Raw genomic sequence first — 54061 nt, 5'->3', positions numbered from 1 at the left:
GCCCACGTGGTCGGCATCTCGCTCGGCGGGATGATCGGGCTCGCCCTGGCGGTGCGCCATCCCGGCCGGGTTGCCAGCCTGGTCGCCGCCGACGCCCGGGTCGACGCGCCGGAGGACTATCGCCGCATGTGGGACGGGCTGATCGCGACCGCCGAGGACGAGGGCATGGGCCCGATCGCGGCGTTCATGGGAGCGCGCTGGTTCGGGACCGATCCGGCTGCCCACCCGCCCGGCGCCGGCCGGGTCATCGCCAGCCTGACCGCCACCCGCCCCGCCGGCTTCGTCGCCGCCGCCCGCGCCATCCAGGGGCTGGACTTCGAGGCCGCGCTCGCCACGATCTCCTGCCCGACGCTGCTTGCGGTCGGCGCGAACGACGGGGCGCTGCCGGCAAAGATGAAGCAGCTCAGCACCCTTGTGCCCGGGTGCGGCTTCGTCGAGATTGCCGGCGCAGGCCACCTGCCCGCCATCGACAATCCCGCGGCGTTCGGGCATGCGGTGGCCTCGTTCATCGCGCGCCCGCGATGAGCCCCCCGCACGCCATCCCCGGACGTGAGCGCACATGAGCACCGACGCGACCTCGGGCGACATCCTCGGCTGGCTTCCGCGCTCGTTTCCGGCGGGCGTGCCGCAGTATCTCGCGATCGTCGATTCCATCGAGGAGGGCCTGCGCACCGGCCGCCTGCGCCCCGGCGTCCGGCTGCCGCCGCGCCGGGCGCTTGCCAAGGAGATCGGCGTCAGCCTCGGCACCATCACCCGGGCCTACGAGGAGGCCCAGAACCGGGGCCTCGTCGACGCCCAGGTCGGCCGGGGCACCTATCTGAATGCCGTGCAGTCGCCGGCCAGCAACACGATCCGCGGCCAGTCGGTCGACCTCAGCCTGAACGTCTCCCCGCCGGTCGGCGAGGACCGGGTCATCCGCCGCTATCTGCGCCAGCTTGCCGATGCGTCGAACATCGCGGAGATGGCGAGCTACCTGCCGCACTTCGGCATGGAGCGGCACCGCGCCGACCTGTCCGCCTGGCTTGCCGCCAACGGCGTCGCGCTGCCGCCGGCGATGCTGGCGCTGTGCTGCGGCGCCCAGCACGGCATCTGGATCGCCGCCAAGGCCGCCGCGGTCCGCGACACCCCGATCATCACCGAGGCCGCCACCTATTCCGGATTCCGCTCGCTCGCCGCGCTGGAAGGCTACACGCTCGCCGGCGCCGGCCTGGACGAGCACGGCGTGCGCCCCGACGAGGTGGAGCGCCTGGTCCGGGACACCGGCGCGCGGCTGCTCTATCTGACCCCGACGCTGCAGAGCCCGACGACCAGCGTGATGTCGGTGGAGCGGCGCGAGGAGATCGTCGCCATCGCCCGCGCCCATGACCTGACCATCATCGAGGACGACGCCTACGGGATGCTGCTGCCGGACGCGCCGCCGCCGCTCGCCACCCTGGCGCCGGAGCGGGTGTTCTACGTGACGGGCCTGTCGAAATATCTGTCGCCGATGATGCGGCTGGGGCTGCTGCATGTGCCGGCCCGCTTCCGCGACGTGGCGGCGACGGCGCTCAGGACCACCACCTGGATGGCCCCGCCGCTGCACGCGGAACTGGTGTCGCGGATGATCCGCGACGGCGCGCTGGACGAGATCGTCGCCGCGAAGCGCGCCGAGGCGGCCGCCCGGCTCACCGAGGCGCGGCACATCCTGCAGCTCGACGCCGCCGGCGGGCCCGCCGTGAGCTATCACCTGTGGATGCCGGCCAGCGACCGCCAGTCGGCCGCGTCGCTGGCCGCCGATGCGTCGGCGCGCGGCATCGTGCTGGCCCACCCGGATGCGCTCGAAGTGAGCGCGAACGCGCCGCCGGGCCTGCGGCTCTGCCTGGGCGGGCCGGCGACCCGCGAGATCCTCTACAATGCCGTCTCGATCGTTGGGCATCTGCGCGACGCCGGCAGCACGCGCTTCGTCGTCTGAGCGGCACCGGCGGCGCCCGCCTGGTCGACGGGGCTCCTCCCGGGTCGGTCGGAGGCGGCGCCTTCCCGCCCCGCACCTCAGACGAAATCGGCGATCACCGCCAGGAAGGCGGCGCCGTGGCGCTCGAGCTTGGCTTCGCCGATGCCGGGCACGTTGGCCATCTCGGCGCGCGACGCGGGCCGGGCCGCGGCCAGCTCGATCAGCGTCTTGTCGTGGAAGATGACGTAGGGCGGAATGTTGTGCTCGCGGGCGATCTCCAGCCGCTTCTGCCTGAGCGCCTGGAACAGCGCGCGGTCGGCCTCGGGCATGGAGGATTGCGCCGCGCTGCGCGCCGCCTTGCCCTGGCGGGCGCGGGGCGCCGTGGGCTCGCGCAGCATGAGCGTCGGCTTGTCGCGCAGGAAGTCGCGGCCGGCGGGGGCGATCGACAGGCCGCCGTGGCCGGCGAGGTCGACCTCGACGAAGCGGAGCGCGATCAGCTGGCGCAGGATCGCCCGCCAGGCGCGGCTGTCGTGCTCGGTGCCGATGCCGAAGGTGGAGATCTTGTCGTGGCCGAACTGGGTCATGCGGTCGTTCGCGACGCCCAGCAGCACATCGACGACGTGGGCCTGCCCGAAGCGCTCGCCGGTGCGGTAGATGCAGGACAGCGCCTTCTGGGCGGCGATCGTGCCATCGAACAGCGTCGGCGGCACGGCGCAGGTGTCGCAGTTGCCGCAGGGCTCGCAGCGGTCGCCGAAATACGAGAGCAGCACCTGGCGGCGGCAGCTCGCGGTCTCGGCCAGCCCGAGCAGCGCGTCGAGCTTCTGGCGTTCGGTCCGCTTGCGCTGGTCGGGGGCGTCGGTCTCCTCGATGAAGCGGCTGCGCAGCGCGAAGTCCTGGTAGCCGTAGAGCATCAGCGTGTCGGACGGCAGGCCGTCGCGGCCGGCGCGGCCGGTCTCCTGATAGTAGGCCTCGATGCTGCCCGGCAGGTCGAGATGGACGACGAAGCGCACGTCCGGCTTGTCGATGCCCATGCCGAAGGCGATGGTGGCGACCATGATGACCGCCTCGCCGTGCTGGAAGCGCATCTGGTTGGCGGCGCGCGCCGCCTTCTCCATGCCGGCGTGATAGGCGAGCGCGTCGTGGCCCTGCTCGCGCAGCCACGCGGCGGTTTCCTCCGTCTTGCGCTTCGACAGGCAGTAGACGATGCCGCTCTCGCCCGGGTGGCGCGTCAGGAAATCCTTCAGCTGGGCGCGCGGATTGTCCCTTTCCTCGATGGCGTAGCGGATGTTGGGCCGGTCGAAGCCGGCGACGAAGGCGTCGGCGTCGGCGATGGCGAGATGGGCGAGGATTTCCGCCCGGGTCGGCTCGTCGGCGGTGGCCGTCAGCGCGACGCGCGGCGTGTCCGGGAAGCGGGCGACGAGGGTGTCGAGCTGGCGGTAGGAGGGGCGGAAGTCGTGCCCCCACTGGGACAGGCAGTGGGCCTCGTCGATGGCGATCAGCGACAGCGTCGCCTGGCCCAGCCGGTCCAGCACGTCGGCGCGCAGCAAGGTTTCGGGCGCGACGTAGAGCAGATCCAGGCGGCCGCCGCGGATGTCGTCCCACAGCGCCTGGCGCGCGTCGGGCGGCAGGTCGGAGTTGAGGGCGGCGGCGCGCACGCCGGCCTGCCGGAGCGCCGTCACCTGGTCGGCCATCAGCGCCAGCAGCGGCGACACGACGAGGCCCATGCCGGGCCTGACGATGGCGGGGATCTGGTAGCAGAGCGACTTGCCGCCGCCGGTCGGCATCAGCACCAGGGCGTTGCGGCCGGCGATCAGGTGGTCGACGATCTCCGCCTGCGGCCCCCGGAAGGCATCGTATCCGTAGACGCTCTTGAGGATGTCGAGGGCGGCGGTCATCGGTCTCGGCTTGGGTGAATCACGGGAGGCCCCCTTATAGCGGTCCCGCCGCCAAATCACGACAGGGAGCGCAAGCGGTGCCTCGCCCACCCCGCGCGGCGGGTTTGCGTCCGTCGGCACAAGCGTGTTGTACGCCCTCCGTTACACCATCGCCGAAAGGCGGTGAGCCGCCCCGCCCTACAGATACGGCTTCTGAAGTCGACCCTCGCGAACCACCGTCTCCCCGTCGACCTCGATGGTGCAGTGGCGCATCGGAAAGTCGAAATGGCAGGGCGTGAAGCGGTTCGCGAACTCGTTCGCGCCCGTCGAGATCAGGAAGTTTCCCTCCACCGCCCTGAGCTCGGTGCCGTTGATCTCGTTCTTGTCGTACATCATCAGCGCATCCCAGCTGGCGCCCGGATTGAGCCCCCACCCCACGTGGGCGATCGTGTAGGCGACGGGGTCGTTCCAGGCCGCCAGATAGGAGCGCAGCGTGACAGCATCGAGCCCGTCTCCGCCGATCTCAACCACGCGGTCGCCCTCGATCTCCAGCGTGACCGGGCTCTCGATGTAGCGCTTGAAGGTCAGATTGACGTCGCCGACGTCGAGGACGACGCGTCCGTTCACCGTCTCCGGCAGGGGAAAGCACAGGGCGAGCCCGGCAGGCCAGTACGCGATGGGGGCGTCGGGTGTCAGAAAGCCGGCGCCGCCGCGGCCCGGAGCCCCAGCGATGTCGACGGTGAGGTCCGTGCCGGCGGCGGACGTCACCCGCATCGTCCTGGCGCGCGACAGGAGCCTGAGCGAGCGAGCGACCCGATCGGCAAGTCCGGGATTTGGCCGGCAGCGCTCCAACACCTCGGGATGCTCGTTGGAGATCATGAAGATCTGGCCGCCGGCATTCAGGATTTCCATCCTGACGGGACTGTGCAGCAGCCCCTCGACGGTCACATCGATGATCAGTGAACACCCTGCGATCGCCCGCAAAAACGGGGCATAGTCGTCATAGGCGGCCGTCGTGCCGGTGGAACGGATCGGTTGCACGGTGTCGACGGGCGCACTCGGGACCTTCACCGTCACCGGACGAGCCCCGCACAGACCGGCACCTAGCTCCGCCAATTCGACCAGAAGCGGATTCGACCGGCTCTCCGCCACGATGGCGACGGTCCGACCTTCGCCCACTCCGGAGAGGCGCAGAGCCTCCTCGAACATGCGGACCCATTTCAGGTCCAGTCGGGCTTGCAGCGGCATGTCACGGGTCCTTGTCGATCTTTCGGGATCAGGCGGGCAAGCTCTTGCCACCGTCCACCAGAATGCATTGGCCGGTCACGAAGCTGGCGCGCGGAGACACCAGGAAGGCGACCGCCCACGCGACGTCCTCGGGCTGTCCGGCCCGGCCGAGCGGCTGCTTGGCCGCGAACGCGGCAAACTGCTCGTCGTCAAGCGCCGAGCGCGACAAAGGCGTGTCGATGAAGCCCGGCAGCACGGCATTGACGGTGATCCCCCGGGAGAGCAGCTCGACTGCGAGGCTGCGGGTGAGCGCGTTGACCCCCGCCTTGGTGGCACCGTAGTGGGCGATCCCCGTGCCGCCCAGCGCGGCCCTGGACGAGATCGTGACGATCCGCCCCCCCGCTTCCATCCGCTGAACGGCCGACTGGCAGCAGGTCAGGACGCCGAGCAGGTTGACGTTCAGGAGACGCTGAAACTCGGCCTGCGTGATCTGTTCGAACGGCATCTGGGACATGGTGCCCGCGCTGTTCACCAGAACCGCGCATCGCCCGATCCGATCGAACGCCGCATGCACCGACGCTTCGTCGCTGACGTCGCAGGCGATCCACTCCGCCTGCCCGCCGGCTGCGGCGATCTCGTTGCGCACCTCCGCTGCCGCCCCTTCATTTCGGTTCATGAGCACCACCGAATAGCCCTGCCCGGCCAACTCGAGCGCGACGGCGCGGCCGATACCGGTGGCACCGCCGGTGACCACCGCCGTAGCCGGTCCGCCGCGCACGCTGGAAGAGCTGCCGTTCATGATCGCCCCTCGCTCTCAGCGGCGGCGCTCTCGCCTTCGACAAGCATTTGCCGCAGGTGGGCGAGAAAGGCATCAGCCGCGGGCGACGGCGTCGAACCAGCGCGGCGCAATACCACGACGTCCCAGGGGATCCGGATGCCGGGAACGGACAGGATCATCAGTTCGTTCATCTCCACCTCACGCTGCACGAGATAGGGCGGGACGAGGCTGACATAGGTGCCGCTGCGCAACAGCGCCTTGATACAGCCGCCCGAATTGGTCTCGACCCTGGCCTGCGGCAATTCCAGGCCGAGCCCGTCGAAGGCCGTCTTGACGATCGACCACAAGGTGCCGTCCCGGGGCGGCAGGACCCAGGGGTACGAGATCAGGTCGGCCGGTTGCACCGTCCGCGCCCGGGCAAGCGGATGGTCGCGGCGGACCACGAACCGGAACTGGTCGCCAAAGAGCAGCTCCGACGTGAGCTCGTCGGAGAGCGAGAACGACGGGTTGGTTGTGACGGCAAAATCGAGCCGTCCGCTTTCAACGCCTTCCGTCAGCTTGTCGAACAGCCCCTCCAGGACCGACGCCACCAGCTGGGGCCGTTCATTGAGGAAGCTCGCGAGCGCCTCTGAGACGAGCGAGCTGGCAAGAGCCGGCCCGACCCCGAACCTCACCTCGCCGGTGGCGAGCGTGCGCAGCCCCAAGATCTCGCTGCGCGCGCGCTCCAGCTCGTTGGAGATGACTTCGGCCCGCCTGGCGAGCGCGTCGGCGTAGGCCGTCGGCTCAACGCCGGTGGCGGTTCTGCAGAACAGCGGAACCTTCAGCTCGTCCTCGAGCCGGCGGATCGAGTTGCTGATTGCCGGTTGCGAAACGCCCATCTGCCGACTGGCCCGGCCGATGCCGCGCCGCCGATAGACGGCCAGAAACTGAAGGAGCGTTTCAGAATTCACCGGTCATAACTCAATGTTATGTAGTTTGGCTCTAGTACCCACTTGTTATGATGAGCGCTTCTCCCGCATTGTCAATTGATGGCAAGGCAAACCATTCGAATTCCTGGGTGTCCCGAGCTTGCGTGCGATGTTGCCGGCGACGGCCCCGACGTCGTGTTCGTGCACGGGATCGGCGGCAACCGCTCCAACTGGTCCGCCCAGCTCGACAGCCTGTCGGAGACGAGGCGGACGATCGCCATCGACCTGCGCGGCTACGGCGACAGCGACGACGCGTCCGGTCCGCTGGACTTCTTCGACTTCGTCAGCGACATCGCGCGGACAATGGACTTTCTCGGAGCGAAGACCGCTCACATGGTCGGCCTGTCCATGGGCGCCCTCGTGGTCCAGGCCTTCTATGCGCGCTTCCCGCAGCGCGTCTCGAGCCTGACGCTCGCGGCCTGCCGCCCGGGGGACCGCCCGGTCTTCGACGATCCCCGACGGTTCGCGGCGGAGCGGATCGCTCCGTCCAGCGGCGACAATGCTGCGATCAAGGTCGACGAGATGCTGCCGCGGCTGCTCGGCCCCGCCCCCTCCGACACGGCAAGGGCGGCCATCCGCGCGAGCCTCGAGGCCTTGCACCCGGCGGCCTATCGAAAGACCATGGCCGCCCGGCTTTCTATCGAGCCCTTTCTCGACATGGCGACGATCGACGTCCCGACCCTGGTTGTCGCGGCGAGCCATGACACCGTCGCGCCCTGCGCCCAGATGCAGGCCATCGCAGCCCAGATCCCTCATGCCCGATACGAGGTGATCGACGATGCCGGCCATCTTCTGAACATCGAAAAGCCGAGCGAGTTCAACGCCATCCTGGCGTCATTCCTCCAGACGGAGGCCACCCTGTCGCGCTCGGCCTGACGCTTGCGGTTCACCGCCCGGAAAAGGGCGGATCAACAGAGGGGACTCGACGATGAAACGGATACTTGCTGGCGTTGCCGGTCTTGCCATCGGCCTCTCCGCGGCCCACGCGGAAGAAAAGACGATTGCGATCGCGAACTTCGGCGACCACCCGGCGCTGCAGCTCGTCATCGATGGCCTGAAGGAATCGATGGCCGAACGCGGCTTCGACGAAGTCACGTTCACCTACGACCAGGTCAACTGGGAACGCAACCTCATCCCGCAGATGCTCGCGAAGATCGCCGCCGACAACCCCGATGTCGTCGTCACGATCACGACGCCGGTAACCCAGACCGCCGTGCGCGCGCTTCAGGACCCGAAGATCCCCGTGGTCTTCGCCGCGGTCCAGGATCCGGTCACCGCCGGCGTGGTTCCCTCATGGGATTCCGCCGGCGAGAACATGACCGGCGCGGCGAACCTCGTCGACATGGACGGCACCCTCGCCTTCATCAAGGAGCTCATGCCCGAGCTCACCCGGCTCGGCGTCCCCTACAATCCCGGCGACGACGCCGACAACGCGCTGCGCGAGCGCCTTGTGAAGTACGCCCCGAACCACGGTGTGGAACTGGAGCTCGTGGGCGTGGACAACGTCAACGACCTGCCGCAGCGCATCCAGTCCCTGAACGGCAAGGTCGACGCGGTCTACGTGTTCCCGTCCAACCTGTTCCAGCCGGCAACGGCGCAGATCGCCGCCATCACCGACCGGATGGGCGTGCCTGCCTTCAACGGCCTCCCGGCTCCGGTGGAGAAGGGCGAGATGCTCGCCTCCTACTCCGTCGACTGGCCCAAGATCGGGGCGAGTGCGGCCGGGATCATCGAGCAGATCTTCAACGGCGCCAGCGTCTCCGACATCCCGCCGACCGTGCCGACGCCGGAAGATCACAGCGTGGTCATCAGCAAGCAGCAGGCCGACCGCTGGGGCATTACCGTGCCGGAAGCCTACGCTGACGATGTCCGGTGACCCCATCGTGAGTGACCGCGACGGCTTCACCCTGAAACTGTCGGACATCTGGAAGACGTTTCACGTTGGAACGGCCAACGAGCGCCCGGCGCTCTGCGGGGTCAACCTCGCCCTGAGCGAGGGCGACTTCGCGGTCGTCATCGGAAGCAACGGCGCCGGCAAGAGCACGCTTCTCAACGTGGTGTCCGGTGAAATCACGCCGGACCGCGGCAGCGTGACGATCGCGGGGGAGAACGTCTCCCTCGCGCCCGTCCACCGCCGGGCCGGGTGGGTCGCCCGCGTGTTCCAGGACCCGACGCAAGGCACGGCGGCGGGCCTGACGGTCGAGGAGAACCTGGCGGTCGCCTACAAGCGCGGCCAGGCTCGCGGCCTCTCCTACGCTATGACGGCACAGCGCCGCCGGCTGTTCGCCGAAGCCCTCGAACCGCTCGGCCTCGGACTCGAAGAGCGCCTTCAAACCCAGGTCGACCTGCTCTCGGGCGGCCAGCGGCAGGCGCTGTCGCTGGTGATGGCCTGCCTCCGGCACCCGAAGGTGCTGGTCCTGGATGAACATTGCGCCGCGCTCGACCCACGCACCGCCGAGGCGGTCATGACCGCGACGATCCGGGCCGTCGAAAGCTCGCGGATCACCACGCTCATGATCACCCACAACATGCAGCACGCGATCGACTGCGGGAACCGGCTGGTGATGATGCGCGACGGCCGGATCGTCTACGAGGCAGACGGCGCAGAAAAGGCAAACCTGACGGTCGATGCCCTCGTCGAGCGCTTCCATCTGACGGACGACAAGGCGCTCCTGGTATAGCGATGATGGACGTTCTGAACGGTTTCTGGGGGCTTGTCCCCGTTACGCTGGCACAGAGCCTGGTCTACGGCTTCGTCGCCCTGGCGATCATGATCCCCTTCCGGCTGCTGAACTTTCCCGACCTCACGTGCGAAGGAGCGTTTCCGCTCGGCGGCTGCCTGTGCGCCGCCCTGGTCGTCGCCGGCCTGCCACCCGCCCTCGCCTTTGCGCTCGCGGTTGCCGCCGGCTTCCTCGCCGGCTGCGCCACCGCCTTCATCCACCTCAATCTGCGCATCAACACGCTCCTGGCCGGCATCCTGATGATCACCATGCTGTGGAGCCTGAACCTGCGCATCATGGGCAAGTCAAACACGCCTCTGTTCACCCACACCACGTTCTTCGATGGCCTCTTTTCGGACTTCAATCGAAACGTGCTCCTGCAGAACGGCATCTGGATCCCGGTCGTCGCGGCCGTCGTGCTGATACTCGTCTGGTACCTCTATACGGACAGCGGCCTGGCGCTGCGCGCCACGGGAGCGAGCAGAACGATGGCCAGAGCCAACGGTGTGAACACCTGGCTGGTCACCCTCCTGGGCGTCGGAGCAGCCAGCGGCTTCAGCGCATTCGCCGGCGCCGCCGTCGCACAGGTCCAGGGCTATGCGGACGTGGCGATGGGCTTCGGCGTGCTGATCAACGGTCTGGCTGCGCTGATCATTGGTGAGGCCGTCCTCGGCCGCAGAGGCGTGGCAAGACAGGTGGCCGCGCCCTTTGTCGGCTCGATCATCTACTACCAGGTGATCTCGGCCGGGCTGGCTGCCGGGGTCCACCCTTCGGATCTGAAGCTCGTGACCGGCCTGTTCGTGCTCGGCATGCTCGCCCTTTCATTCCGGCGCGGGGGCTCGGGGCCCGAGCCGAAGCTGAATGCCTGAGATCGCTCCCACCGTCATCGGTCTCGATCACCTGATGGTGCTCGTGGACGACCTTGCCGCGGCCACGAGAGAAGCCGGAGAAGCCGGCTTCACGACAACGCCGGTCAGCCTGATGCCGGGTCTCGCCAATCGGCTGGTCTGCTTCGGGGACGTGCAGCCCGGCGCGACGAGCTTCATCGAGTTCCTGCACATCACGGATGCGGGCAGTGCGCCGCCAGCGGTTCTGGAACTGCTGGGGCCGACGGCCGGCCCCGCGGCGATCGTCGTGGCGGTGCGCGACGCGGCATCCTATTGCGCCCATCTTAGACGGATCGGCGTCGGACATTCCGAACCACTGACCGTGCGCCGGCAGTGGGCCGTCGGAGGGTCGGCTTGCCTCGACGTCCATCTCGAAGTCGTTCTGATTGATCCGCTGGATCTTCCCGTTCCCTGCATCGCTGTGCGCCATCACACAGCGGAGCATTATCTCCGGCGCGAGTTCGTGACCCATGAGAATTGCTCTCACGCCATCTCGGCGGTTGTCGTTGCGGCAGAGGATCCGGCAAAGGCCGCCGCCCGATTTGGCCGGCTGGTCGGTGAGAAGGTTCTCAAGACACCGAACGGGCCGGCCGTGAACCTGCCAGGAACGCAGTTCCGATTCCGGAGGGGCGAGCCAGGCATTGCCGGTGCCCTTCTATCCGGCCGGCCAGACGCCGCCTGCTCACAGCCGGCGTCGAGCCCCACCGGCAGACCGCTGGCGGTTCTTTCAGGCCTACCGATCGCGTGGCTGTGATCGAGGGCTAGCCGTTGCCAACATTGCCTGTGACGGACGTCACAGCCTCGAACGCAGGACCTGAGCCCCGGTCCGTCCGATCTCGCGGACACTGTCGTTCACGTCGCGATCAACCGCGTGCGCGAGTGTGCGGGAGCCCGAACCGAGCGCGAGCCAGCTTCTCAGGATCCGGCGCCTCCTTCTGGCGCTTGCTTCCACGCGACCGCGGCAGCGCGACGGTCGAAGGGGCGTTTTTCCCGCAGGACGGTTGCCCCGTTTTTTCGAAGGGCAATCTGCGCTAGATACGCCTTCGATCCATTCTTGCGGGTACGCTCTCCAATCGTGCCCATGGCGCTACAACATCAACGTTCTCGCGGGTGACAATGTCGTGGTTCCCGACCGAAACGGGCGACAAGGGAGAGAACGTGACGCAAACGAGCATCGAAGCCAACACCCAGAATGCCGGTTTTCTGGCAAAAACGGCTAAGGTCGGCGATCACCGCTTCGCCGTCGCGCCGATGATGGATAGGGGCGATTTTTGTTTTCTATCAATTACTTAAAAGGTACGCGTGTGCAGTTTTTGTGCACGCAGGCTCTACTTCTCTTCTCTTTTCTTTCGCGCTCTGCACCATCCGAAGCCAGCCCAGAAGAGTATGGAGCGCGCTGGGACGGCCGCTTCAATTCTCGGACCGTCATCGATGCGCGAGAGCCATCCCAGCCACTCCGATGGAGTGGCTGGCCGAGGCTAGCTAGGCCTATCCCCGAGCCAAGCCCGCCTCTGGCGGGAAGGTGTAGAGACTGGACAGGCGGCGCCTAAGGCCTTCAGGCCATAGCGAAGGGACAGTCCAGACCACGAATGCCAAAAGGCGGCGGCGAAAATCGAAGTGGTATGAAAATCTGCTTCTCTGTGAGAGTACGGGTTCGAGTCTCGTCGTCCGCACCACTTTCCATTCGACTTGTATTTGAGACGATTGCGGGGGCACGCAGCCATCTCAAATTGCTTTTCCAGGCGGCAGCCTAAGGTATTTCAATTGATGCGCTTTCTCACTGACGTGATGGGGTTGTCTAATCGCTGATACGCGGTCAAGGCTTTTGCGATCTCGGATACGTGTTTGCCGGGTGATTCACCTCACCGGAAGAAGACGTATTTCACGAGTGCGGCGATCACCAGCACCAGGACGACCAGACCGACCAGGCCGGTGAGGCCCATGCCCCACCCCATGGCTCCCATCATGTCGTGCATCATCTGAACCTCCTCATTCGGCAGCGGCCTTGAGGTCTGCCGGTTCGGGCTCGTGCTCGGTCTCGGCGCCCGCCGCGCTCCGCGGCAATCGCCAACCCTTGATCAGGCCGTAGACTGCCGGGATCACGGCCAGCGTCAGTATGGTCGAGGACAGCATGCCGCCGATCATCGGCACGGCGATGCGCTGCATCACCTCCGAGCCGGTGCCGGTGCTCCACAGGATCGGGACGAGCCCGGCCGTGATGGCGATGACGGTCATCATTTTCGGCCGCACCCGCTCGACGGCGCCGAGCATGATCGCTTGGTAGAGATCCTCTCGGGTGAAAGACCGTCCTTCCGCCTCCCGTCCGGCCTTCAGTTCCGCCATCGCCTGCTCGAGGTAGATCAGCATGATGACGCCGGTCTCGGCGGCAACGCCGTCGAGCGCGATGAAGCCGACCGCCACGGCGACCGACATGTTGAAGCCGAGCCACCACATCAGCCAGATGCCGCCAACCAGTGCGAAGGGCAGCGACAGCATGACGATGAGCGTCTCGGTGAGCGCCCTGAAGTTGAGATAGAGCAGCAGGAAGATGACCAGCAGCGTCACCGGGATGACGATCTTCAGCCGGGCTTCGGCACGCTGCAGATATTCGAACTGGCCGCTCCACGAAACGTAGGCACCCGGCGGCAGCTTCACCTCGTTCGCCACCGCCGCTTGGGCCTCCGCGACATAGCCGCCGAGATCGCGGTCGGCAATGTCGACGAAGACATAGACCGCCAACTGGCCGTTCTCGGTGCGGATCGAGGTCGCGCCGCGGGTCAGCTCGACCTTGGCGACTTCGCCGAGCGGCACCGTGCCGCCGCCCGGCAGCGGCACCTGGACGTCGCGGGCGATCGATTGCGGGTTGCTGCGGAAGTCGCGAGGGTAGCGGATCGTGACTGCGTAGCGCTCACGACCCTCGACTGTGGTCGTCACCGTCTCGGCCCCGAGCGCGCTTGCGATCCCGCCCTGGACATCGCCAATGGCTAGGCCATAGCGACCTAGCGCGTCACGATCCGGCACGATGTCAAGGTAGTAGCCACCGATCACCCGCTCGGCATAGGCGCTCGATGTTCCCGGCACGGACCGCAGCACCCGCTCGATCTCGCGCGCGATCTGTTCCATCTGGCCGAGATCCGTCCCGAACACCTTGACTCCGACCGGGGTGCGGATGCCGGTCGCCAGCATGTCGATGCGGGCTCGGATCGGCATGGTCCAGGCGTTGGAGACGCCGGGGAATTGCAGCGCCTGATCCATCTCGGCCTTCAGGCTGTCAATGGAGACGCCCGGCCGCCATTCGCTTTTGGGCTTAAGGTTGATGATGGTCTCGAACATCTCGGTCGGCGCCGGGTCGGTCGCGGTGAGTGCGCGCCCGGCCTTGCCGTAGACCGAAGCCACTTCCGGGAAGCTCTTGATGATCCGGTCTTGCACCTGCAGCAACTCAGCGGCCTTGGTGACGGAGATCCCCGGCAAGGTGGTCGGCATGTACATGAGCGTGCCTTCGTCGAGGTTCGGCATGAACTCAGAACCGAGCTGGCGTGCCGGCCAAATCGTGACGCCGAGTACGACGAGCGCGATGATGATGGTGAGCGTCTTCGCCTTCAGCACGCCGCGGATGACCGGGCGATAGAGGAAGATCAGCAGGCGGTTGATCGGGTTCCTGTGCTCCGGAATGATCCGGCCGCGCACGAAGACCACCATGAGCGCCGGCACCAGCGTCACCGACAGCAGCGCTGCGGCGGCCATCGAGAAGGTCTTGGTGAAGGCGAGCGGACCGAACATCCGGCCTTCTTGCGATTCCAGCGTGAAGATCGGCAGGAAAGAGACGGTGATGACGAGCAGGCTGAAGAACAGCGCCGGTCCGACCTGGCTCGCCGCCTCAATCAGGATCTCAACGCGCGGCTTGTCCGGCGGGGCGCGCTCCAGATGCTTGTGGGCGTTCTCGATCATCACGATGGCGGCGTCGATCATGGCCCCGACGGCGATGGCGATTCCTCCCAGGCTCATGATGTTGGAGCCGAGCCCGATCGCCTTCATTGCCGCGAACGCCATCAGGATGCCGACCGGCAGCATCAATATAGCGACGAGGGCGCTGCGCAGATGCAGCAGGAACACCACGCACACCAGCGCGACGATGATGCTCTCCTCGATCAGTGTGCCCTTCAGCGTCTCGATCGCCCGGCCGATCAGTTCCGAACGATCATAGACCGGCACGATCTCGGCGAGCCGCGCCTTGACGTTCTCGATCACGGTCAGTGCGTTGGCACCGAAGCGCTGCAGCACGATGCCACTCGCCACCTCGCCTTCGCCATTGAGCTCGGTGATACCGCGCCGCTCGTCCGGTCCAATCTCGACGCGGGCCACGTCCTTCACCCGCAGCGACACGCCGCGATCGGTCTTCAGCACCACGTTCTCGATGTCGGCGACGTTCCTGATATAGCCGCGCCCGCGCACCATGAACTCAAACTCGGAGAGTTCGACAGTACGACCGCCGACATCGGCATTGCTCGCCTTGACGGCCTCACGCACCCGACCGAGCGGGATGCCGAGCGCCCGCAGCCGGTTCGGATCGACCACGATCGCATATTGCTTCACGAAGCCGCCGACACTGGCGACCTCGGCGACGCCCTCCGCCTTGGACGCGCCGAAGCGGATCACCCAGTCCTGCAGCGAGCGCAGTTCGGCGAGCGTCATTTCCTTGGCGACGACGGCGTACTGGTAGACCCAGCCGACACCGGTGGCGTCAGGCCCGAGGATTGGTGTCACGCCCGCCGGCAATCGCTGCACAGCGGCGTTGAGATATTCGAGCACGCGCGAGCGCGCCCAATAGGGATCGGTGCCGTCCTCGAAGATCACATAGACGAAGGAGACGCCGAAGAAGGAGAAGCCGCGCACCACCTTCGACTTCGGCACCGTCAGCATCGCGGTGGTGAGCGGATAGGTGACCTGGTCCTCGACCACCTGCGGCGCCTGACCGGGATAATCGGTGTAGACGATCACCTGCACGTCCGAGAGGTCGGGGATGGCGTCAAGCGGCAGCGTCTTCAGCGCATAAAGCCCGACGGCGACGGCAAACACCGTACCGACGAAGACCAGCACGAGGTTACGGGCCGACCAGCCGATGAGGCGTGCGATCATGGCCGTGCCTCCGGCGAAGTGAGACCGCGCAATGCCGCCTTCAAATTGCTCTCGGCATCGATCAGGAAATTGGCCGCGACGACGACGCGGTCGCCCTCGACAATCCCCTCGCGGATCTCTGTGAAGCCGTCGCCACGCTGGCCGACCTTCACCTCGCGCGGCTCGAACCGACCTTCGCCGCGGTCGAGGATCACCACTTGCCGTGTGCCGGTGTCGATGACGGCATCGTCCGGCACGGCAACCACAGGCGCGGCATCGCCGGTGCCGATCTCCACCTCGGCATACATGTTGGGCAGCAAGGCGCCGTCCGGGTTCGCGATCTCGATCCGTACCCTTGTGGCCCGCGTGGCTTCGCCGACCTGCGGATAGATCAGCGACACCCGGCCGTTCAAGCTGTGTCCCGGCAGGCTCCGCACCCGGATTGTCACTGGCGCCCCGAGCCGAACGGCGCCGAGGTCGAACTCCGGCACATCCGCCAACACCCAGATGGTCGAGATATCGGCTAGGCGGAAAAGTACGTCGCCTGGCGCCGCCTTCATGCCGTCGACGACGTTGCGTTCGAGCACGACACCATCGCGCGGCGCGCGCCAGATCATCGACAGCGGCACCTTGCGCGTCCGCTCGATCTCGGCGATCGCCTCGGGTGGCAGCCCGAGATTTTCCAGGCGCTGGCGGGCGCCACCGACAGCGCTGTCGCGGCCGCCGCTCTTGAGATCGGAGAGGAACTGGGCTCCGGCGGCGGCAATGTCCGGCGAATAGAGCCTGAGAAGCACTTGGCCTTTGGTCACACGGTCTCCCGTCGTGACACTCGCCACCTCGTTGACGAAGGCGTCGCTCCGGGTTGCAACCACGGAGATGCGCCGCTCGTCGAGCTGGACCATTGCCGGTACACGCACTTGCCTGCCGACGGTACGCCGCGCTGCCAACTCGGATCGCACACCGGACCGTTGCAATTTGCCAAGCGACACCCGCAGGACCGAGCCGCCATCATCCTCGCCTTCGTAGACGGGGATGTAGTCCATCCCCATCGAGTCCTTCTTCGGCGTCGGCGAGGTGTCCGGCAGACCCATCGGGTTGCGGTAGTAGAGAATGCGTCGCGGGCCTGCCTGCCCGGTCGCCTCTGCTGGCGCCGACAGCTTGTTCTCGAAGCTCACATCCTCGCTGGCGCGAACGGCGCGGAAAGCTCTGCCGTCCCCGGCCCGGCGCGGCGTTATCGAATAGACTGGCTTGCCGTCGGGGTCTTGATAATAGATCACCGCTCCCGTGCCGGCCAACTCAGCCGCGGCAAAGGTTGTCTCGACACCGAACCATTTGCGAAGGCCGGCTACCGGGAAATCCCGGACGCCCGCCCAATAGCCTCCGACCCCCGCCACCAGAACGGCGGCGAGGGCGAGGCCCATAAGGGCGATCCGTTTCACGGTATAGCCTTCAGGGCCAGCTTGTTCTCGATCGTGCCGGTCTCCCCCTGGATCTTGGCGCCGAGCGAAAGCCGCCAGCCGCCGGCCATCATCATCTTGGTCTTGAAGCGATAGACGCCCGGCTCGGTCGACGGCAACGCCTCGATCGGTGCGGCCATCGTCTCCATGCCGTCAGGAGCCATGTCGATCCGGGTCGCGAAGATGACGGCGTCCGGAACCGCCTTGCCGGATCGCTTGTCGACGAGCCGGACGGTGACGATGGCGCCGTTGCCCTGCTTGACGTCCGTCTGGACGAGCCGGAACTCGTAGTCCGTGATGTCGGCGCGCGCCGTCGAGAGGGCCGCCACAGAAAGCGCGGCCGCGAGCGCCGCCGCAGCGGCGCGCTTCATAGAAGAGGTCGTCATAGTTTGAAAATCCCAGATTCGTCGGAGCACCGTGCGCATGGCTCGGCGTTGCGCGGCCTATGGCCACGTGCCCTCGGCCGCCCAAGCCTCGCTGGGGCGGCACGAACCGGCGTGGAAACGCCGGCGATGTTCTAGGTTCGAGGAGGTCGAGCTGGCGGCTCTATCGCGAGCGCGGCGCCCGCGACGTCGCTGCCCGGGCGGAGGGCATCGCTCCGATCCCAAAAAATGAAGGCCAGACTCGAAAGCGTCGGTGCCACCGAGAAGCACTTGGCCACGCACAATGCCATTAATGGGCAGGTCTTCTGGCAGTCGGGAACCGCTGGCTTCTCATCCAGACAACACGGCATGTCGCCCGCCATTTCGGGCATGGACATAGTAGAGGCGACCGCCATCGTGGCGCCGTTCACCGGTGCGGTGAACGGTCCGGCAACAAGCCCCACGATCGCAAGGATCGGGAGCAGCCTGCGGAGCCAAGCGGCGACCTTCATGCAGCGCAACATGTCATAGGCGGGGCATTCTGGGAATGCGAGCAGCGGTACGAAGCTGTCACAGGTTCGTGGCAGGTGGGATGCCACTGCTATTCTGCCAGATGAGAGCGTGTGTCGCGGACACGCACGGCCAGCGAAGCGGAGGCATCGCAACGGCCGTCGCCGGATCACATACCGGGTAGGTCACTCACGGAGCTAAGCAGGATCCGCCAGCATCAGTCGCAAACGCAGAGAGGCCGCGCCATACGAGGAGAGTTGGGGACGCGGCCGCTGATGGTATCCGCGGCAGGTTTCCCTGCAGGGCGCTCGCAACGGCAATGCTTCCGGGCACAATCACGGAACTAGCCGGAGAGACGAACCGCCAACAGACGGTGGATTCACATCCCCGGTGAGCCCAAACAGCAGATTGTCGAGTTCTGCCTCAGGGATATTCAGGCGGGCTGCCACGTGTTGTGTCACACCCTCCCGCCAAAGCTGCGTGAGGACACGCTGCCATATTGCCGATCGCTCCGGTGGAAGACCGTCAGGCTCGTTGGTGCCGAACCGCTTGTTTATCTGGATGCACAAGGTCCGGTAATTCCAATCGGAGTGATCGGATTGCCCGCGACAGGTGACGCAGGACCGCGCATTTCGCAGTTGGGGGACCCAACCCTTCACAGGTTCGTGACGCTGTAACGTTTCCCCGCCGGAGATCGAAGTATTACCGAGCGCTTCACTGGCAGCTCTCTGAACGCGCGCTATCGCGCTCGCGCGGCGGATTATCTGTGCCCACAGCCTGGAGAGATCATGACCATCTTCCGCACCTTTCTCGCAGTCTCGACAATTTTGGTGTTGCAGTTGAGCGCCGCGGCTTCCGAACCCCTCAAGGTCGAGGCCATCATGGCGCCGAAGGAAAAGATCCAGCTCGATTTTAACGACGGATCCAAGCACTTCCTTCTGATGGTACGCCGCGAAGGTGAGGCGAAGGGCACCGGCCTCTTGAATGGAACAAAAGTCGTCGAATATGGAATGCACGACATTGTTCCCGGCGTCGGCGGCGACCCGCGCGGCTACCTCGTCATGACGGCGCCCAACGGCGATATCGCATATGTCAAATGGCAGGTGCGCGCTGTGTTCGTCCCGGGGCCTGACGGAAAACCTCAGTTGCTCGACAATGGCTTCTGGGAATTGACCAGCGGCACTGGTGCTTTTTCTGGCGCCACTGGTGCTGGTATCCTGCACATCAAGGCTGTCTCGCCGACCGACCGCAAATTCATCCTGGATGGGGATATCTTTACCAAGAAATGAGCGATCGAACGCGCGTTTGGCGCGTGAAGAAATATCCATGACGATTTCCCGCCGCGCATTGCCCGGGGTCGCACTCGCCCGCTCCTGAGGGCATCCAGCTTACGCGGCCGGCAGGAAGGTGACCTTTTCGCGGGCCGCGTTTGAGGCGGTCGACGACGTTCATCTGAAGCAAATTGCTCAGATGTTTCGCAGCTGAAAATCCTCCAGGAAAAGGACATTTCTCTATGATGGCAAACCGCCTGCTGCTCACCTGCATAGCCATTACGCTCCTTGCGCTGCCCGCGCGCGCTGGCGGCCTGGAACCACGGCCTGGATGGAAGGTCTTCGATACGAAGATGACGTTTCAGGCGCTCTCGGAAATGCTGGAGGCTGCCGTCAAATCGAACAAGATGGGCATCGTCACCACCGCGAGCGCGTCAGATGGCGCTAAGGCCCAGGGCATCACAATTCCGGGCAATCGGGTCGTGGGGGTGTATCGAAACGACTTCGCGCGCCGCATGCTCGCGGCGAGCCTGCCAGCAGGCATCGAGGCACCGATCCGCTTCTATATCGTCGAAAATCCCGACACCACCGCGAGCCTCGCCTACAAGACACCCAGTACGGTCTTCGAACCGTACCTGACAGGCGCTGGGGGAGATCTCAAGGCGCTTGCATCGGAGCTCGACACCATTTTCGCGAAGATCGCGGCGGATACGGTTGCCACCCGGTAACGGGGGTGACGGTTTGAGGATAGCGAGATCTAACGACGCTTCGGCTTCCGGCCTCATTCAAGGAAGCCATCTATAAAAATGGCTCAACGGGTGATCCCCGTGACGACCATGCCGTTGTTTGGCTTTAGCCAGCGTGCATGGTTTGGATTCCTGCGTCGATCGCAAGGTGGCTTGCTGACGGGTCGCCGCTCAAGCATTGCGCCACGGTCAGGACGGCTGCCGGACTGCGACCGAGCATCCCGCAGCGTTGGTTCCTGCTTTGCGATCCGTCGCCAGTACTGGGAGGGCGGCATGCCCCGGTCAGGGCCGGTATGCCGCCCTCCGGTTCACCCGGCCGGATCCTGACGCGCGAGGGCGCGCAGGTCGTCGGCCGTTACGGGCCGCCCGCCGACACCCCAGGCGCCGGGCTCGACATCCTCGATGGTGACCCATGTGACCTGACGCAGGCCCTCGCCCTCCACCGAGAGCACGGCGTCGGTGACCTTGCGGATCATGTCCTGCTTCTGCTGAAGCGTGAGGTAGCCCCCGACGCCCTTGATCTGGACCAGCGGCATGAATTTTCTCCTTCGATTTCTGGAAGTTGATCAGGCGGCTTGCCGCCACACGCGGCCGGCGAACATGGCGTCGAGCGGGGTGTGGAGCAGGTGGTTGGCATAGTTGCTGAGCGTCTTTACCGCGATGGCGAGGATGATCTCGAGCACCTGCCGCTCGCCATAGCCGGCGTCAAGAAACGCCGCCACGTCGGCGTTGGAGGGCAGGCCGCGGGTGCGCAGCATGGTCTCTGTGAAGGTGCTCAGCGCGGCGAGCCTGGCGTCGGGGATCGGGCGCCCGTCGCGGATGGCTTCGGTGACGGCGTGCGGCACCTTGGACATCTGGTCCGCGATGAGGCTGTGCGCCGCCACGCAATAGTCGCAACCATTGGCGCGGCTGATGGTCAGGAACACCACTTCCTGCTCCGCCGGCGTGAAGCCGGACTCCTTCCGGAAGCGCGCATAGCCGTCCAGATAGGTGTCGAGGAGGCCGGGGGCATTCGCCATGCCGGCATACATGTTGGGGATGAAGCCCAATTGTGCCTTCGCCTTTTCCAGCACCTCCCGGGCCTTCGGGTCGGCGTTTTCGAGGGTCTTGAACGGCAGGGTCAGTCGGTATTCGGCACTCATGGCTTTCTCCTTTGGTTGCTCGGGGAACACCCCTCTCTGGAATGATCGTTCCAAACAGGGCAAAAAAATCAGCCGAGGCGCCCGACCGCGTCATCGACGACGGCTTGAAGCAGCATCGGCTCCGGGCGGCTGCGGATCAGAACGACGAGGCCGGCCAGCGACGCCAGAAGGCCCGAGGCGGCCTTGGGGGGGTCCATATGGCGGGCGATGTCGCCGCTCTCCTGTCCCTTCCGGATCATCCGGGCGAAGAACGCCTCAATCTGCGTCTGCGCCTCCGCCACGATGTCGCGCGCCTCCCTGTCGTGAGCTGCCAGTTCCAGCGCCGTATTGGTCAAGAAGCAGCCGCGGTTGCAGCCCTTGGGGGAGGCTTGCTCCGAGAATGCCAGGAAGAGACGGCGGATCGCCTCGCGCGGCGCGAAGCGCGTCTCGAAATCTTCCAGCATTTTCTTGCGCATGGTTTCGTCATACATGCGCAGGGCCGAGAGAAATAGCGTGTGCTTGTCTCCATAGGTGGCGTAAAGACTGCCGCGATTGACGCCCGTGCAATCGACCAGATCCTGCATGGACGTTGCTTCATAGCCGCGCGCCCAGAACGCTTGCATAGCCTTATCGAGGACCTGATCGACATCAAATTGCTTTTCTGCGGGCATGCCATCACCTCTAAAACACACGCTACGCCATTTAGAACGGTCGTTCAAGAAAAATAGCGCAGCCTTTCCGCCGGACACGCGCCAGTCGATCTCAAAGGTTCGCGGCGTGCCGGGGGGTGCCCGCCGCGCCCGCGGCGACGAGGTGATCGAGCGACACGCGGCCGGGGCCATAAGTCATGACCGCCAGCGCCATGGCCGCCCAGGGCAGATGGAAATTCGCCCAGCCGTCGGGAATGGTGAGCTGGATGATCACCGTCATGACGAGGAGGCCAAGCGCGGCGAACCGTGTGCCGAGGCCAAGCACCAGGAGGATGGGCAGGATGATCTCGCCCGCCCCGGACAGGAAGGCCATGAGCTGCGGGGCAGGATAGGCGACCTCCAGCCCGAAGAGATGCAGCCGGAACTCCTCGGTGAACAGATAGACCGCGCTGTCGGACAGCTGCAAGAAGCCATCCCACTTCGTCAGCCCCGATCTGAAGAACGGGACGGCCAGCGCGATGCGCAGGGCCAGTTGGGTGAGCGAGGCGGGAAACCGCGCCAGCAGGCCGTCGGCGCGGGCGATGCATCGCGGCAGGAGAGGAAGCTCGGTTTCACTCATGATCTCATCTCCACAAAAGGGGCATCGAGGACGCCGACCACAGCGCCCAAGGTGAACAAAGCGAGCAAGGTGCCGCCGACGTCGAAATCGGGTGCCTCGCGATATCCGGCCGCGGCGGCTTCGATCACGGACCCTCCGTTGCGGAGGCGGCCGAGAAAGGCGAAGCCTCCGTGAGGCAGGCGATGCATCAGCACCTCCGCGTCCGGGCGGATCACCATCACATCCTCCGGGCGCCAGTCGTCCGGGCCTTCGACGGCGCCGTCCTGCTGATGCGCCATCCAGATGGAGGCGACGGGAAAAGCCGAACGCACGAGCCGCACTGAGGGATGAACAACGAGCCGCAGCCCGGCGAGGCGCTCGGCCGACAAGGGCCCGAGCACCGCGGCATGGAGCGCCACCGCCTCCGCGGCGTGGAAGGCCTGAGAGAATGCCACTTCCAGCCGGGCCACATCGGCAAGGTAAGGGACCGCTGCCGCAGGCTCGAAGCCCTTGATGAAATCGGGGAAATCGTCGCCATAGGCCATCAGGAGCGGCGAGCGGGGCTTGTGGGCGTCTACAAAGACGCGAGCCATGGCGCGGAAGAATTCCGTGCCGACGAGGCGCGCACAGACCGGAAAGCGCGCGCACAGGGCGTCGATCAGCCCGACCATCACGTTGTTGCGATAGACGGCGAAGCGCCGGGCATCCGGCCGCCCGCCAGGCGCCCCCACGCCGGCCGGCACAGGCGCGTCCGGATCGAGGAGGGCCGCGCCGAAGGCCCGCTGCGTCTCACAGAGCGTGGGCGACATGGCGGCCTCCCTGCCCGGCGCGCGCCGGCGCCAGCCGCGCCATTACGGCTTCGGCCCGTTCGGCCTCGGCGCACAGAACCGGCCACAAGGGCACGTCATTGTCCCATTCGATGAGCGTCGGCACGGGGCCGAGACGCGCGATCACATAAGCGTAGAGATCCCACACGGGGGCCGCCACAGGCCTATCGTGAGCATCGATCAGGAGCCGCGCGCCCGCATCGTCCACGGCCTCCGCGGCGCCGGCGAGATGGATCTCACCCACATGCGCCATGGGAAACGCGTCGAGATAGGCGATGGGATCATAGCCATGGTTGGTGGCGGACACCGCCACGTTGGCGACATCGAGGAGCAGGCCGCAGCCGGTGCGCGCCGCGATCTCGGCGAGGAAGTCCACCTCCGGGATCGTGCTCTCAGCGAACACCACATAGGTGGAAGGATTTTCGAGCAGCATGCGCCGGCCGAGGCGCGCCTGGACCTGATCCACATGATCGCAGACGCGGACCAGGGCCTCGTCGGTATAAGGCAACGGCAGGAGATCGTTCAGGAAGCCCGCCTCGTGCGTGGACCAGGCGAGATGCTCGGAAAACAGGCCCGGCTCGAAGCGCTCGATCAGCCGCTGCAGATGGCCAAGATGATCGAGATCCAGCGGCCGATCCGCGCCGATGGACAGGCCGACGCCATGCAGCGAGAGCGGATAGCATTCGCGGATCGCCTGAAGATGGCGCAAGGGCGGCCCGCCGGCGCCCATGTAGTTTTCGGCGTGCACCTCGAAGAAGCCCACGGGCGGCGCCATCGCCAGGATCTCGCGATAATGCTGCGGCTTCAGCCCCACCCCCGCATGCGGGGGCACCTGCGCGCAGACGGGGAAGGACGCAGGGGTGTCGGCGGACATCGTGGTCTCCGTGTTCAGGTGTGGGCGGGAGCGGCGTCCGCCCCCTCCGTGAAGGGGGCGGCAGCGTGTTCGAGCAACTGAGCTCCTCCGCGCGCGTTCAGGGCGCGGATGCTCAGGTCCTGAATGCTCAGGTCTTGGGAACGTCGCGGGTCAGCGCCTCCAGCGAACCCGTGCGATCGCCGGGGACTTTCATGGTCGCGCAGGTGCCCTTGGGCACGAGCTTCCAGGCGTTGCCCTGGTAGTCCACCTTGGAGGTGCCGGCGCAGGTGGTGCCGGGCCCGGCGGCGCAGTCGTTCTGTCCCTTGAGGGCGATGCCGAAGCACTTCTCCTTGGCGACGTCCTGGGCGGCCGCCGGCTGGGCGAGGAGCAGGGCGGCCGTGGCCAATGCGCCGGCAAGGCTCGTCATGGTGGCGATGGTGCGTGAATCAGACATGTCTTTTCTCCCGAGGTTATGCGCAGATGCGGATTGTTGAGGCGCGACGCGTCACTTGGCGTTCAGATCCTTCGCCGGGATGTCCTTGATCTTCGGCCACTCCACGTTCGCCTTGGCGATATTGCCGGGCACGTCCTGGGCCCACTTCTTCGCGACGTCGGCGTTCACGTTCAGATAAAGGCGCCCATCGACGACCTTCCACAGGGTGGGATCGCCCTCGAGCTTCTTGTCGAAGACGGTTCCCATGGCGCAGAAGCCGCCATAGGCCGGCACGTATTTCGCCGGATCCTTCACGAACAGGTCCTTGTGTGCGGCCGAGGCGAAATTGTATCGGCCGCCTTGATACTCGGCGGAGATCTGCTCCGATCCCTTCACCGGCTTGGCGTCCGTGAAATAGGCGACGGGGTCGTAGCCTTGCAGCATCAATCCGGTCTGATCGACATTGAGCTCGACGGTGGCCTTGGTCGGTTCGGCCGCGTGTGATGGGAACGCCCCGCCAAAGACGCCGGACATCGCCGCGATGGCGGCGGCTGCGGTGAGGGAGAGAAACGTCCTGCGACGGGAAGAAATGGTGACCACGGAGGGCTCCTTGTATCCTGTTGTGCCGCTGGAGCATTCGGGCGGCGGCTAAACCACCATGTCCGAAGGAGCGGCACATGGATTAGTCATCTGACCTCCTCGCTGGTTACATCGCTCGCGACACCGTGAACGCTACCGTGTGACAGCGGGCGACGCCGCGCGCACGTGCATTGCGAAATACTTGCGTCTGGAGGGGTTTTTCACGGTGGCGTCTGTAACGGACAACGCGTCCACGTGACTCACCTCATGTCGGGCTTGCGCGGCGGGCTTCATGACGAAGCACGGTGACGGGATCGAGCCGGCCGAACAGAGGGAAGTGAAATGTCTTCAATCAAGACGTCTAGCGCGCTTGCCATGATGGTTGTGGCGGGAGGGCTGGTCGCGGCCGCGCCTGCGCTCGTGAGCCCTGCCTTCGCCGCCTGTGCGCCAACCTCGGCCAAATGCGGTGCCGGAAAGAAGCAGACGCCGTGTTCGGCCAAATGCGGCGCGAGCAAGACGCAGGCGCCGTGCTCCGCTAAGTGCGGCGCGGCCAAGAAGTCTGCGCCCTGCGCCGCAAAGTGTGGCGCCGCGAAGTGAATCCGAACTGCTTCTCCGGCATGATCGGGGCGGCAGCACAATAGCGGGGGCAATGACAGATCGGCTCAGGCGCTGCCGCGGCAGCTCCTGAGCCATTCGTACGAGAGACGCCGATGACACATCCGGATGAAGACATGCTCGCGATGCTGCCGACCGATCGGCGGGAACGGCTCGCCACTGCCGCCGACACCTTGTTTTCGGTGCTGTCCGAGACGGTGAATGAGGGGCGACATTTCCTGCTCGATCTGATCGGGGAAGTGCCCTTCACTCAGTGGTCCCACTATCCGGCGGAAGATGTGCACGACACCGATACTGGCGCGCTTTTCTTCTACCATGCCCACGCACCCGAAGACCGCGGAGCCGGCGAGCACGGCCATTTTCACTGCTTCGTCGAGCGATCGAGGCTGCGCGTGCCGGATGCGCCGCTCGCTCGGCCGGACGCCGATGACAGCGGCAAGCAATTGTGCCACCTCGTGGCGATCTCCATGGATCACAGAGGTGTGCCGGTTGAACTGTTCACCACCAATCAATGGGTGACGGACGAGTGGCTTTATCCTGCCGATGCGGTGATCCCGCTGATTGATCGGTTCGCTTTCTCCGATCCGGGAGCAGCATCCCTTGCCGCCCGGTGGCTTGCCGCCTTCATTGCCCTCCACCAGCCGGTGATCGCCCGGCTGCTGCAAGAACGCGATGCGGTGCTCGGAACCGGCGGAGGCGCAGGCAGGTGGGGCGATCCCGACTTGGAGGTTCCCTCGCGGCGTCCGGTCGATATCGACGGCTGGATCACTGCGGTTCGAGAAGCGCGCCAAGACCGCTGAGACGATCTAGAGCACGTTCGGCGAACACCGGTTCGCCGAACGTGCTCTAGGCTTTTGTTTTGGCGCGTTTTCTTAACGAAAAACCGGAATCCACTTTTGCCGAAAACGCACTAGCGGCGAGGCTCGCCGTCATTGCGGAACAGCTCTGCGAGCTTGTCTTCCGTGCCGCGATCCAGCGCCTCCGCCTGTCCCGCTTCACGCAGCAGTGTCACCGTCTTCGCCAGTTGATCGACATATCTGCGGCAGTGCTTGCACATCATCAGATGCAGCCGAAATTGCGCGCGTGCCGACCAGCTCAACTCTTGATCTAGATAGGCGCTCGCCTTTTCGGTCACTTCGCGGCAACTCAGCACGATACGTCTCCGAAATTCGATTTAGGGATCTCTATACGAACGAAAGGAGGATCCTTCTCAGTCTCGCAGTTCATCCTGCTGTTACACTTTTCGCGTCGTGCGAGGCGGGCTGCCCATTTCCGGCCGAGCGAGCAGCGTCTCCATGGCCTGGCGCAGCCGGGCGCGGCCGCGGTGGAGGAGCACGCGCTGATTGGCCTCGCTCACGCCGAGGATCGCGCAGGCCTCCTCCGGTTCCAACCCTTCGACGTCGCGCAGGATGATGACGCTGCGCTGGGCCGGCGGCAAGGTATCCAGAGCCGCACGCACATGCTCCAGCATCTGGCGTCCCGCGACAATGCGCTCAGGGGTGAGGTCGCACCAGGAGGCTGGAGGATCGGCCCACATGCCATTGGGTTTGAAACGACCAGGATCGACAGCGGGATCGCCATCCAAGCCCAGGTCCGAAAAGGTGATCGTGCGTCCATCACGCGCGCCGCGCGTGCGGGCCTTGTTGACCAGGATGGCGAAGATCCAGCTCTTGAGGGAGGACCGCCCCTCAAAACCGGAGAGGCCGGTGATCACGGCGACCCAGGTATCCTGAACCACCTCCTCGGCGGTCGGGCGGCTTTTGACGAAGGTGCGGGCCAGACTGATCATGGCGCCGTTGAGGCTGCGCACCAGTTCGCGGAAAGCGACCTCGTCCCCCGCCCGCAGCCGCGCCACAGCTGCATCCGGTTCGGTTTCGCCCGGGCCGTGCTGCTTCCCTCCACTCATCATGGCCCCCGCTTAGGTTTAAGCCCTGAGCATTCGTTCTGAGCCTCGCCCATCGACCCGGCCCGCTGCGCTTGCACCGGGGGACAGGGCATTGATCCGTATGAGCAGAAGACGCAGCAATCGCCCGACTTGGGTCGCAGCACAACGCCGCATGACTTGCACGCATAAAAGAAAAGGCATGCATCTTCAGGCATCGGCTCCGACGCGATGGCGCCGCAGTGCGGGCAGGTGATGATGCCCTCGAGCATCAGAGGCGCGGCCGGGGTCATCGCTTCATTTCCGCGTCGGTGTAACGGCGCGCACGCAGACAAGACGAACCATCAGGCGTTGCGTCTTCCGTCTGGCTCTCCGTCGCAGGACTTGGCGAGCGAGGGGGCACCCCGGTGCAGCTGGCGTCCCGCTCCTGGCGCATGCGGTACGAGACGGCGCCATAGGTGGCGACACAATAGGGCACGATGAATGTGAGTGCGATTTTGGTCCAATCGAGCGCGCGTCCGCCCACCATCGCGTCGCCCTGGTTGATGAGGTTGAGGACGGTGCCCACCACCGCGGCGACGCCGAAGGACCGGCGGGGAATACCGGCCTCCAGGGCATAGGAGAGAAAGCGCATGATCATGATGCCTCCAGGGTGGCAGCCGGATCCCTCATCGGCCATCTCAGCGCTCCCGTGGCGGCAGCGCGGACCGGACGATGCTCTCCAGGAGCGCGCGGTCCTCACCCAAGCGGGCGAGCACGCGGACCGAGATGACCGCCGACAAGAGGCGGCGGGCAACATCCTCGGAGCGCATGCCGGCGTCGACGGAACCCTCCTGCTGCGCCCGTTCGATGGTGCGGCGAAAGCCGTCCTCCACTTCCTTGAGACCGTCCCTGATGTCCGCAGCGAGTTCGAGATCGATGGGCGCAACCTCCATGGCGGCGTTCACGAGGAGGCAGCCACGGCGATCGGAGAGGGAGGCGACAATAAGGTTCGCGAAGAAATCGTGCAGAGCGGCCAGCGGATCGGCGGCGGCATCGAGTTCAGCCATCCGCCGTCGCGACGAGAGGTCGAGATAGCGCTGGAGCGCGCGGACGAACAGCCCCCGCTTGTCTCCGAACGCATTGTAAAGGCTCGCCCCGCCCATCTGCATCCGGGCCGCGAGGTCCCTGATGGAGGTCGCGCCATATCCGTTCTGCCAGAAGCCGGCGACGGCGGCATCGATGACCTCTTCTTCGTCGAAGGCGCGGTGTCGTCCCACGGCTCGTGCTCCTTGAAACGTGACCTGTGCAATAGGGATCGTCGTTGATTTTTTAGATCGCGCGATCAAAAAAACAAGTGCCGATTTCTCAGGAGGACCTTCATGAAACGACTGCACCCGCTGCTCGCCGGCCTGACCTGCGCTCTGGTCCTGCTGGGATCGCTCTCCGCTTCCGCCGCCGAGCGCAAGCCCTTCGACCCGGCCGTCTTTGCGGCTGCCCAGGCGGCGAGTGCGCCCATTCTGGTGGAGATCTCGGCCCCCTGGTGTCCCACCTGCAAGGCGCAAAAGCCGATCATCGATGCCCTGGCCGCGCAGCCGGAGACCAAGGCTTTGGTCATCTTCGAGGTGGATTTCGACACGCAGAAGCCCGTGGTTCGCAGCTTCAACGCGCAAAGCCAGAGCACCCTGATCGCATTTCGGGGCAAGACCGAGACGGCGCGGTCGGTGGGCGACACCAACCCCGCTTCGATCGCCGCGCTGGTGAAATCGTCACTCGCCCGGTGAGGCGCGGTTCATGACCTTCGGCGACAGCTTTCTCGCATTCCTGGCCGGCATCCTGTCGACGCTGTCGCCATGCGTGCTGCCCATCCTGCCCTTGGTCTTGGGGGCAGCGGCCTCGCAACATCGGCTGGGGCCTGTCGCATTGGCGGGCGGCCTTGCCTTGTCCTTCGTCACCATCGGCCTGTTCGTCGCGACCATCGGCTTTTCCATCGGTCTCAATGCCGGGGTGTTTCGGGCCGTCGCAGCGGTGCTGCTGATGGCGGTCGGCCTCGTTTTGCTCGTGCCGATCTTCCAGGCGCGCCTGGCAAATGCGGCAGGCCCGGCGTCCGGCTGGGCGCAAGAGCGGTTTGGCGGCTTCTCCGCCGCCGGGCTGAAGGGGCAGTTCGCCGTCGGGCTATTGCTCGGCGCGGTCTGGAGCCCCTGCGTCGGTCCCACCCTCGGGGCCGCGTCCGTTCTCGCCGCCAAAGGCGAGAACCTCGGCGAGGTGGCCCTGGTCATGCTCGCCTTCGGCCTCGGCGCGGCCTTGCCGCTGCTGGGGCTGGGGATGCTCTCGCGCGAAGCCATGATGCGCTGGCGTGACCGGCTGCTGCAGTTCGGCCAAGGCGGCAAGTCCGTGCTCGGCGCCCTCCTCATCATCATCGGCCTGCTCATCCTGACGGGCCTCGACAAGCGCCTGGAGGCGGCCCTGGTGGAGGCTTCCCCCGGTTGGCTCACCCATTTGACCACGCAGTTTTGACCGGTCGCCGCAAGCGGAGGCGATCTATGACCCGCCTCGACATTCTGTTTCTGCACCAGCCATTGCGCACGCTCGGAGTCGTCCTGCCGTTCGGTCGTGATCGCGTGGTGCGCAGAGCGCGGCGCTGGCTGCGCGCCGAGGACAGGCGAGAACGAAACCGATGAGGAGGGCATCCACATGAATTCCGCACCGCTTCAAGGAATCAGGGCCTGCGTCTTCGACGCGTACGGGACCCTGTTCGACGTCTCGTCCGCGGCACAGGACTGTGCCGATGTGCTGGCAGACAAATCCGCCCCGCTTGCCGCGCTGTGGCGCGACAAGCAGCTTCAGTACACTTGGCTGCGCGCCGCGCAGGGACGGCACGCTGATTTCCATCAGGTGACCGGTGATGCGCTCGATTTCGCCCTGGAGACCCTGGCGATCAGCCATGCGGGCCTGCGCGAGCGCCTGATGGGCCTTTATTTCACCCTGCGCCCCTTTCCCGAGGTGAGCGAAGTTCTGCATCGCCTCAAGGCGGCCGGACTGCGTCTTGCCATCCTGTCCAACGGCAGTCCCGCAATGCTCGATGCCGCCGTCAGGGCCGCTCAGCTCGGCGACGTCCTCGACGCGGTGCTGTCGGTCGAGGAAGTCGGGGTCTTCAAACCCCACCCCAAGGTCTATCAGCTTGCGCTCGACCGGCTGGACCTGCCCGCGTCGGCTGTGTCCTTCCAATCGTCCAATGCGTGGGACGCCCACGCGGCTTCGGCGTTCGGGATGCGGGTCATCTGGTGCAACCGCTATGGGCAAAGACCCGAACGGCTCCCCGGGAAACCCGATCGCGTGGTGACGTCCCTTGCCGCTCTCCCAGACCTGGTCGGGGCGGCTTAGGCGCGCTCAGGACAGCGGACCGGACGCTGCCACCACGGACGACGGCTTGGAGCGATGCGCGTGCACGGTCGGCGCCGCGCGCTGTCGACGCGTTGACGCCGGCCGCTGATCACAACACGCTGATCACAACACATGGAACAGCTTTCCCATGCGCGCGCGAAGTCTCATGAACAGGCGGACGGTCATCGGCGGCCTCGCCAGCCTCATCTGGCCGTCCGCCGCCGGGGCACAGATGCCGCCGCTCCAGGATGATCCGCCCGAGCTGCGAACGGCGCGGTCGCAATTCATCATCGTCGCGGGGGACGGTGTCCTCCCCCCGGTGGGCGTCGAGCGGATGGACGGTAAGCGGATCGATCTTTCGTCCTTCCGCGGCCGCGTCGTCCTGCTGAGCTTCTGGGCCACATGGTGTCCGCCTTGCCGGCGCGAGATCCCGCAACTGGAGCAACTCCAGGCCATGCTCCGCGGAGAGAAGATCGAGATCGTCGCGGTCTCCATCGATCGCTCAGGCACGTCGGTGGTGAAGCCGTTTCTCGATCGGCTCGGGGTCCGCAAACTGACGCCTTATCTCGATCCGGGCGGACAACTGACGCAAGCTCAGGGGCCCGACGCGAGGCCGCTGTTCAGGCTCTACGGGATGCCCATCTCCTACATCATCGACCGCCACGGCCGCGTGGCCGGCTATTTCAGTGGCGAGATGGACTGGACATCGCCCGCAGCGCTCCGGCTCCTGCGCTATTACGCGGATCCTTAAGGCTGTCGGGGGCAGGCGGCACAGGAATTCACATGCCATTGCGTGAGGCGAACCAACAGGAGGTGACGAGTTCGGATTCCGGCTCGGCCGCGGCGAGGATCAAATATCGAAATCCCTCGACCAGGGTTTCTCCGGGCTCGATTGTCGACCGCCATTCCTGGCGCGAATGTCCGGGCAAGGGGAAGCGATCCAGCGTCAGCGGTTGGTTTGGCGTGACGCACCTCATCTTGCCCGCTGCGCCGCCTGCCGCGCCAGCTCGGCCTCCAGCTCGGCGATCCGGGCCGTCAGCGGCGCCGTCACCGCGCGCACCTCATCGAGCGTCAAGCGCTCGGTAATGTGCTGGGGGCAGTTCCAGTCGAAGCCCTCGACCGTGATGACGAAGCCCCGCTCGATCCGCGCCCGGTAGTCCGGCATTTCAAGGTGCGACAGCACCGCCTCATCGTCGGACCCGACGATCTTGGCGCGGCCGAACAGCTTGAGGCGGGTCTTGTTCGGGTAATCCATGAAGAACAGTGACACGCGGTCGTCCGTCATCAGGTTCCCGACGCTGACATACTGGCGGTTGCCGCGGAAATCGGCGAAGCCGATCGTGCTCGCGTCGAGCACACGCACGAACCCTGTCGGTCCGCCGCGATGCTGGATATAGGGCCAGCCCGTCTCGCTGACGGTGGCCATGTAAAGCGAGTTCCGGGCCGCGATGAACCCGGCCTCGGTATCCGTGAGCCGATAATTCACCGCATGTGGCAGGTGCTCCATCCGAGCATAGGACGCACGGCTGCCCAGGTCCTCCTGCACCTTCTTCACCATGGGCGTGAAGGCGATCTCCGCGAAGTGGTGTGGCATGATACCCTCCTCCATCCGCCCCAGAGACGGATGGCGCGGCCGAAACCGCGCCATGTCGCCGTCGCCGGGTCAAGCGGCCGTGTTCAGCTCGATCGTCGGGAAATCGATGTCCACCTGGGTGGCCTTGCCCAGCAGGTTGGTGAAGATGTTCATGGCCACATGCGTGATGATCTCGATCACCTCGGCATCGGAGTGACCCGCCGCGCGGACCGCGTCGAACTCGGCCTTGCTCACCTGGCCCGTATGCGCGACCAGCGCGCGGGCAAAGCCCAGGGCGGCTTCCGCCTTGGCGTCCGAGGACCGGCCCGCGCGGTTGGCGAGCATCTCCTGATTGTCGAGACCGGCCTTGCGGCCGATCACCGTGTGCGCTGAGACGCAATACTGGCAGGCATTCTGCTCGGCGACCGTCAGCGCGATGCGCTCGCGCGTCTGCGGGTCGAGCACGCCGGCGCCGGCGATCCCGTAGAGGCCCAGGAAGGCGCTGAGCGCGGCCGGAGAATTCGCCAGCACACGGATGAAGTTCGGCACCATGCCGAGGCCGGACTGGACGGCGTCAAGCAGCTGCTTGGCCTCGCCAGTGGCGGTCTGGGGGTCGATGACGGCAACACGAGCCATGGGATTGGTCTTTCCGTATCTGATGGTGCGGTGCTCCTCGGCGCCGCTCCCATGCAATTTGGCTCATCGTGGCGTTTGAAAGAATGCCCGAGATGTGGAACCATTTATTTCGCATGGAGGAATAACGTGTGGACCGGCTGCATGAAATCGAGGTGTTCATCGCGGTGGCGGACGCCGGCAGCTTCGCCAAGGCCGGCGTACGGCTGCGCCTGTCGCCGCCGGCGGTGACGCGCGCCATTTCTGCGCTTGAGGACCGCCTCGGCGCGCGCGTCTTCAATCGGACGACTCGCAGCGTGACCATCACCGATGTCGGCCGAAGCTTCCTGGAAAGCGCACGGCGCGTCCTCACCGATCTCGACGCGGCCGAGAAGGAAGCAGTCGGCGAAACGGCCATGCCGCAAGGCCACCTCACCATCACGGCTTCGGTGACGTTCGGGCGATCCGCGCTTCCACCGGTGGTCTGCAGCTTTCTCGCTCAGCACCCGCGCGTGTCGGCATCCGTTCTGCTGCTCGATCGGGTCGTGAACCTCGTCGAGGAAGGCATCGATATCGCCGTGCGCATCGGCCACCTGCCGGATTCGAGCCTGATGGCCAAAAGGATCGGCGCGGTCCATCGGGTCCTGGTCGCAAGCCCGGATTACCTCGCCAGGCGCGGGGCGCCGGTCGCACCCACCAACCTGCGGCTCCATTCCATCATCGCTTTCACAGGCCTCATGCCGAACCGCGAATGGCGCTTCCTGAACGGGCAGAAGCAGGGCAGCCTGAACCTCAACCCGGCCTTCGAAATCAACGACGCGGTGGCCGCCATCCAGATCGCCGAGAAGGGGCACGGCATCGCCATTGCCCTGTCCTACATGGTCAGCGACCAGATCCGCGCCGGAACGTTGGTGCCCGTCCTCGACGCATTCAAGCCGCCGGCCGAGCCGGTGCACCTGGTCTACCCGCACGCCCGGTTCGTCGCGCCCAAGATTCGCGCCTTCGTCGATTTTGCGGCTCCCCGGCTGAAGACCGCCCTCGATCACTTGATGTGGAGAAGCGCGGATGATCCACGACAGGACGCTTCGGGCGAGCGTCCTGACAGCTGAAAGCCTACACTCCAGTATCCGGTCCGAGCCCGAAGGGCGGACGCCCCAAGAAACGGGACGATTGTCTCCGATCTGGGCCGTATCCATCATCATATCGTTCCGCTCCTCGGCTCTCGTCGTGTCAGAGAGGCGAAGGGCACAGGCCTTCTGAACGGAACAAAAGTCGTCGAATTTGGAATGCACGACATTGTTCCCGGCGTCGGCGGCTACCCGCGCGGCTACCTCGTCATGACGACGCCCAACGGCAACATCGCGTATATCAAATGGCAGGTGCGCGCTGTGTTCGTCCTGGGGCCGAACGGAAAACCTCAGTTGCTCGACAATGCTTCTGGGAAACGACCAGCGGCATTGGCGCATTTTCGGGAGCCACCGGTACCTAAATCCTCCATATCACGGTTACCTCACCAACCGACCGCAGATTCATCATGGATGTGGAGATAATTTACCAAGGAATTAGCCATCTAACTTGCGTTTTTGCGCATGAAGGAATATTCATGACTGTTTCCCGCCGTGCGTTTCCTGTATCCGCACTCGCCCGCATGCGCAGCGCCGCGAAAAATAGCCTGCGCTTGTCTCCGTATGTGGTATAAAGACTGCGGCGATCGATGCCCGTGCAATCGGCTAGAGCGTTTTCCTTACGTCTTGACTCGGATGGGATTCCCAAATCGGCGGCGTTCTGATTCAAGCCTCGTGTCGGAGACGGAGGCCGACATGCATGGCCAGGACGCTCTCTTTGGACCTGCGGGAGCGGGTGGTTGCCGCCGTCGAGGGCGGGATGTCGCGGCGGCAGGCGGGCGAGCGCTTTGGGGTGAGCATCGCCAGTGCCGTGCGCTGGTGCGCCAGGGTGCGGGACACCGGAAGCGTTGCGGCCAAGCCGCGCGGCGGTGACACCCTCTCCGCCCGGATCGAGGCCCAGGCCGACCTGATCCTGAAGCTGGTGGAGGAGACAAGCGACATCACCCTGATGGAGCTTCAGCAGCAGCTGGCCTCCTACGGGCACCGTTTTGCCATCGGCACGCTGTGGCGCTTCTTCGATCGTCACGCCATCACCTGGAAAAAAAGACCGCGCACGCGGCCGAGCAGGACCGCCCCGATATCCTGAAGCAGCGCCGCGCCTGGTTCGACGCCTGGTTCGACGGCCAGCTGGACCTGGACCCGGAGCGGCTCGTCTTCATCGACGAGACCTGGGCTTCCACCAATATGGCGCGCCGCCACGGCCGTTGCCGGCGCGGGAAACGCCTGCGGGTCGGCGTGCCGCACGGCCACTGGAAGACCACCACCTTCGTCGCCGGCCTGAGGTCCACCGGCATCCTCGCACCCATGGTGCTCGACGGCCCGATCAACGCCGTGGCGTTCCAGGCCTATGTGGAACAGGTTCTCATTCCCGAGCTTTCGCCCGGCGACATGGTGGTGATGGACAATCTCGGCTCCCACAAGGGGCCTCGGGTCCGCGCCGCCATCGAGGCTGCCGGCGCCAGCCTGCTTTATCTTCCGCCCTACAGCCCCGACTTCAATCCCATCGAGAAGGCATTCTCAAAGCTCAAGGCGCTCCTGCGCAAAGCCGCCGAGCGCTCCGTCGCCGGCCTGTGGGACGCCATCGGCCGCCTCATCGACTGCTTCACGCAAAAGGAATGCCAGAACTTTTTCCTCGCCGCAGGATATGAGCCAATATGAGCGGAAAATGCTCTAGGTCCTGCATGGACGTTGCTTCGAAGCCGCGCGCACAAGACGCTTGCATCGCTTTACCTAGGATCGCGCCGATATAAAATTTCTTTTCAGACGACAATCTCTGAACTCCGCTTCGATGATTTATAACGTGTTTTGAACAATCGCTAAAGAAAAGTAGCTGTTAAAATGCAGCGTCGACGGCTACCTTTGTCGCCCTCGTCGGGACGGTCAAGATCGATCATCATATCATTTCACGAGCCGACATTGATCGGGTAGTTTCTGCGAGCGCATAAATATTACCGAAGGTCATGCGCTTGGTCATCATCACACGCCCCAGTGCAAGCGCTTTCGCCTCGCAGCACGCGCGAGTACGAGGATCTTTGATCGCCTCGAAGTCGTCCACATGCGAAATACCAATAATCCGCCGGATCATTTTGGCGCCTGCAAAGCCGATGGCGTCCGACAATATGCTGCGCAGGCGGGAGGTGATAAGCGGTTCCGCCATGGAGGGTTGGGAGAACAGCGCAGAGGGGATGAGTTCACTATCATGCTCTTGTGCGAGACGGCGCATTTCCTCTTCGAATGCTGTCCAGATCTCCTTCAAAGTCGCAATCAGCCATTCCTGATAGGCCCGCCGGTCGTCGCCGGCTGTGGCGTGCCCAGGCTGGCTGAAATGGGCCAAGAGCAGGTTTCCCATCAGCGCGCCAACATCGAAGCCCATCGGGCCAAAACGTGCCCACTCCGGATCGATGATCCGCGTGTCGGTATCGCTGACCATGACCGAACCCGTGTGTAGATCTCCATGAAGCAGCGCCTCCGTCGAAGATCGCAGGAGAAGCTTCAGCTCGGTTGCAGCAAGCTTCAACTCATGGTCCGCGCGGATGGATGCGACGGTTGCGTCCAGCTCCGGCGAGGTCCAGCGGTTCAGCGGCGCTTCGGCATAGGGGCTCGTGAAGATCACGTCCTCGGTGGTGACACAAAGCACTTCGTTGCCATCGAACCGCGCCATCATCTCTCGTTTGGCCGGCGTGCTCAGGAAGAAGTCGGACGTGAAGAACAGCGAGCGGGCGAGAAAGGCCCCAAGGTGCCTGGCCACATGCGTATAAACGCGACCTGCGATAAGGCCCTTCCGCAGCACCACATGTGAATCGAGATGCTCCATGACTAGCAGTGCACGCGCGGCATCGAAATGCAGCACACGTGGGACGCGCCCTGAAACAAGCCGCTCATGGATCAATAGCGCCTCGTGCTCGAAACGGATGCGGGCGAGCGGGAACGGCCAGCTTGCGCCGATCACCCGTATGAAGGGCAGAGCCTGCTTCACCACGACAGAGCCCAACGGCCCCGTTGCAGCAAATACGAGGTTCATGTTGCCGTCGCTGATCTCGCGGACCTGCCAGTCTTGCGCCGCCCCACCGAGACGCGCAGCAATCAGCGGTATCGATTCCAAAAGCGAGGGAAGGCTTTGCGATGTCTGGATGCTGTAAGCGCCGGCTTCGTCCGCCTGACACTCGCTGGCGCAGGGCTTTGCGGCCTCAGATGATCCCATTGCGAAACGCCTCCCAGCGCTCAAAATCCTCGGGCCGGTCCAGATCCCAGAGGGTTGCAGGTTCCGTCCAGGACAGATTCCGCTGCCTGAGCCGCTGGCGTGTGATCTCCATCACCGCTGCGCCACCCCAGGGAACGTCAGCGAACACGTGCGGATCCGGACGGCGTAGTCCCACGAGGACATAGCCACCGTCTTCGGCGGGCAGGTATACGGCGTCCTTCCTCGCGAGTTCGCGGGCACAAACTCGCAGATGCTCCACTCCCAGGGGTGGGCAATCCACCCCGATCAAGAGGACCGGACCTTCCCCCGCTTCAGCGAGGAAGGCTCCATGCATGCGATCGCCCAGCGTCCCGCTTCTCTGCTCGCGAAGCATGATCGGATACTGGCACGCGAGGTCGGCGAAAGCCGGATGCGTGCAGTCGGGCGCGCACCAGAGATGAACAGGCCCGATTCCCGCATCCACTGCGGTGCGGATCGTTCTGGAGATCAGGTCGGCCTGCAGGCGCGCGGCCCCCTCGGGGCCAAGGCGCGGGATCAGCCTGGTCTTTGCAAAGCCCGCGACCGGTGCCTTCGCAAAAATGACCACGGTGGCGGAGGGATGTTGGTCAGGATCCATTGCGATATCGCCGTGCGAGCTGCCGTGGGTCCGCACCCGCCCAATAAGCGAGGCGCAGCTTCCACATGAGAAATATGGTCCGCATCACGCCATGGGTCTCCCAGCGCCGCCCCGAAGTCATAACCCGCGCGGAAAGACAGACCGGCTTGGCGAAGCGGTTCAGACGATGCGTCAGCGCGATGTCCTCCATCAGCGGGATGGTGGGATAGCCACCAGCTGCCTCGAAAACTTCCCTCCGCACGAAAATCGCTTGGTCTCCCGTGGCAATTCCCGTGATGCGAGACCGCAGGTTCATCATGGTCGCGACGATCCTGAGCATCCAATGACGGCCGGTGATGCGCACGTCGAACCGGCCCCAGAGCTTGGTGTCGTCGCGCAGGATCGCGGCGAGCAATGTGTCCGCCTCCTCAGGCAGGGCGGTGTCCGCATGCAGGAACAACAGCAGCGCCCCGCGTGAGGCGCGGGCGCCCGCATTCATTTGCACGGCGCGTCCGGGCGGCACCTCGATCACCCGCACGGCCTGTGCTCTCACCCTCTCCATGGTGGCATCCGTGCTTCCGCCGTCTACCACGATGACCTCCGCGCCCTGCGCACGACAGAGGGCGAGCCGGTTGAGGGTCTCGCCGATCCCGGCCGCCTCATTCAGCGCGGGAATGATGATCGACAGCCCGGCAAGGGCGTCGGCGCTCATACGCCCTTTTCCTTGCCGGCATCCAGCCGGATGAGGACGCCGCCGACAGCATCGGCGGGATCATGGGTTACCAGAAGGGTCGGCAGGCGCCGCTCCACCGCATGGGCGAAGACAAAGCCGCGGAACTCCGCCCGAAGCCCAGCGTCAAGTTTGCCAAACGGCTCGTCCAGCAGCAGCGCACGCGGTCCCGCCATCAGCGTGCGCAATAAGGCGACCCGCGCCTTCTGCCCGCCGGAGAGAGTCGCCGGATCGCGGTCGGCGAAACCGGCTAGCCCCGCGGATGCCAAGGCGTCGTCAACCGCAGCCCGGCGCGCGGCCCTGCATTTCAGGGCTACACGGGGCAGTGCGAACATGAGGTTGCCGCCGACCGAGAGATGGGGAAACAGGACGGCATCCTGGAACAGCACGCCCAGACGCCGCTGCTCCGCTGGCTTCTGATTTATGACCTCCGTGCCTATGGTCACCCGTCCCTGCCCCTGGAAAGCGGCGCGGTCCATGAAGCCCCCGACATAAGCGAGCAGCGTCGACTTGCCGGAGCCGCTCGGGCCCATGATCGTCGCGATACGCCCCGGCGCCACTGACAGGCTGAGATCCCGGATCAGCGGCTCGGATTGTCCGCGCAGGGAAATGGTCACACCGCTGAGGCAAAGAGCATCCGGCTCGATCGGCGGCGTCATCGCAGAAGCTCCCGTCGATGGCGGAACAGGAGAGACGGAACGGCAAGTGCGATCCCGTAGGCCAGTAGCGGCAGCATGGACTGCACGAGCGAGAGAAAGCCGATAACGCGCCGGTCTGCGCTGCCGGCGAGCGTCACCGCCTCCGTAGTCAAGGTGACGACCCGGCCGGCTCCGGCGAACAGAGTCGGAAGATATTGCCCCACGCTCACCGCGAAACCGACGGCCGCCGCCATGAGTATTGGCCGTAACAGGAGCGGCAGCTTCACGGCCAGGAAGACACGTCGCGGGTTCGCGCAGAGCGCGGCGGCGCTCGCCGCATAGCGCGGGTCAAGCGTGCGGAACGGATCGGCTAGGCTCAGGAAGACATAGGGCAGAACGAAGATCAGATGGACCCACACTACGGCCAAGAGCGTACCGTCCAGCCCGATGCGCACCAACAACACCTGGACACCAAACAGAAACGCGATCTGCGGCATGACGAGCGGCACATAGAGCAGCCACAGCGCCGTTGCACCCGGTCGCAGAGCCCGGCGCTGTTCGTTCTCGAGGCAGGCGAGCGTAAGGATCAAGGCGACGAGGACGGAGAGCGCGCCGATGGCAGTGGTCGTGCCCGCCGTGGCAAGCATGTGATCGCCCTGTCGCACCAGGGTGGAGATCTGCCATCCGGTGGGCAGGGCGTCGGGAAATCGCCAAACCCGTGCAAACGCCCATATCGCCATATCGAAAATCGATAAAAGCCCCAGCACTCCCGCCAGAACCGAGCCCGCGGCAGCGCTACCGGCCAGAATCCCGGACAGACGATCGGTGCCGCCGCGTTCGATCCAGCGCCGTGCCATGTACGAGACTGGTATCTCTGCTGCCCACCAGCCGAAGACGCAGGCGATCACGAGAAGAAGTTGCAGCGTCGCGGCCGCAGCGGCCGGGTAGTAATTGGCGAGGTCGTAATCGCTGAACCAGCGTGTCGCGAGTACGGCCAGCGACGGCGGATTATCGGGGCCGAGGATCAGGCCGACATCGACCGCAGACAGCGAAAAGGCCAACACAGCAAAAATTGGCAAGCGGATCTGCGGGTAGATCTGTGGAAACACCACCTTAAGCCAGGCGACTGCCGGCCGCTGGCCGAGTGCGCGCGCCGCCGAGAGAGTACGCCCGACCGGAATCTGTGCGGAGGCGACGAGTATCATCAGGACCAGATAAGGTATCTCCTTAAGGAGGAGTCCGCCCACCAAAGCGAGCCCGAGAGGATCCTGCACTGTGATGAGGTTCACGGGTGGCCGTTCCAGCCCGGTGGCCCAAGGAGAAAAGAGGCGCACAAGCCAGCCGCTTGGCATTACCAGGAATGCAAAGCCGAGCGCCATTGCGCTATGTGGGCTGGCCAGCAGCGGCACGAGACTGCGGCGCAGGACCGCGAAGATCGGCCATTGCGCTGCCGTCGCGGAGAAGCCAACAGCGCATGCGAAGGACAGCACTGTTGCCGCAAGCCCGGTCGTCAGCGTGAGCCGCAACGCCGTCGAGAAACCAGGGGTGGCGAACAGGCTGTTCCAGCCATGGAACCCGAACGATGCACCACCGATGGCAGGGAAAAATCCGAAGGCCGGCAGAAGCGTGAACGCTGTGCCGAGCACAATTGGCGCTGCCAGCGCGAGCAGCGTAACAGCAGGCGCAAGGCGCAGCAGCACAGCCCCTCTCACTTCACGTAGCGCTTTTCCCACGCATCTACGATGCGAGTCATCCAGCTTGGGTGCGGTTCGAGCAGCGGCACACCGAGTTCGGCATTGGTCGGTAGGCCCGCAGCATCTAATGGACGCTCGAACAACTGGCGCTGATCGTGGGTGAGCTTGGCCAAGTCGAGAACTGTGAAATTGCCCATCGTTTTTGGGTCCTGAGCGCGCGCTTGCACTTCGGGGTCGAGCAGAAGGTTCGCGACTACCATGGCCCCTTCCTTGTGGGCGGCGTTATAGGGAATGGCGACGAAGCTGGTATTGCCGATCGTGCCATTGTCGAGGACGTAGACGCGCGCGCTGTCCGGCAGCCGCCCATTGCGGCTCGCCACCGCAGCCGCGGCCGGGTTGAATGATAGGGCGAGGTCAATTTCGTCGTCTCCCAGCAATTGCTCCTGAACAGGACCGGAAGCCGGAAAGTCTGTCCCGCCGCGCCACAAATGGGGCTTCAGGCGGTCATACCAGGCCCATAGCGGAGCCGTGACCTCTGGGAAGTTCGCATCGGTTGCCGGTTGCTGCAATACGCCGGGGTCGGGAGTTAATTCGTAGAGCGCCTGCTTGAGGAAGGTGGCGCCCAAAAAGTTGCGCACATTCGGATGCGTCAACCGACCCGGATGGGCCTTCGCCCACGGCTCCAAAGCCGCCATGGATTTTGGCAGGCTGTCCAGGCGCGTGCGAGTACTGTCATAGATGAACACGAACTGCGCCATGCGCCAGGGGGATTCAAACCCGTCTACCGGCACAGTGAAATCGATCAGGTTCGAACGCTTGGTTGTGGTATCGACATAGCGCCAGTTCGGTAGGTCGGTTGCGAACGGGCCGAACAGCAAGTCCTGCTTTCGCATCGCAAGGAAGTTCGGCCCGTTGATCCAAATCAGGTCGACCGTGCCCCCGCTGTCGCGGCCGGCGGTCTTTTCCGCGACCACTCGCGTGACGGCCTCCGACGTGTCCTTGAGCTTCACCTGCTCGACCTTGACGCCATAGCGTCTGAACGCCTCGGTGCCGATCCAAGTAATGAAGTCGTTGGTCTGCGCATCCCCGGCCCAGGCATTAAAATAAACTGTCTGACCGCGCGCCTTGGCTGTGATCTCGTCCCAATTGCGAGTCTCCGTAGCCTCAGCCCACCCGAGGGTGGAGAAAACCAGAACGAGGCCAATGGCGAGGCTCTTAAGCCGCTGCATGCGTTCCCCCAATGATCGAACTAGTCGACGATCCGTTCCGCCGCCTTCTCTCGCCCGCGGCAACGAGGATCGGGCCGAGAATCTCCTCATGAAATGCATCGCATCCGATGCAGAAGTTCGCGTATTCGTGTCCTTTCGGCGTCTTCGTGCGACTGCGGCTCAAGAACGTCTCCTCGCTCCAGCCATAGGCGAGGCCCATCTGCTCCGGATGACCCATGGAGATGGCTTTTAGGGCCGGCTCTTGGGCCAGAGAATCGAGGATATCGATCAGCTTGTCGTCCAGCAGGTTGCCAAGAGGCGCCTTGGTCTTGACGCAGCAAGGATAAAGATCGCCGCTCGGCTCGATTGAGACTTCAGAGCCCGAATGGCTATGCCGCAGGAAGTTAAGACCGCCCGACCAGCGGTTGCAGAAATTGTCTTCTAGCGTGGCAGTGGACAGGTCGTTCATCCATGCGCGCCCCCTCGGCCACAGCTTTCCGATCCAACTGCCTGGCGTTGCGCCGAAGAAGCTGAAGAGCGGACCGTCTTCCTCGTGCCATTTGCGGGTCTCGGAGGACAGCCCGGACGGCTTCAGCCCGGCTTCGCTGAACATCTTCGCCAGCCGTTCCATGAATGCCGATTGCCGTTCCGCACCTTCAAGGCCCACATGGAAGTCATCCACGCCGGCGACGGCGATCATGTAGATGCCGCGGGTGACAAGGTTCTCGACGATCGGACCGGTGAGAAGATCGCCAGTGGTCTGTACAACGATCTTCACCCCACCCTTGTCCCGATACCGCGACACGAGCGCATCAATGAGTGGATAGGTGACATTCTCGCGAATGCCGTCGATTAGCGCTTCGCCGCCGGAGAGGACGATACGTCCAGTTTTTTCCATCGGCGCGTCATCAGAACCTGCCGAGGCCCCCACGTCTCGATAGATCATTCGATCCGGCAGGTTAGCGACAATACGAGGAAAATTGGCGATAGCCTCGTCGATGACTGTCCTTAGACCATCTCGGACATAGGGGCGAAACCTGTTTTCATAGCAGTGACGGCACTTGCGATGACACGCCCAAGACATGGACCAATAGATTGATTCCATTCAGACCTCGTTTGCGGCGTGGGGATGGCTGCCCGTCCGGAACATACCGGCGATCAGGTGATCCAGCGAAATTCGGCCCTCATGAGTGTCACGTAGATTAGTCGCGCGATACCCACACCCGTTACACCGCTCGCGAAGCCGTGATTGTTTATCTCGAAGAACCGGCCCCAGGCCCAAATTGGCAAGCGACCCGTGCTTATTTCCTAAACGCACCTGTAACGCCGTGCGTCCTGGTCGGACCAACGGTGTGGGAACAAGCCAAAAGAGGATAAGCCGATGCCGTCGATCAAAAGTTCAAGCGCCCTGGCCATGATGCTGGTCGCCGGAGGTCTCGTTGCTGCCACGCCGGCGCTCATTGGCCCGGCTTCCGCAGCGTGTGCGCCGGCCTCTTCCAAATGCGGTGCCGGGAAGAAACTGGCGCCGTGTTCCGCGAAGTGTGGCGCCTCAGCCAAGTACGGCACTACCAGGAAGCCAACCCCATGCTCCGCAAAATGCGGCGCGGCAAAGTAAGCGCCAGCCGAACTCCGGCGCGCACGCCGCGAAAATGACCAGAGTTTCAGCCCCGGCGACACTCGGTGTGGCCAAGGTCGCTTCTGCGAGCCGCCGATGAGCACTGGCGATATCTCTCCCGCCTGGCTGACGCAGCAGCTCACCACCCAGTTCTGATCCCCGCTATCGTTCTTCCAGGTGCCCTATGACCGACCTCGTCACGTTGTTCCCCCGCCAGTCGGTTCCGTCCTTAGCGATCCCGCTCGCGGGTGGCGGGACGTTCGATCTTCGTGCGGAATCGCCGGAAAATTTCACGCTAGTGGTATTCTACCGCGGCCTGCATTGCCCGATTTGCCGCACGCAGTTGAAAGACCTTGAAGCCAAACTCGATGAGTTCGCGGCACGCGGTGTCGGCGTTGTTGCACTCTCGTCCGATACCGAAGAGCGCGCGGTTGATGCCAAGTCCAGTTGGGAACTGCCCCGGCTGCGGATCGGCTATGGGCTCGGCCTGGAAATGGCGCGTGGATGGGGCTTGTTCGTCTCGGAAGGACGGGGAAAGACATCTCTGGGAATTGAAGAGCCCGCCCGGTTTTCCGAGCCCGCGCTCTATCTCGTGCGCGCCGATGGCACGCTTTACTTCGGCAGCATCCAGACGATGCCCTTCGCGCGCCCGCATTTCGCGGACATTCTGGGTGCGATCGAGTTCGTGCTGAAGATCGACTATCCGGCGCGTGGAGAAGTCATCGACCTCTGAGCTCCTCGTTACGGTGATATCCGCGGACCAACCCTTGCGCAGCGGACGTAAAAGTCTGCCGCGGTTGTTCTCACCCACTGCCGCTGATTGAGCGCACCCACTGGAGGGAAAGATGAAGCCCGCCTCTATATCCCGGCGGCTGCTCCCGCGGCTCGCCATCGCCACCGTTATCGCCGCCGCGCTCATCCTCTTCTTTCTTGCCGGAGGCCCCCAACTTCTAAACTGGCAGGTGCTGTCCCAGTACCGAGCCGCCTGGCAGGTGTGGCTCGACGCCAATCCCGTGCTCGCGGCTCTCACATTCTTCGTCATTTACACCGCCACCACAGCGCTCTCGATCCCCGGAGCGACAGCGCTGACCCTGGTGGGCGGAAGCCTGTTCGGACTTGTCGCCGGCACCGTGCTTGTCTCCTTCGCCAGCGTTGCCGGTGCGACGCTGGCCATGCTCGCGGCCCGCTACCTGTTTCGCGGCATGGTTGAGGCGCGCTTCGCGTCACTGATGGGCAAGCTCAATGAAGGCATCCAACGCGACGGCGCGCGCTATCTGTTCGGTCTTCGGCTTGTGCCTGTTGTCCCCTTCTTCGCTGTCAACGCTGCGATGGGGCTGACCCAGATGCCGGCGTGCACCTTCGCCTGGGTGAGTCAGATCGGCATGCTGCCGGCCACGGTCCTTTATGTGAATGCCGGCAGCCAGTTGGCCTCGCTGCAGAGCGCGCGCGACCTGCTGAGCTGGCCGCTGATCCTTGCCTTCGCGGCGCTCGCGTTGCTGCCCTTCGCCGTGAAATGGGTCCAGAACTGGTGGGAGATGCGGGCACGGCTGCGCCGCTGGCCACGCCCTCCGACCGCCGACTACAATCTCGTGGTGATCGGTGCCGGCTCGGCGGGCCTCGTGACAGCCTATATCGCGGCCGCGGCGAAGGCGCGTGTTGCCCTCATCGAGCAGGGCGACATGGGTGGAGACTGTCTCAACACGGGCTGCGTACCGTCCAAGGCGCTGATCCGCTCGGCCAAGCTGATAAAGGAAGCCAGCCTCGCCGAGCACTATGGCCTCACGGGATCGCTGGAGCCGGACTTTCCCGCGCTCATGGCGCGCATCCGGCGCGTCATCGCCCGCGTTGCGCCCCATGATTCCGAGGAGCGTTACCGCGGCCTCGGGGTGGAGGTCATTCGGGGCACCGCGCGCGTTACGGGTCCCTGGACTGTCACGGTCGGGTCGCACACGCTGACAACGCGGCGGATCGTCATCGCCACCGGCGCCGAGCCCGCACTTCCGCCCATTCCCGGTCTCGACAACGTGGCACCGCTGACCTCCGATACGCTATGGTCGCTGGAGCAGCAGCCTTCCACTCTGCTCGTGGTCGGTGGCGGTGCCATCGGCTGCGAACTCGCCCAGAGCTTCGCCCGGTTGGGCAGCCGGGTCATCCTGATCGAAGCGGCTCCACGCCTGCTGGTGCGCGAGGACGAGGAGGTCGGGCGGACGATGCATCAGATCCTCGCCGAGGACGGGGTCGAACTCCATCTCGGCGTGGGTATCGTCCGTTTCGCAACGGGCGAGGGAGGGCGCGTCGTGCATCTGGACGATGGCCGGATCCTGGCGTTCGATCAGGTTCTTGTCGCGACCGGGCGACGGCCACGCGTGAGCGGCTTTGGCCTCGAAGAGCTCGGGCTCCTGCACGAGGGGCGCCTCGTGGTGGACAAGGGGCTGCGCACGCGACTGCCCAGCATCTTCGCGGCGGGCGACGTCATCGGCCAACTGCAATTCACCCACGCCGCCGGTCACTATGCCTGGTTCGCGGCTGTCAACGCCCTGTTCGGCAACGTCAAGGCGTGGAAAGTCGATGTGAGCGTCTTCCCTATCGTTATCTACACCGATCCGGAGATCGCCCGGGTCGGTCTGACGGAGGACGAAGCACACCGCGCCGGCATCGCCTGCGAGATTACACGCTTTGATCTTGCCGAGCTCGACCGCGCCATTGCCGACGAGGCGAATACCGGCTTCATCAAGGTTCTGACCACCCCAGGCAAGGACCGCATCCTTGGCGCCACCATCGTCGGTGCGCGCGCCGGCGACATGCTCGCGGAATTCACCTTCGCGATGAAGAACCACCTGGCGCTCGGTGCGATCCTGCGCACCATTCACCCTTATCCGGGATGGATGGAGGCAAACAAGGCGGTCGCCGGAGAGTGGAGGCGGAGCCACGCGCCTGCGTGGGCGCTGTCGCTCTCCGAGCGCTGGCTACGCTGGCAGCGTGGCGCCTAGGAGACGATCGCTGATGCTGGACCATCGCCTTCTTCCCCTTCAGCGCCGGATACTGGCAAATCCTGCGCGTGTGCTGTCGGCCCGGGGCGTCCAGGCCGATAGCCTCAGTCTCAGCGGCTTTGCACTTGGGCTTATGGGGTGCGCCCTGGTGGCCGGTGGGTTCTATCTTCCTGCCCTGGGCTTCATTCTCCTGAACCGGCTGTTCGACGGGCTCGACGGAGCCGTGGCGCGTCAGAGCGTACCCACCGACCGGGGCGCCTTTCTCGACATCGCGCTCGACTTCTTCTTCTATGCCGCGGTGCCGTTCAGCTTCGCGCTAGCCGATCCCACCCGCAATGCGCTGGCCGCAGCGGCCCTGCTTCTGGCCTTCGTCGGCACCGGCAGCAGCTTCCTCGCCTTCGCGGTGATTGCCGCCAAGCGCGGGCTCGCTGCGAGCGCCTTCCCGCAGAAGGGCATCTACTATCTCGGCGGCCTCACTGAAGGCGCGGAAACCATTCTGATCTTCGCCGCCATGTGCGTCTGGCCGGACTATTTTGCCGTTCTCGCCTGGATTTTCGCCGCCCTAGCCCTCGTCACCACCGCCACGCGGTGGCTCTGGGGCTGGCGGATTTTCGGAGAGGTGCAGCAATGAAGCCGGCGTTGAAGCTACTGGGCCTTTCCGGCATGCTCGCCGCCCTGGCACAAGGAGCGGCAGCGCAGGACCGCGTCGAGGTCGGCCGTTTTTCCAATGGGACGGTCGCCGGATGGGAAAGCCGGTCCTTTAAGGGAGAAACCGCCTATACCGTCATCACCGACCCGGACATCAAGGCACCCGCCCTGCGGGCAGTCGCCGACGCTTCGGCGTCCGGGCGCTTCCGAAAGATCAAGGTCGATCTGAACCGCACGCCCTTCCTCAACTGGTCCTGGAAGGTGAGCAATAGTTTTCCCGACATCGACGAGCGGACCAAGGCCGGGGACGATTTCGCCGCCCGCCTTTACGTGGTCGTTGAGCGCGGCATCATGGGCATGGGATCGCTGTCGCTCAATTATGTCTGGGCGAACCGCCAGGCGACCGGCAGCCTGTGGCCGAGCCCCTATTCAGGGCAGGTGCAGCTTCTCGCGCTCGATTCTGGCGCGAAGGACCTGGGCCAATGGGTGCATCACAAGCGTGATCTGCGGGCTGATCTGAGACAGGCGTTCGGGGAGGACATTCCCGCCATCGATGCGGTTGCCCTCATGACTGACACGGACAATCACGGTGGCCGCGCCGAGGCTCTCTACGGTGACATCTGGTTCAGTGAGGACTGAATGACACCCGCCGGAACAGAGACGGTAACGGACGCCGCGTCTGGCAGGCACCTGCTCCTGCTGGGCGGGGGACATGCCCATCTGGAAGTGCTGCGGAGCTTCGCGCGCGATCCTCTGCCGGACGTGCGGCTGAGCCTGATCAGCAAAAGTGCCCATGCGGTCTATTCCGGTATGTTGCCCGGCTTCGTGGCGGGACATTACTCCGCGCAAGATATCTGTATCGAACTCGCACCGTTGTGCCGCGCGGCGAAGTGCACGCTCCACGTTGCGGAGATCACCGGTTTCGACGCCAAACGCCGGAGCGTCACCTTGCGCGACGGTCGCACCCTTGCGGCCAATGGCATTTCTATCAATGTCGGCGCAGTGACGCAGCGGACGTCGGCAGCCGCCTGCGGACCCGCACTGAATGCCAAGCCCATCGATGACTTCCTGCAAGGCTGGCCTTGTCTACTCGATGAGCTGATGGCGGATGATGGTATCCAGGTCATCGTCGTGGGAGCGGGCGCGGCTGGTGTGGAGCTTGCCCTCTCCATCCAACACCGGCTGATGCACCTTGCCTCGGTCGACGCGTGCGAAAGCCGAGTCCTGCTGATCGACGAAGGGGGCCTTCTGCCAGGTTTCCCCGCCAGGGTGCGACAGCGGCTCGCCGTTCTGTTGGGCCGGCATGGCATTACCACCGCCGGCCGGTTCAATGAGGAGACCGGCGGACACCGCTATGCGTTGGTGCAGGCGACGGGCGTCCGCCCGGCGCGCTGGCTCATGCATTCCGGTCTTGCGCTCGACGCCGCAGGATTCGTGGCGGTCGATGCGGATCTGCAATCGACCTCCCATGTGGGCATCTTCTGTGCCGGCGATGCGGCCGGCTCCATCACGGGCGCCCTACCGAAGGCGGGAGTGATCGCCGTCCGACAAGGCCCGGTCCTGGCGGAAAATCTGCGTCGATACGCGACTGGCCGCGTCCTCCGTCCGTTCGCCCCCCCGAGACGCTGGCTCAGCCTCATCTCCGCCGGCAGCCGTTATGCCGTCGCCTCGCGCGGCGGCTGGTCGATGGAGGGGCGGCTGGTCTGGCTTTGGAAAGATTGGATCGATAGGCGCTTCGTCCGCAGGTTCAGCGTCAGCCTATGGGACCGGGCAACGCGTGTGATTTCAATCGAGGAGAAGCCCAAATGACTCTCGCACCGCTTAAGGACATCAAGGTCTGCGTGTTCGATACCTATGGCACTCTGTTCGATTTCTCCTCGGCTGCACGCGCATGCGCCGATGAGCTCGGGGAAAAGACAGCGCCGCTGACCGCCCTCTGGCGTGACAAGCAGGTGCAGTACACGAGGCTCCTCGCCGCGCAAGGGCGGCATGCGGACTTCCATCAGGTGACAGGAAATGCGCTCGACTCGACGGGCGCGGACGCGTGGCGGGCTATATGGTCGGCGAGATGGATTGGACATCTCCCACCGGCACAGCTGTACTAAGATATTATGTAATAATTATTCAATTATCTAATGGCTGAAATGGATCATGATATTATTTAACCAATAATGTCTTTTAAAAGAAGTTATTAAAATTATATTACGCGCTATTTTTGTTATATTTATCTTAATAAAGACTAATGACGGAGATTATGTCGATGTCGTACGATAATATCGAAATAGAGATTCGCCATCTTCGATATTTCATCGCAGCAGCCGAGCATGGAAGCTTTCGGAAGGCTGCAACGGCACTTGGTGTGCAAGAGTCCTCTGTGAGTCGGCGGATCCGGGACATGGAGGATCAAGTCGGCGCGTCCCTGTTCTTGCGACACCCTGGAGGGATCAACCTGACCATAGCAGGACAACGCTTCCTCCATCGGGTCCGCCATGCGTTGGACCACATTCGCGACGGAGCAGCGGAGGTGGCAGCCATTGGTCGTGCGGAGGACGGATACATCAAGGTGGGGCTATTTTCGTCACTTTCATCTGGTTTTCTGTCGAACTTATTTCGAATATATGATGCAAGATATAGCTCTGTTCATATAGATTTCATCGACGGCGAAGCACACGATCACATCAATTCCATTCGCCAATTTCAGCTTGATATCGCTTTTGTCATTGGACTGGCCGATTGGCCGGGATGCGATACGACTTATCTTTGGTCGGAACAGGTCCTTGTGGCATTGCCCGAAGGCCATCCGCTTTCCGCCGAAGACGCGTTGACGTGGCGAGATCTCAGTTCTGAGAAAATTCTTATCCGAGACACTGCGGCTGGGATGAGAATCCAAGACTATGTCATTCGCAAAATCCGGGAAGTCGAATGCGAGCCGCGTGTCGAGGCTCAGCGGGTTGGGCGATATAAGCTTCTCAATCTCGTCGCGTCCGGCCGCGGAATAACGTTGGTCATAGAATCCGAAAATTTGGTCAAGGTCCCCGGCGTGACCTATCGGTCTCTGCGCGGCGAGGTGCTCCAGTTCTATGCCGCCTGGTCGCCGAAAAACGACAATCCCGCGTTTCGGACATTGCTCAGCCTTGCTCGAGCGATGGCTCGCTCCTCGGGAGCGAGCCATGCAATATCCCACGCGCACGATTCAGATGGGCCGAACGCCGGGCCTTCGCGAAACCGCGATCTGTCGCCATGAAACGCTCGAGCATCGGGACAATCAGACGAGATGGGTCGGCCGGCAACTGATTGTTCTCGCGGCCGAGGATTTCAGCATAGGCGACAAGGTCGCGATGCAGGCTGGCGGGCAGCTCCAGCGATATCTTCACCGGCTTGTCGTCGGGGATTTGGCCGAGCTTCAACTTCGTCATATCAGCCTCCGTAGGGTTCAAGAACGAGGTCGCGCGCAACGATGACCCGCACCGGGAATCCCGGCCGGATGGTCAGTGTCGGCGCAATGTTGAGCTGGCGCTGGACGATCTGCCGGCCGGTCTGGCTGATGCTGTCGGACGCCCCTTCGCGCAGGGCGCTGACGAGATCACTGTCGCTGCCGGATGTCCCTGCGCTCGCCCCGACGCTCAGGATGGTGGAGAGGACCGCCGCCTTGAATAGCTCGCCCCAATGGTAATCCACGCCGTCCTCCAGCCCGGCATTGCCCTCGGCGTCGGCACCGGGCTGGCGTTCCAGCACGATGGAGCGGCCATTGGGGAAGATCAGCCGGTTCCAGACCAGGAGAACCCGACGCTGGCCGAAGCCGACGCCGTTGTCGTACTGGCCGATGATGCGGGTGCCCTGGGGGATCAGGAGGATCCGGCCGGTCGGGCTGTCATGGATGTTCTCGGTCACCTGGGCGGTGATCTGACCCGGCAGGTCCGAACGGATGCCGGTGATCAGCGCCGCTGGAATGACGGCGCCCGCCTGCAGGATGTTGGCCGAGGCCGGAGCCGCGACGCGGTCGGGGGACACGGTGCGCCGGTCCACGGCCTGGTTGAGGAAGGCCACCTGCCGCTCCTGGGCCGTCGGTATCGCCGCCGACGGAACGAGGCCAAGGGACGTCAGATCCGGGACAGGAGTCGCCGTCGTTGCCGACGCCGCGCTCACCTGTTGCGCCACGACAGGACTAGCTGGCCGCGTGTTGGTCTGGGCGAACAGCCGTCCGGTCCGCGCCGCCTCGCTCTCTTGAAGCTGGCGCTGCTCCTCGGGGCTGAGAGCGGGATTGGGCATGCCTCCCATCGCCGGGATCGGTGGCTGCGCTGCCGTCTGTGCATTGAGGATGGGCCGGCCGAGGTCGCCTGGGAGCGGCGGCCCCAGTTTGGGGATGCCGGTGTAGTCCTTCGGCAAGCCAGCGAGTCCGTCCGGCGTCGCCTTGACATCGGTGGCGTAGAGTTCCTGTCCTGGCCCGTGGTCCTTGCGCGCCAGAAGGGCGTAGATCAGGGCTCCGCCGATCCCGAGCCCGGCAACCAGCCCCAGTCCGGCCAGCACCTTGCGCGACAGGCGGGTCACCCGTGGCGGCTCCGGCCGCAGCCGCATGGCCGCAACAGCTTCCCCTGTCATTGGCCGGGCGTCGGCATCGCCTGTCGGTCCCGGCCCTTTCTCCTTCCCGGGTTCGATGCCGCTCATAGAACCGGCCTCCCGTCGGTGCGGGAAATGCGCACGCGCTTCTGGTCCTTGTCGGCGCCGAAGCGCAGCTCGGCCGCGGCGAACAGCCGGTCGACGATCATGTAATTGTCGCGCACGCGATAGTTCACGAGTTCGGAGGTGTCGCCCTGGGGACCGACCACGAACAGCGGCGGCATCTCGCCCTGGGCGATGCCCCTGGGAAACTCGATGAATACCTGCTGGCCATCGTCGAACGCCCGCAACGGCCGCCAGGGCGCCCGGTCACCGGTGATTTCATAGCGGAAGTTCACTTTGGTGAGGTCGATGCCGGTGGCAACGGGCTGCACGACTGCCGCCTCAGCATTCTGGCGTCGCAGCGCGATGAGCTGATCCTGAGGGTATTGCCAGGAGACCGAGGCCATGTAGGTCTTCTCGGTGGAGCGCAGCTCCATGTGATAGGTGCGCAGATTGGTGTTGATGACGAGGTTCGTGGTGAGGTCCGGCCGCGTGGGCTTCACCAGGATGTGGACCTGCTTCCCGCCCGCTGCCCCGCTCTCCGTATCGCCGATGATCCAGCGCACCGTGTCGCCGGCGGCCACGGGCCCCGCCCCCACCAGTTGCTCGCCGGGCTGTAGGGCAATGTCGGTGACCTGCCCGGGCGCGGCATAGACCTGATAGAGGGCGCCCTCCACGAAGGGATAGACCTGCATGGAATTGATGAAGCCGTTGCGGACGGGTTGCACGCGCGCGGCGGCATTGGCCTGGTTCACGCGAGCTGCAGGGTCGGTCGCTTCCGGTTCTGCCTTGCCGTCCTTCCCCACAGGCTTCAGTTGGCCCGGCAGGGGCAAGGGCTTCGGCAGCTCGACGATGCGCACCGGCCCCGGCGGCTCGGCCTTGAAGACGGCGGGCGGCGCATCGTCATATTCGATCTCCGGCGGCTTCTCGAAGGTGGCACAGCCGGCGAGCGCGGAAGTGCAAATGAGGAGAAGCGGCAAGCCGGACTTACGGAAAGCCGGAAAGGAGAGGACACGGCGCGCCGGCCTCCCGGATATGCGGATGGTCGTCGTCATTGTGCGAGCTCCTTCGACCAGTTGATGGCGTTGACGTAGATCCCGAGCGGATTGGCGCGGAGGCGCTCGGCGTCCCGCGGCGCCTGCACCACGACGGTGAGGATGGCGCTCCAGCGGGCGGTGTCGGCGAGGCTGCCGTCCTGGTAGCGGCGCTCGGTCCAGGCAATGCGGAAGGAGTCCGGCGAGGCGCGGATGACGCTCGAGACCTCCACCGCCACCTGTTGCTTGCCGACCCGGGCGAAGGGATCGTTGGCGCGGGCATAGTCATTGAGCGCGATGGCGCCGGCCTGCGTCGTATAGGCATAGGCCCTAAGCCAGTTCTGCCGGACGATGACAGGATCGGCGGAGATGCTGCGCACCTCGTCGATGAAGCGGGCGAGGTGGAAGGCGATCTGGGGATCGGAGGGACGATAGTCCGCCGCGGCCGGGGCTACGGCCTGTGCCTGACCGAGCTTGTCCACCTGAACCACCCACGGGACCACCGAGCCGCTGAGGGCCTGCCACGCGAGGGCCCCGGAGAGGCCAGCCGAGAGGGCGAGGCAGCCGAAGGCCATCAGACGCCAGTTCTTCGCTTGGACGCGGGCGGAGCCGATGCGATCGTCCCAGACCTGGGCCGCGCGCTGGTAGGGCGTCTCGGGCTCGGGAGAGCGGCCGTAATGGACCGAGGGTCGCTTGAAGGGCGTCATGATCGATCGCTTTCGGAGAGGGAGATGGAGGAGCCACCGCCATGGCTGTCGCCGGACCGCACCGCATGGGTCACGGTCTGAATGCCGTGGGCGACCTGCTGGGAGCGCCGCATGCGTTGGGCCCAATCAGGGACATCACCGGAAGAAGCCGGCGCGCTCGACGCGGTAGCAGCGGCTCCGGAGGCGGGCGACGCGGCGGCTGAACCGCGCAAAGGAGAGGTTGCCGCCGCTGCCCCAGCGCGTGCGACTCCGCCCAGACCTCCTGC

60 protein-coding genes (2 of these 60 only partly in view) are annotated in these 54061 nt (G+C 64.8%); 26 read left to right on the top strand and 34 right to left on the bottom strand.

What is annotated here, in order from left to right; genetic code table 11:
- Nucleotides 1-525: the 3' portion of an alpha/beta fold hydrolase gene (locus tag ACSSVZ_RS07085; RefSeq protein ID WP_453969086.1), read on the top strand. It extends 195 nt beyond the left edge of the window; only the last 525 of its 720 coding nucleotides appear in the window; its start codon lies beyond the left edge, outside the window; its stop codon occupies nt 523-525.
- Nucleotides 526-559: 34 nt separating this feature from the next.
- Entirely contained in the window at nt 560-1951 is a 1392-nt protein-coding gene (locus ACSSVZ_RS07080) for an aminotransferase-like domain-containing protein (RefSeq protein ID WP_453969085.1), read from the top strand.
- 77 nt (nt 1952-2028) lie between these two features.
- On the opposite strand, the gene recQ is transcribed toward ACSSVZ_RS07080, so the two are convergent.
- The 4 genes from recQ to ACSSVZ_RS07060 all read right to left on the bottom strand — a co-directional run bounded on the left by recQ (nt 2029) and on the right by ACSSVZ_RS07060 (nt 6759).
- Nucleotides 2029-3825, bottom strand: a complete 1797-nt coding sequence (gene recQ, locus ACSSVZ_RS07075) for a DNA helicase RecQ (RefSeq protein ID WP_453969084.1) — start codon at nt 3823-3825, stop codon at nt 2029-2031.
- Between the two features lie 177 nt (nt 3826-4002).
- Nucleotides 4003-5052 carry a peptidase M29 gene (locus ACSSVZ_RS07070; protein WP_453969083.1) on the bottom strand — a complete coding sequence of 350 codons (1050 nt, stop codon included), beginning with the start codon at nt 5050-5052 and terminating at the stop codon, nt 4003-4005.
- Between the two features lie 28 nt (nt 5053-5080).
- Nucleotides 5081-5785, bottom strand: coding sequence for an SDR family NAD(P)-dependent oxidoreductase (locus tag ACSSVZ_RS07065; RefSeq protein WP_453969082.1), 705 nt, complete (start codon nt 5783-5785; stop codon nt 5081-5083).
- A gap of 41 nt (nt 5786-5826) precedes the next feature.
- On the bottom strand, nt 5827-6759 hold the full coding sequence (locus ACSSVZ_RS07060; RefSeq protein WP_453969081.1) for a LysR family transcriptional regulator: 933 nt from the start codon (nt 6757-6759) through the stop codon (nt 5827-5829).
- Between the two features lie 153 nt (nt 6760-6912).
- Here ACSSVZ_RS07060 and ACSSVZ_RS07055 point away from each other — a divergent pair, with 153 nt between their 5' ends.
- The 6 genes from ACSSVZ_RS07055 to ACSSVZ_RS07030 all read left to right on the top strand — a co-directional run bounded on the left by ACSSVZ_RS07055 (nt 6913) and on the right by ACSSVZ_RS07030 (nt 11677).
- Nucleotides 6913-7653, top strand: coding sequence for an alpha/beta fold hydrolase (locus tag ACSSVZ_RS07055; RefSeq protein WP_453969080.1), 741 nt, complete (start codon nt 6913-6915; stop codon nt 7651-7653).
- 52 nt (nt 7654-7705) lie between these two features.
- Nucleotides 7706-8653, top strand: a complete 948-nt coding sequence (locus tag ACSSVZ_RS07050) for an ABC transporter substrate-binding protein (RefSeq protein ID WP_453969079.1) — start codon at nt 7706-7708, stop codon at nt 8651-8653.
- Nucleotides 8654-8660: 7 nt separating this feature from the next.
- Entirely contained in the window at nt 8661-9458 is a 798-nt protein-coding gene (locus tag ACSSVZ_RS07045; RefSeq protein WP_453969078.1) for an ABC transporter ATP-binding protein, read from the top strand.
- Nucleotides 9459-9460: 2 nt separating this feature from the next.
- The gene (locus ACSSVZ_RS07040; protein WP_453969077.1) at nt 9461-10366 is read left to right on the top strand and encodes an ABC transporter permease; all 906 of its coding nucleotides are present in this window, start codon (nt 9461-9463) and stop codon (nt 10364-10366) included.
- A 34-nt stretch (nt 10367-10400) separates the two neighbouring features.
- A complete protein-coding gene (locus ACSSVZ_RS07035) occupies nt 10401-11138 on the top strand; it encodes a VOC family protein (RefSeq protein ID WP_453969076.1) in 738 nt (245 codons plus the stop codon).
- 404 nt (nt 11139-11542) lie between these two features.
- Complete coding sequence (locus tag ACSSVZ_RS07030) at nt 11543-11677, top strand: hypothetical protein (RefSeq protein ID WP_453969075.1); 135 nt, start codon at nt 11543-11545, stop codon at nt 11675-11677.
- 696 nt (nt 11678-12373) lie between these two features.
- On the opposite strand, the gene ACSSVZ_RS07025 is transcribed toward ACSSVZ_RS07030, so the two are convergent.
- The 3 genes from ACSSVZ_RS07025 to ACSSVZ_RS07015 are packed head-to-tail and all read right to left on the bottom strand — an operon-like array spanning nt 12374 to nt 17342.
- Nucleotides 12374-15520 carry an efflux RND transporter permease subunit gene (locus ACSSVZ_RS07025; RefSeq protein ID WP_453969074.1) on the bottom strand — a complete coding sequence of 1049 codons (3147 nt, stop codon included), beginning with the start codon at nt 15518-15520 and terminating at the stop codon, nt 12374-12376.
- A complete protein-coding gene (locus ACSSVZ_RS07020) occupies nt 15517-16938 on the bottom strand; it encodes an efflux RND transporter periplasmic adaptor subunit (protein ID WP_453969073.1) in 1422 nt (473 codons plus the stop codon). Before ACSSVZ_RS07020 ends, ACSSVZ_RS07025 begins: the two co-directional genes overlap by 4 nt.
- Nucleotides 16935-17342 (bottom strand): FixH family protein, encoded by a 408-nt coding sequence (locus tag ACSSVZ_RS07015; protein ID WP_453969072.1) that lies wholly within the window; start codon nt 17340-17342, stop codon nt 16935-16937. The genes ACSSVZ_RS07020 and ACSSVZ_RS07015 overlap by 4 nt, the downstream gene beginning before the upstream one ends.
- A gap of 225 nt (nt 17343-17567) precedes the next feature.
- Here ACSSVZ_RS07015 and ACSSVZ_RS07010 point away from each other — a divergent pair, with 225 nt between their 5' ends.
- The 3 genes from ACSSVZ_RS07010 to ACSSVZ_RS07000 all read left to right on the top strand — a co-directional run bounded on the left by ACSSVZ_RS07010 (nt 17568) and on the right by ACSSVZ_RS07000 (nt 19827).
- Nucleotides 17568-17849: a hypothetical protein gene (locus ACSSVZ_RS07010; protein WP_453969071.1), complete on the top strand. Its 282-nt coding sequence runs from the start codon at nt 17568-17570 to the stop codon at nt 17847-17849.
- A 767-nt stretch (nt 17850-18616) separates the two neighbouring features.
- On the top strand, nt 18617-19117 hold the full coding sequence (locus ACSSVZ_RS07005; RefSeq protein WP_453969070.1) for a hypothetical protein: 501 nt from the start codon (nt 18617-18619) through the stop codon (nt 19115-19117).
- Between the two features lie 224 nt (nt 19118-19341).
- A complete protein-coding gene (locus ACSSVZ_RS07000; protein WP_453969069.1) occupies nt 19342-19827 on the top strand; it encodes a DUF302 domain-containing protein in 486 nt (161 codons plus the stop codon).
- Between the two features lie 326 nt (nt 19828-20153).
- Here ACSSVZ_RS07000 and ACSSVZ_RS06995 read toward each other — a convergent pair whose 3' ends face one another.
- From ACSSVZ_RS06995 to ACSSVZ_RS06960, 8 genes are all read right to left on the bottom strand, one after another.
- Nucleotides 20154-20381, bottom strand: coding sequence for a tautomerase family protein (locus ACSSVZ_RS06995; RefSeq protein WP_394025808.1), 228 nt, complete (start codon nt 20379-20381; stop codon nt 20154-20156).
- Nucleotides 20382-20411: 30 nt separating this feature from the next.
- A complete protein-coding gene (locus ACSSVZ_RS06990; protein ID WP_453969068.1) occupies nt 20412-20987 on the bottom strand; it encodes a carboxymuconolactone decarboxylase family protein in 576 nt (191 codons plus the stop codon).
- 68 nt (nt 20988-21055) lie between these two features.
- Entirely contained in the window at nt 21056-21637 is a 582-nt protein-coding gene (locus ACSSVZ_RS06985; protein ID WP_453969067.1) for a TetR/AcrR family transcriptional regulator, read from the bottom strand.
- Between the two features lie 91 nt (nt 21638-21728).
- Complete coding sequence (locus ACSSVZ_RS06980) at nt 21729-22235, bottom strand: DoxX family protein (RefSeq protein WP_453969066.1); 507 nt, start codon at nt 22233-22235, stop codon at nt 21729-21731.
- The gene (locus ACSSVZ_RS06975) at nt 22232-23023 is read right to left on the bottom strand and encodes an HvfC/BufC N-terminal domain-containing protein (RefSeq protein WP_453969065.1); all 792 of its coding nucleotides are present in this window, start codon (nt 23021-23023) and stop codon (nt 22232-22234) included. The genes ACSSVZ_RS06980 and ACSSVZ_RS06975 overlap by 4 nt, the downstream gene beginning before the upstream one ends.
- Nucleotides 23004-23915, bottom strand: a complete 912-nt coding sequence (bufB, locus tag ACSSVZ_RS06970) for an MNIO family bufferin maturase (RefSeq protein ID WP_453969064.1) — start codon at nt 23913-23915, stop codon at nt 23004-23006. The genes ACSSVZ_RS06975 and bufB overlap by 20 nt, the downstream gene beginning before the upstream one ends.
- 127 nt (nt 23916-24042) lie before the next feature.
- Complete coding sequence (locus ACSSVZ_RS06965) at nt 24043-24348, bottom strand: BufA1 family periplasmic bufferin-type metallophore (protein WP_394025815.1); 306 nt, start codon at nt 24346-24348, stop codon at nt 24043-24045.
- A gap of 51 nt (nt 24349-24399) precedes the next feature.
- Nucleotides 24400-24927, bottom strand: coding sequence for a YHS domain-containing (seleno)protein (locus tag ACSSVZ_RS06960; protein WP_453969063.1), 528 nt, complete (start codon nt 24925-24927; stop codon nt 24400-24402).
- Between the two features lie 689 nt (nt 24928-25616).
- On the opposite strand from ACSSVZ_RS06960, the gene ACSSVZ_RS06955 reads away from it, so the two are divergent.
- Nucleotides 25617-26321 carry a DUF6969 family protein gene (locus ACSSVZ_RS06955; RefSeq protein WP_453969062.1) on the top strand — a complete coding sequence of 235 codons (705 nt, stop codon included), beginning with the start codon at nt 25617-25619 and terminating at the stop codon, nt 26319-26321.
- Between the two features lie 110 nt (nt 26322-26431).
- Here ACSSVZ_RS06955 and ACSSVZ_RS06950 read toward each other — a convergent pair whose 3' ends face one another.
- From ACSSVZ_RS06950 to ACSSVZ_RS06930, 5 genes are all read right to left on the bottom strand, one after another.
- Nucleotides 26432-26674 carry a zf-HC2 domain-containing protein gene (locus ACSSVZ_RS06950; protein WP_453969061.1) on the bottom strand — a complete coding sequence of 81 codons (243 nt, stop codon included), beginning with the start codon at nt 26672-26674 and terminating at the stop codon, nt 26432-26434.
- Between the two features lie 81 nt (nt 26675-26755).
- The gene (locus ACSSVZ_RS06945) at nt 26756-27427 is read right to left on the bottom strand and encodes an RNA polymerase sigma factor (RefSeq protein WP_453969060.1); all 672 of its coding nucleotides are present in this window, start codon (nt 27425-27427) and stop codon (nt 26756-26758) included.
- Nucleotides 27427-27675 (bottom strand): GDCCVxC domain-containing (seleno)protein, encoded by a 249-nt coding sequence (locus tag ACSSVZ_RS06940; protein WP_453969300.1) that lies wholly within the window; start codon nt 27673-27675, stop codon nt 27427-27429. The genes ACSSVZ_RS06945 and ACSSVZ_RS06940 overlap by 1 nt, the downstream gene beginning before the upstream one ends.
- Nucleotides 27676-27692: 17 nt before the next feature.
- Nucleotides 27693-28043, bottom strand: coding sequence for a nitrate/nitrite transporter NrtS (gene nrtS / locus ACSSVZ_RS06935; protein ID WP_453969059.1), 351 nt, complete (start codon nt 28041-28043; stop codon nt 27693-27695).
- Between the two features lie 40 nt (nt 28044-28083).
- Nucleotides 28084-28779 (bottom strand): TetR/AcrR family transcriptional regulator, encoded by a 696-nt coding sequence (locus ACSSVZ_RS06930; protein WP_453969058.1) that lies wholly within the window; start codon nt 28777-28779, stop codon nt 28084-28086.
- Here ACSSVZ_RS06930 and ACSSVZ_RS06925 point away from each other — a divergent pair.
- From ACSSVZ_RS06925 to ACSSVZ_RS06905, 5 genes are all read left to right on the top strand, one after another.
- Nucleotides 28765-29166, top strand: a complete 402-nt coding sequence (locus ACSSVZ_RS06925) for a thioredoxin family protein (protein ID WP_394086054.1) — start codon at nt 28765-28767, stop codon at nt 29164-29166. The genes ACSSVZ_RS06930 and ACSSVZ_RS06925 overlap by 15 nt on opposite strands.
- 10 nt (nt 29167-29176) lie before the next feature.
- Nucleotides 29177-29899 carry a cytochrome c biogenesis CcdA family protein gene (locus ACSSVZ_RS06920; protein ID WP_453969057.1) on the top strand — a complete coding sequence of 241 codons (723 nt, stop codon included), beginning with the start codon at nt 29177-29179 and terminating at the stop codon, nt 29897-29899.
- Nucleotides 29900-29925: 26 nt separating this feature from the next.
- Nucleotides 29926-30063, top strand: coding sequence for a hypothetical protein (locus ACSSVZ_RS06915; RefSeq protein WP_453969056.1), 138 nt, complete (start codon nt 29926-29928; stop codon nt 30061-30063).
- A gap of 13 nt (nt 30064-30076) precedes the next feature.
- Nucleotides 30077-30766 (top strand): haloacid dehalogenase type II, encoded by a 690-nt coding sequence (locus ACSSVZ_RS06910; RefSeq protein WP_453969055.1) that lies wholly within the window; start codon nt 30077-30079, stop codon nt 30764-30766.
- A gap of 166 nt (nt 30767-30932) precedes the next feature.
- Complete coding sequence (locus ACSSVZ_RS06905) at nt 30933-31517, top strand: TlpA disulfide reductase family protein (RefSeq protein ID WP_453969054.1); 585 nt, start codon at nt 30933-30935, stop codon at nt 31515-31517.
- Nucleotides 31518-31739: 222 nt separating this feature from the next.
- On the opposite strand, the gene ACSSVZ_RS06900 is transcribed toward ACSSVZ_RS06905, so the two are convergent.
- Both ACSSVZ_RS06900 and ACSSVZ_RS06895 read right to left on the bottom strand, forming a co-directional pair.
- Nucleotides 31740-32324 (bottom strand): pyridoxamine 5'-phosphate oxidase family protein, encoded by a 585-nt coding sequence (locus ACSSVZ_RS06900; protein WP_453969053.1) that lies wholly within the window; start codon nt 32322-32324, stop codon nt 31740-31742.
- A gap of 105 nt (nt 32325-32429) precedes the next feature.
- Nucleotides 32430-32975: a carboxymuconolactone decarboxylase family protein gene (locus ACSSVZ_RS06895; protein WP_394036915.1), complete on the bottom strand. Its 546-nt coding sequence runs from the start codon at nt 32973-32975 to the stop codon at nt 32430-32432.
- A gap of 128 nt (nt 32976-33103) precedes the next feature.
- Between ACSSVZ_RS06895 and ACSSVZ_RS06890 the strand changes: the two genes are divergently transcribed.
- Both ACSSVZ_RS06890 and ACSSVZ_RS06885 read left to right on the top strand, forming a co-directional pair.
- Complete coding sequence (locus ACSSVZ_RS06890; protein WP_453969052.1) at nt 33104-34060, top strand: LysR substrate-binding domain-containing protein; 957 nt, start codon at nt 33104-33106, stop codon at nt 34058-34060.
- Nucleotides 34061-34775: 715 nt separating this feature from the next.
- A protein-coding gene (locus ACSSVZ_RS06885) for an IS630 family transposase (protein WP_453969051.1) occupies nt 34776-35734 on the top strand; the annotation gives its coding sequence in 2 pieces (ribosomal slippage) (nt 34776-35115 and nt 35115-35734; 960 coding nt in all).
- Between the two features lie 235 nt (nt 35735-35969).
- On the opposite strand, the gene mtnK is transcribed toward ACSSVZ_RS06885, so the two are convergent.
- From mtnK to ACSSVZ_RS06850, 7 genes are read right to left on the bottom strand one after another with little or no spacing between them, the layout of a single operon-like run.
- Nucleotides 35970-37277, bottom strand: a complete 1308-nt coding sequence (mtnK, locus tag ACSSVZ_RS06880) for an S-methyl-5-thioribose kinase (protein WP_453969050.1) — start codon at nt 37275-37277, stop codon at nt 35970-35972.
- Nucleotides 37264-37893: a TIGR04282 family arsenosugar biosynthesis glycosyltransferase gene (locus ACSSVZ_RS06875; protein ID WP_394036901.1), complete on the bottom strand. Its 630-nt coding sequence runs from the start codon at nt 37891-37893 to the stop codon at nt 37264-37266. The genes mtnK and ACSSVZ_RS06875 overlap by 14 nt, the downstream gene beginning before the upstream one ends.
- Nucleotides 37883-38584 (bottom strand): TIGR04283 family arsenosugar biosynthesis glycosyltransferase, encoded by a 702-nt coding sequence (locus tag ACSSVZ_RS06870; RefSeq protein ID WP_394036899.1) that lies wholly within the window; start codon nt 38582-38584, stop codon nt 37883-37885. Before ACSSVZ_RS06870 ends, ACSSVZ_RS06875 begins: the two co-directional genes overlap by 11 nt.
- Complete coding sequence (locus ACSSVZ_RS06865) at nt 38581-39261, bottom strand: ATP-binding cassette domain-containing protein (protein ID WP_453969048.1); 681 nt, start codon at nt 39259-39261, stop codon at nt 38581-38583. The genes ACSSVZ_RS06870 and ACSSVZ_RS06865 overlap by 4 nt, the downstream gene beginning before the upstream one ends.
- Nucleotides 39258-40940 (bottom strand): ABC transporter permease, encoded by a 1683-nt coding sequence (locus tag ACSSVZ_RS06860; protein WP_453969046.1) that lies wholly within the window; start codon nt 40938-40940, stop codon nt 39258-39260. The genes ACSSVZ_RS06865 and ACSSVZ_RS06860 overlap by 4 nt, the downstream gene beginning before the upstream one ends.
- 8 nt (nt 40941-40948) lie before the next feature.
- On the bottom strand, nt 40949-42163 hold the full coding sequence (locus ACSSVZ_RS06855; protein WP_453969045.1) for an ABC transporter substrate-binding protein: 1215 nt from the start codon (nt 42161-42163) through the stop codon (nt 40949-40951).
- On the bottom strand, nt 42150-43247 hold the full coding sequence (locus tag ACSSVZ_RS06850; protein WP_453969044.1) for an SPASM domain-containing protein: 1098 nt from the start codon (nt 43245-43247) through the stop codon (nt 42150-42152). The genes ACSSVZ_RS06855 and ACSSVZ_RS06850 overlap by 14 nt, the downstream gene beginning before the upstream one ends.
- A 694-nt stretch (nt 43248-43941) precedes the next feature.
- Here ACSSVZ_RS06850 and ACSSVZ_RS06845 point away from each other — a divergent pair.
- From ACSSVZ_RS06845 to ACSSVZ_RS06815, 7 genes are all read left to right on the top strand, one after another.
- Complete coding sequence (locus ACSSVZ_RS06845) at nt 43942-44490, top strand: peroxiredoxin-like family protein (RefSeq protein WP_453969043.1); 549 nt, start codon at nt 43942-43944, stop codon at nt 44488-44490.
- A 112-nt stretch (nt 44491-44602) separates the two neighbouring features.
- On the top strand, nt 44603-46747 hold the full coding sequence (locus tag ACSSVZ_RS06840; protein WP_453969042.1) for an FAD-dependent oxidoreductase: 2145 nt from the start codon (nt 44603-44605) through the stop codon (nt 46745-46747).
- Nucleotides 46748-46760: 13 nt separating this feature from the next.
- A complete protein-coding gene (locus ACSSVZ_RS06835; protein ID WP_453969041.1) occupies nt 46761-47378 on the top strand; it encodes a CDP-alcohol phosphatidyltransferase family protein in 618 nt (205 codons plus the stop codon).
- Nucleotides 47375-48034, top strand: a complete 660-nt coding sequence (locus tag ACSSVZ_RS06830; RefSeq protein WP_394036883.1) for a DUF3047 domain-containing protein — start codon at nt 47375-47377, stop codon at nt 48032-48034. Before ACSSVZ_RS06835 ends, ACSSVZ_RS06830 begins: the two co-directional genes overlap by 4 nt.
- Nucleotides 48035-49204: an FAD-dependent oxidoreductase gene (locus ACSSVZ_RS06825; protein ID WP_394036881.1), complete on the top strand. Its 1170-nt coding sequence runs from the start codon at nt 48035-48037 to the stop codon at nt 49202-49204. It abuts the gene before it with no gap.
- The gene (locus ACSSVZ_RS06820; protein ID WP_453969040.1) at nt 49201-49500 is read left to right on the top strand and encodes a hypothetical protein; all 300 of its coding nucleotides are present in this window, start codon (nt 49201-49203) and stop codon (nt 49498-49500) included. Before ACSSVZ_RS06825 ends, ACSSVZ_RS06820 begins: the two co-directional genes overlap by 4 nt.
- A gap of 155 nt (nt 49501-49655) precedes the next feature.
- Complete coding sequence (locus ACSSVZ_RS06815) at nt 49656-50639, top strand: LysR family transcriptional regulator (RefSeq protein WP_453969039.1); 984 nt, start codon at nt 49656-49658, stop codon at nt 50637-50639.
- Here the strand turns inward: ACSSVZ_RS06815 and ACSSVZ_RS06810 are convergent.
- The 5 genes in view from ACSSVZ_RS06810 to trbL are tightly spaced (at most 1 nt apart) and all read right to left on the bottom strand, a layout consistent with a single transcriptional unit that may run on beyond the window.
- Entirely contained in the window at nt 50524-50811 is a 288-nt protein-coding gene (locus ACSSVZ_RS06810) for a DUF2274 domain-containing protein (protein ID WP_394036875.1), read from the bottom strand. The genes ACSSVZ_RS06815 and ACSSVZ_RS06810 overlap by 116 nt on opposite strands.
- 1 nt (nt 50812) lies before the next feature.
- Nucleotides 50813-52060 carry a TrbI/VirB10 family protein gene (locus ACSSVZ_RS06805; RefSeq protein WP_453969038.1) on the bottom strand — a complete coding sequence of 416 codons (1248 nt, stop codon included), beginning with the start codon at nt 52058-52060 and terminating at the stop codon, nt 50813-50815.
- Nucleotides 52057-53109, bottom strand: a complete 1053-nt coding sequence (gene trbG / locus ACSSVZ_RS06800; protein WP_453969037.1) for a P-type conjugative transfer protein TrbG — start codon at nt 53107-53109, stop codon at nt 52057-52059. Before trbG ends, ACSSVZ_RS06805 begins: the two co-directional genes overlap by 4 nt.
- Entirely contained in the window at nt 53106-53795 is a 690-nt protein-coding gene (gene trbF, locus ACSSVZ_RS06795) for a conjugal transfer protein TrbF (RefSeq protein ID WP_453969036.1), read from the bottom strand. Before trbF ends, trbG begins: the two co-directional genes overlap by 4 nt.
- Nucleotides 53792-54061, bottom strand: partial view of a P-type conjugative transfer protein TrbL gene (gene trbL, locus ACSSVZ_RS06790; RefSeq protein ID WP_453969035.1) — the 3' portion only. Its footprint extends 1011 nt past the window's final position; 270 of the gene's 1281 nt are visible here — the last part of the coding sequence; the start codon falls outside the window, past its right edge — the gene reads right to left on this strand; its stop codon occupies nt 53792-53794. Before trbL ends, trbF begins: the two co-directional genes overlap by 4 nt.

The sequence above is a fragment of the Amorphus sp. MBR-141 genome (genome assembly GCF_053628695.1).
Note: the sequence above shows the minus strand (reverse complement) of the source record. Positions and strands in the feature narration are given on the sequence as shown.

What these genes read in the sequence shown, in the direction of transcription:
- ACSSVZ_RS06975 (WP_453969065.1), bottom strand. Translation starts at nt 23,023, where the DNA reads ATGTCGCCCACGCTCTGTGAGACGCAGCGGGCCTTCGGCGCGGCCCTC.
- ACSSVZ_RS06810 (WP_394036875.1), bottom strand. Translation starts at nt 50,811, where the DNA reads ATGACGAAGTTGAAGCTCGGCCAAATCCCCGACGACAAGCCGGTGAAG.
- ACSSVZ_RS07040 (WP_453969077.1), top strand. Translation starts at nt 9,461, where the DNA reads ATGATGGACGTTCTGAACGGTTTCTGGGGGCTTGTCCCCGTTACGCTG.
- ACSSVZ_RS06910 (WP_453969055.1), top strand. Translation starts at nt 30,077, where the DNA reads ATGAATTCCGCACCGCTTCAAGGAATCAGGGCCTGCGTCTTCGACGCG.
- ACSSVZ_RS07080 (WP_453969085.1), top strand. Translation starts at nt 560, where the DNA reads ATGAGCACCGACGCGACCTCGGGCGACATCCTCGGCTGGCTTCCGCGC.
- ACSSVZ_RS06870 (WP_394036899.1), bottom strand. Translation starts at nt 38,584, where the DNA reads ATGAGCGCCGACGCCCTTGCCGGGCTGTCGATCATCATTCCCGCGCTG.
- ACSSVZ_RS06925 (WP_394086054.1), top strand. Translation starts at nt 28,765, where the DNA reads ATGAAACGACTGCACCCGCTGCTCGCCGGCCTGACCTGCGCTCTGGTC.
- ACSSVZ_RS06955 (WP_453969062.1), top strand. Translation starts at nt 25,617, where the DNA reads ATGACACATCCGGATGAAGACATGCTCGCGATGCTGCCGACCGATCGG.
- ACSSVZ_RS06820 (WP_453969040.1), top strand. Translation starts at nt 49,201, where the DNA reads ATGACTCTCGCACCGCTTAAGGACATCAAGGTCTGCGTGTTCGATACC.
- ACSSVZ_RS07025 (WP_453969074.1), bottom strand. Translation starts at nt 15,520, where the DNA reads ATGATCGCACGCCTCATCGGCTGGTCGGCCCGTAACCTCGTGCTGGTC.
- ACSSVZ_RS06845 (WP_453969043.1), top strand. Translation starts at nt 43,942, where the DNA reads ATGACCGACCTCGTCACGTTGTTCCCCCGCCAGTCGGTTCCGTCCTTA.
- ACSSVZ_RS06840 (WP_453969042.1), top strand. Translation starts at nt 44,603, where the DNA reads ATGAAGCCCGCCTCTATATCCCGGCGGCTGCTCCCGCGGCTCGCCATC.
- ACSSVZ_RS06830 (WP_394036883.1), top strand. Translation starts at nt 47,375, where the DNA reads ATGAAGCCGGCGTTGAAGCTACTGGGCCTTTCCGGCATGCTCGCCGCC.
- ACSSVZ_RS06805 (WP_453969038.1), bottom strand. Translation starts at nt 52,060, where the DNA reads ATGAGCGGCATCGAACCCGGGAAGGAGAAAGGGCCGGGACCGACAGGC.
- nrtS (WP_453969059.1), bottom strand. Translation starts at nt 28,043, where the DNA reads ATGATCATGCGCTTTCTCTCCTATGCCCTGGAGGCCGGTATTCCCCGC.
- ACSSVZ_RS06855 (WP_453969045.1), bottom strand. Translation starts at nt 42,163, where the DNA reads ATGCAGCGGCTTAAGAGCCTCGCCATTGGCCTCGTTCTGGTTTTCTCC.
- ACSSVZ_RS06940 (WP_453969300.1), bottom strand. Translation starts at nt 27,675, where the DNA reads ATGCTCGAGGGCATCATCACCTGCCCGCACTGCGGCGCCATCGCGTCG.
- recQ (WP_453969084.1), bottom strand. Translation starts at nt 3,825, where the DNA reads ATGACCGCCGCCCTCGACATCCTCAAGAGCGTCTACGGATACGATGCC.
- ACSSVZ_RS06985 (WP_453969067.1), bottom strand. Translation starts at nt 21,637, where the DNA reads ATGCCCGCAGAAAAGCAATTTGATGTCGATCAGGTCCTCGATAAGGCT.
- trbF (WP_453969036.1), bottom strand. Translation starts at nt 53,795, where the DNA reads ATGACGCCCTTCAAGCGACCCTCGGTCCATTACGGCCGCTCTCCCGAG.
- ACSSVZ_RS06825 (WP_394036881.1), top strand. Translation starts at nt 48,035, where the DNA reads ATGACACCCGCCGGAACAGAGACGGTAACGGACGCCGCGTCTGGCAGG.
- ACSSVZ_RS06945 (WP_453969060.1), bottom strand. Translation starts at nt 27,427, where the DNA reads ATGAGTGGAGGGAAGCAGCACGGCCCGGGCGAAACCGAACCGGATGCA.
- ACSSVZ_RS07010 (WP_453969071.1), top strand. Translation starts at nt 17,568, where the DNA reads ATGAAGGCCAGACTCGAAAGCGTCGGTGCCACCGAGAAGCACTTGGCC.
- ACSSVZ_RS07005 (WP_453969070.1), top strand. Translation starts at nt 18,617, where the DNA reads ATGACCATCTTCCGCACCTTTCTCGCAGTCTCGACAATTTTGGTGTTG.
- ACSSVZ_RS06995 (WP_394025808.1), bottom strand. Translation starts at nt 20,381, where the DNA reads ATGCCGCTGGTCCAGATCAAGGGCGTCGGGGGCTACCTCACGCTTCAG.
- ACSSVZ_RS06900 (WP_453969053.1), bottom strand. Translation starts at nt 32,324, where the DNA reads ATGGTGAAGAAGGTGCAGGAGGACCTGGGCAGCCGTGCGTCCTATGCT.
- ACSSVZ_RS06850 (WP_453969044.1), bottom strand. Translation starts at nt 43,247, where the DNA reads ATGGAATCAATCTATTGGTCCATGTCTTGGGCGTGTCATCGCAAGTGC.
- ACSSVZ_RS06905 (WP_453969054.1), top strand. Translation starts at nt 30,933, where the DNA reads ATGAACAGGCGGACGGTCATCGGCGGCCTCGCCAGCCTCATCTGGCCG.
- trbG (WP_453969037.1), bottom strand. Translation starts at nt 53,109, where the DNA reads ATGACGACGACCATCCGCATATCCGGGAGGCCGGCGCGCCGTGTCCTC.
- bufB (WP_453969064.1), bottom strand. Translation starts at nt 23,915, where the DNA reads ATGTCCGCCGACACCCCTGCGTCCTTCCCCGTCTGCGCGCAGGTGCCC.
- ACSSVZ_RS06915 (WP_453969056.1), top strand. Translation starts at nt 29,926, where the DNA reads ATGACCCGCCTCGACATTCTGTTTCTGCACCAGCCATTGCGCACGCTC.
- ACSSVZ_RS06965 (WP_394025815.1), bottom strand. Translation starts at nt 24,348, where the DNA reads ATGTCTGATTCACGCACCATCGCCACCATGACGAGCCTTGCCGGCGCA.
- ACSSVZ_RS06815 (WP_453969039.1), top strand. Translation starts at nt 49,656, where the DNA reads ATGTCGTACGATAATATCGAAATAGAGATTCGCCATCTTCGATATTTC.
- ACSSVZ_RS07070 (WP_453969083.1), bottom strand. Translation starts at nt 5,052, where the DNA reads ATGCCGCTGCAAGCCCGACTGGACCTGAAATGGGTCCGCATGTTCGAG.
- ACSSVZ_RS06980 (WP_453969066.1), bottom strand. Translation starts at nt 22,235, where the DNA reads ATGAGTGAAACCGAGCTTCCTCTCCTGCCGCGATGCATCGCCCGCGCC.
- ACSSVZ_RS06920 (WP_453969057.1), top strand. Translation starts at nt 29,177, where the DNA reads ATGACCTTCGGCGACAGCTTTCTCGCATTCCTGGCCGGCATCCTGTCG.
- ACSSVZ_RS07015 (WP_453969072.1), bottom strand. Translation starts at nt 17,342, where the DNA reads ATGACGACCTCTTCTATGAAGCGCGCCGCTGCGGCGGCGCTCGCGGCC.
- ACSSVZ_RS06835 (WP_453969041.1), top strand. Translation starts at nt 46,761, where the DNA reads ATGCTGGACCATCGCCTTCTTCCCCTTCAGCGCCGGATACTGGCAAAT.
- ACSSVZ_RS06990 (WP_453969068.1), bottom strand. Translation starts at nt 20,987, where the DNA reads ATGAGTGCCGAATACCGACTGACCCTGCCGTTCAAGACCCTCGAAAAC.
- ACSSVZ_RS06895 (WP_394036915.1), bottom strand. Translation starts at nt 32,975, where the DNA reads ATGGCTCGTGTTGCCGTCATCGACCCCCAGACCGCCACTGGCGAGGCC.
- ACSSVZ_RS07035 (WP_453969076.1), top strand. Translation starts at nt 10,401, where the DNA reads ATGGTGCTCGTGGACGACCTTGCCGCGGCCACGAGAGAAGCCGGAGAA.
- ACSSVZ_RS07000 (WP_453969069.1), top strand. Translation starts at nt 19,342, where the DNA reads ATGATGGCAAACCGCCTGCTGCTCACCTGCATAGCCATTACGCTCCTT.
- ACSSVZ_RS07050 (WP_453969079.1), top strand. Translation starts at nt 7,706, where the DNA reads ATGAAACGGATACTTGCTGGCGTTGCCGGTCTTGCCATCGGCCTCTCC.
- ACSSVZ_RS06875 (WP_394036901.1), bottom strand. Translation starts at nt 37,893, where the DNA reads ATGGATCCTGACCAACATCCCTCCGCCACCGTGGTCATTTTTGCGAAG.
- mtnK (WP_453969050.1), bottom strand. Translation starts at nt 37,277, where the DNA reads ATGGGATCATCTGAGGCCGCAAAGCCCTGCGCCAGCGAGTGTCAGGCG.
- ACSSVZ_RS06865 (WP_453969048.1), bottom strand. Translation starts at nt 39,261, where the DNA reads ATGACGCCGCCGATCGAGCCGGATGCTCTTTGCCTCAGCGGTGTGACC.